Below are 44699 nucleotides of genomic sequence, written 5' to 3'. Positions count from 1 at the left end.
ATCCCCTGGGCGAAATGCGCCTGGTAAGCAGAGTTTTTGAAATGTAAGGCCTTTGAATAAGACAAAAGGCTGCCTCATCGCTAACTTTGCAACAGTGCCACAATGTGCGTAATGACCCCCCTGACCTCCAACCCGTCCTCATCGTCATCAGGTATAGCCCTGAAGTTATCCAGCTTATCGAGTTCCTGGAGACACCGCTTGGGGTGTAGTCGCAATCGCATGATCCTGAATTCTTGTTCCAGGACACAGAGCACCAAAGACCCGTCAACGGGCGTGCCCCCAAAATCTACTATGAGCAGCGCACCAGGCTTTATCCCTTCCCGGAAAGAGTAGGTATCACTTCGAAAAAAGAATACTCCCGGCGCTCCTGTATTACAGTGCTGATCGAGTGACAGCCTGTTTTCCTGGTAGTCGGTTGCTGGCGATGGAAAACCCATTTTTAACGGCCTCCGTTGGGGTTAAAAAGCATGAATGTCCGGTTCTCTCCTTCCTGAGTGGAAATGTCTTTAAAAACGGTCACGTAGGTTTCAATCCACTGATTTGCTTGGCGACAACTCCAGTGAAAATTAATCAGCGCAAGCTGGCTGACAAAGGCTTCTGTCGTAACTGTCTGACGACCGTTCGGCTCACGCTTAATGCTCGCACGCCAGGCTGAGTCAATTTCATAGTGTCTAGGCATGAAAAACCTCCGATCAATATAGCTGTATGCATATGGGTCTTCCCTTGTTGTGGTGGCTGAAGGCATGATAATGGTGTATTTAATCGCCAGAGGTCACCGCCATGGACGAAAAGTCCCTCTACGCTCATATTCTCAACCTGTCCGATCCGTGGCAGGTAAAGTCCCTTTCTCTCGATGAAAATGCCGGTTCTGTTACTGTCACTATTGAGATCGCTGAAAACACCCGGCTAGCCTGTCCGACCTGCGGTAAATCCTGTTCTGTTCACGATCACCGTCATCGTAAATGGCGCCATCTTGATACCTGCCAGTTCACCACTATTGTTGAAGCCGATGTTCCACGAATTATGTGTCCGGAGCATGGCTGCCTGACGTTGCCTGTTCCGTGGGCTGGCCCCGGAAGCCGGTATACGTTGCTATTCGAATCGTTCGTTCTCTCATGGCTGAAAATCAGCACCGTTGATGCTGTCAGGAAGCAACTTAAGCTCAGTTGGAATGCGGTTGACGGCATTATGACCCGGGCAGTTAAGCGAGGTCTTGCCCGGATAAAAAAGCCATTATCCGCCCGTCATATGAATGTGGATGAGGTCGCCTTTAAAAAAGGACATCGTTACATAACGGTGATCTCCGATCGCGATGGTCGGGCGCTGGCCTTAACGGATGATCGCGGCACAGAGAGTCTTGCCGGCTATCTTCGCACGCTCACTGATGGGCAGTTGCTGGCTATCAAAACGCTCTCAATGGACATGAACGCGGGCTATATAAGAGCAGCGCGTATCCACTTACCCAGTGCGGTTGAGAAAATCGCCTTTGACCGCTTCCATGTGGCGAAGCAACTGGGCGAGGTAGTTGATAAAACCCGTCAGAATGAACATCCGCACCTCCCTGTTGAAAGCCGACACCAGGCAAAAGGAACCCGCTTCCTGTGGCAGTACAGCGATAAGTGGATGACCGAATCCCGGCAGGAAAAGCTGATGTGGCTGCGTGCACAGATGAAGCTGACGAGCCAGTGCTGGGCGCTGAAAGAGCTGGCAAAGGATATCTGGAACAGGCCATGGAGCGAGGAAAGACGGAGTGACTGGCAGAGATGGTTGGCGCTGGCGGCTAACAGTGACGTTCCCATGATGAAAAATGCCGCGAAAACGATAGGAAAAAGGCTGTACGGGATCCTGAATGCGATGCGACACAGTGTCTCAAACGGAAATGCGGAGGCACTTAACAGCAAGATCAGGCTGCTGAGGATAAAAGCCAGGGGATACCGAAACCGGGAGCGCTTTAAACTGGGGGTGATGTTCCACTACGGAAAGCTGAATATGGCGTTCTGAGCCTTCCCACCATGATCGGGGAAGACCCATGCATATACAGTATAAAGAATCAGTTTTATTCTTCAACACACTGTTTATTATGTTGTAACTACTCCCTACCTTCAGGTTCATGGTTCATTTTGTTAACGGTCTGTTGCTTCACAGCTTTGCTGATAGTCGCCCGGCTACAACCCAGCACTTTTTGAATCTGGCTCCAGGAGCTGCCGCTCGCAATCAGCCTGTTTATGGCGTCATAGCGAGACTGATTAACCTGGCGGCCTTTATACTTCCCTTCCCTTTTCGCCCTGGCGATCCCCTGCTGCTGCCGTTCCCGGCGCTGTTCATAGTCTCGCCTGGCGACGGCGGCCAGCATATCCAGCAACATATCGTTTATGGCCGAAAACATTCGGCTGTCAAAATCATTGTGACCCGATGCGAGCCAGGTTGTCGGAACGTTGACGGCCACAACCCGGATATCTTTCTGCCGGATCATTTTCTTCAGTGTGTTCCAGTCCTCCCCTACCAGGCGTGAAAGCCTGTCCACATCCTCTACCAGCAAGATATCGTTTTGCTGACAATCTTTCAGGAGCCGGAACAACTCAGGGCGTTCAAGCTTAGAACCTGATTCATTTTCAATGTAGTAGTTACAGATGCTCAGGCCGCGCTCGATGGCGAAGGTATTTATCGTGTCCAGGGCGCGTGTTGCATCCTGTTCAGTCGTGGATGCGCGTAAGTAAGCTCTGACAAAGCCTTTCGGTACTGTTTGAGTCATTATAGGGAACCAGTTCATTTTGAGTTAACCAGACACACCCATACAGTACCCATTTCAGTTGGTTCAGGGAAGGCACACTCAAAAAGAACCAGCAAACAGACCCCAGCCCTATAGTGACAACGTCACACTAAAAATTTACAACATAAAGATGATGTAAAGACACACCAAGATTTACACCATAAAGCGCACATAAAGACACAGCAACATTTACCATGTAAAGACACCATAAAGATAAATATATCTTTATTTGTGCTTTACATGGTAAAGCCATTGCATTATAAAGACACTGTAAAGACAAAAGTATCTTTACGAAAAACACACCATGTAAAGACATTCATATCTTTACATGAGCTTTACAACATAAAGAGAGGGATTCTGAAATGGGTAAAATCTTGCTTGTCGTATCAGATAAAGGTGGGGTAGGCAAAAGCACCTACGTGGCTAACACAGGCTCAATGCTGGTCAACAAAGGTAAGTCGGTAATTATCCTGAAGACAGATAAAAACCACGATCTGTTGAGCTGGAACGAAAAGCGGACAGATAACGGCTTACTCACTATCCCGGTTCACGCAGCTTACGGAAACGTCAGCAACGAAATTAAGCGCCTTAGTAAGCTGTGTGAAGTTCTCATTGTCGATTGCCCCGGCCACGACAGCCAGGAGTTCCGTAGCGCCCTGACAGTATCAGATATCGTGGTGACACTGGTTAAGCCGTCCTCTGATTTCGAAAGCGAAACACTGACCAGTGTTACAGAGAAAATCCGCACCGCTCAGAAAGCTAACGCAGCTCTGGAACCGTGGGTGCTGTTCACCAGAATCAACTCAGCGAAACCCCGCCACAGAAAAGCGGCCATTGATCTGGATAAATTACTGCGTTCGGACAACATCTGGATTCAACCTCTGAAAACCCGGATATCCGAGCTGGATGTGTATGAAAGCGCCTGTAATGAAGGGGCAGGGGTACATGACGTTAGCCGGGCATCGAGCCTTTCAACAGCGAAAGCACAGATTGAACTTGTGGCACAGGAAATTGGCATTTTATAGAAATATCAACAATATTCATCGAAATCTTTACATTGTAAATACACCATAAAGATACTATGATATTTACAATTAATGCATACCGTACAAGGGGAAATTTTCATGGCTTTAAAACTAAACCGCCCGAACATCGATGAATCTCAGCAACCAGCAACAAACGCAGAAACCGCGCGTTTTATCTCCGGCGCTACCAGAGCGCCTGTAGCGGGTAAACCAAAGTTGATGAACTTCAGACTGCCAGCGTACTTTGAGGAGATCCTGGAAGCGGAGGCGCAGAGAACAGGCCAGAGCAAGACAACCGTTCTAAAGGCAGCGCTGGCCGCATTCGATAACCTGGACGAGAACCTGAAAAACCACTGGCTGCTTGAATCTGCAAAATTAGGGTAGCGTTATGGCTAAGAAAAAGAGATATGTTGTGATGGTTAGAGATAAACCAAATACAGCGGCAATCAGCGATTATTAGCCTGGTTAGTATGGTTCGCTAACAGGCATAATAAGGCCGTTGCCTATGACTGCGGAGAATGGATTGTCGAACCATCACATTGGTTAAGAATTGGAAATCCAAAATAGAAAGAAACCTAAGGAAAGAAAAATGTTCATATTCAGATATATTAAAACTCTTATTAATATCTACTTGTTATACATCCAACCGATATTGGGGATGTTCCTTATAGGTATAGGCTTATGGGGGTTCTATGCACCTGATGAGGGAACTTGTACTAATCTCAATATTGAGTTATGCGCTGTATCAGCTATTGATGTTCTGAAGCCTGCTATTTTTGTATTTTTAGGCATTATTACCGTTGCCGGATGGTACTTTACCGAACTTCAGCCGAAGCTAAGGGGGGAGGGCAAGTATATGAAGGTAAAAACAGGTGTAAAACCGGAAGATTTCGTTAAGTAAAAACCGAGCCTAAAGACGTTAACCGTGGGGGATTTATGAATAAATCATGGCTTGAACAACAGGTGCAAAATGAAAAATTAAAAAAAGTACAGGAAGAGAAAAAAGATGGCACTATCCAAAAAGGATTGTACAGGGTTCGTATAAAAGACAAATACAGGTGGGATTTGTGGGAAAATGATTTCAGAGTTGTTATTGCTTATTCGAAAGATGATGCAGAGCTAAAATTTACAGAAATGACAGGTTTTAATGAGCATTACTATATAGAAAGCATTGAAAAAATAGTGCTTTCAGATATAGAAAAAATCTTACTGGAAAACTGAAAAGATAGTTATCCAGAGGTTTAGTTAAATAATGGCGTCAGTTTTTCAACCAGTAGCAGATCGCTTAAACCGTCTAAAGAAACAACTTCTATACCAGAATCAACAAGTGAATCAACTCCACATACTTCACCGAAGCCGATAACCATAATCGGCTTTCGGTCTATCAAATCAAAAATCACCAAAGGCAATATTACACTGTTAATCGCTTCAAACTCCTGAAAAAACATTTCAGAGCCGTATTCGCTGGCAGGAAAAAGAATCTCACTTAATCTCAAACCATAAAAAATATGGTAGTGTTCTTTAAGGTTATCCTTTAAAATATTAACAGCCTTAGAATATTTTTCGTTAATAAACTCTTTAACCTGATATTTCATAACTCTCTCCAACAAGAACCGACTGTAGGTCACCGGGCAAACGTTGCGGAATGGCGTCAGAGACGTCATTTTGCGGCGTTTGCCCTATCCTGCATCGCAGTGAAAAGAACTCGCCTCGTGCGCTATGATTAACCGATGATAAAAGGCTGAAAGAAGCACTGCAAGCCGACTGGATAACATTGTTGCTTCACGGCTGATCATCATTGGTTGCCTCAGTGCTAGTGTGCTTTGCATCAGGAACCAGAAGACGATACCACGGCATTTTTTTGTTAAGCAGCTCCATCAGGGGAGTGGCAAACAAACTCAATCCCCACAGCGTTACGATTACTGGAATCGTGAAATTTTGCGGCGTCCAGAACTGGCGCTCAAGGTGGAACCATGTAACAACACAGAGCATTCCACCAATCCAGAAAATAGCTTTACTGAAAGCCCCCAGGACTGCCAGAGAAATAACAGAGACTAAATGCAGTGCGCCAGCCGTAGCAAGACGTAGATAAAACCAGAACCATTTAGCGTGCCGGATAACCGGGTTACCGTTCGTTTCTCGCAATCGTTTTTTACGTTCCCGGATGATTTCTTTTTTCAGCTTACTTCGTTCGGCTCCCTGCGGAAACTCATATATTTTAGCCATGTTTTGCCTCACTTATTCTTTTTTGGTGGAACGACTTTGTCAAACTCCTCTAAAAATGCCATATCATCTTCCGAAAAGGATGAGGATTTTTCATTTATACTAAACTCAAATCTAAGCATGTGAGCCATTCTCCCTTTTTTCCCAACAACAGAGAAAGATAACTGATTTATTTCCGTTTTCTCAATTATCTCATTAATGCTTTTATTGATAACATCACGAACAAAAAATGAGTATTTAGGATACTTATATTTCTTCTCCCCTTCCTCAATAGTATAAAGTCCCATTTCCTCTTTTAAATCATCCACGGATATATCAAAAGATTTTTTTGAACTATTCTGACTGTAATATTTCCTAATGACTTGATAAAGGTTTGTTGAGTTTACACTGTTCAACAACACAACTGATTTCAATACCTGAGTGGTATATCTATTTTCAGAACCAATCAACTTAGAAAAATATCGCTTAGCTGTATTTGTGAATTTTATCCGTACAGTTGCAAGATGATCGTAATAGGCACAGAATTCTGTTAAGTTTAAATCCAAGCGATCAGGTATTTTATTCTTAGATGATAGTATCCCAAGTTCATCAGCCAAATTTTTTAAATCATCTCTGTTTAAAACTAACGTAGTTGAAGAAAGAACTTTAGCTCCCTCTTTCAGAGCTGCATAAGAGGCATATTTATCTAAAGAAGTAGCTTTTGAAAAAAAGTCAGCATCAACCTCCAAAATATCATCATCTAACATTTCCTTTGTATCAATCTGGCAAAGAGCCAGAAAAAGCACTCTTTTTGCTGAAAGGGAAAGGGATGCAAGAGTTACCCCAACTTCATTTCTATGTCTAACTTTCGTTAATCCCGTTACTGTCTTCACGATAAGCCTCATATAACCTTTCCTATGTAGGCAAATCATAACCCCACAAAGGTTGTAATTCAAGACAACAATACAACCTTTAATTAAAAAACCTCTCACCTTTAGATATGAAGATCTGAGGATCTTCATATCTAAAGATAGCAACAACCGCATGTTTCACTTGATGTTCAGTCAAACTGTGGAAACCGTTAAAAATCTTCTCACCTTACGTGAAAAATCCTCTCATCTTTAGTGAAAAATCTAACTACCTTAACTTAAAAATCTTCTCACCTTACGTGAAAAATCCTCTCACCTTACGTGAAAAATCCTCTCACCTTTAGCAATTTTTTTCCATAATTTTCAGGTAATTGAAGCGAGCTAAGTTTTTAAGTTTTTAAGATCAAGAAGAAAATATAAGGCTTTTAATGCACAGCGTCTGTGGATAACTCAGCATAAATCCAGAGGATAGATCCGTCTGGCCTCCCTGAGCACTGCACCACCAAAAATTGAGCAAATATTAACCTTAGCGCGTAAGTGCTCTATTGAAACCCCGTGGAAATTCCGCTTCCTCGCTCACTCGCGGGCTTCGCCCTGTCGTTCGGCTGCGGCGAGCGGTGTAATCTCTCTAAAAGATCCAGACGGGATCCTTTTCCGATCCAATTCTTAAATGCTCTCAAAAGCCCTCAGAGGCGTTTTAACCGCTTTAACCCGGTCATGGTTCAACGGAGCGGGTAAAATGCGCTTAGAACGTCATACAGCTCGTTTTTAACCTGATCCCTAATCAGGGGGTATAACAGAGGCGGCCAAAAAATCCGGCCTTGCTCGTCAGAGTATCTACCGCGCATTATCCCCGAACGGAAACCCGACCATCACAACACTTGCACAGCTTGCAGCAGTAGCCGGGTTACAGTTCACTCTCAGTAAGCCCAACCACTAACCTTTCAGACAAGCCCCTCATACCGGGGGGATTATTTCTTACGCCAGCAAAATTTCACGACCGGCGAGGATGGCCAAGTGTTTTTTGCTGGCAATTTTCGTGCAGCAGCTGGCGCCCGGATTCATTTTTTGCTGTCAGGCATCAATCGGTTTCAGCAACCCGCCCCGTAATTCGCTGCTAACGCATCTCATAACGCGCAGATACAGCGCCCCGCGCCAGTGTTTCACACTGACCCGGCGTACCGTTCGCAAGCTCACGCGCTAACTGCGACAGGCTAAACATCGTCTGATAGTCAGAAATTGGCCTGGCAGGGGTGAGGGGGGTTATCGCTCTCATTCGGGCTTGTTGGTTCGCCAGTCCTGGCGAACGTCTCCGGCGCGATGTTACGACAGCGCATTATGTAACTACAGTTCGCGCCTCTTTCGGAAATCCCTTCATGCGCGGTAAAGCAATATACATCTTTATGTAATCTTTACAATGTAAAGCATTAAAAATGATTCCATAACCATCATTTGATGGTATAATGAATTTGTTGGTTGGGAATGGTTCCCTGCCAGATTCCAGAAGCCCACACGGGCGGGAGCGAAAAATGAATATTCAGGAAGCATTAAACGTTTTTGGTTTATCCGGTGATCTGACTGAAAAGGACATCAAGGCGGCATACAAAAAAGCGGCTTTAAAATATCATCCAGACCGCAATCCATTGGGTGCCGAGCTGATGAAAGCAGTAAATGCTGCGTTTGATTTTCTCATGGCTAACATTGATAAAATCAATCAGTTTCAAAGCACTGATGAAAACGCACGTTACAACTACGGTGAAGATCTGGAAAAAGTTCTGAATACGCTTTCCGGCCTTACAGGGATTGTCTATGAAGTTATTGGTAATTGGGTCTGGATTAGCGGAGAAACTAAAGAACACAAAGACATTTTAAAGGAAATGGGCTGTAAGTGGGCATCTAAGAAAAAACAATGGTTTTACCGTCCTGAAGAACACAAAAGCCGCTGGAACCGTAAAGAACACAGCATTGAAGAAATTCGTGAAATGTATGGTACAGCGGGTAAACGTAAGGCGTCAGGCTGGACACGTGTAGAAGCAAGCGCATAACCGGAATGGGGGCGAAAGCCCCCTAGAACATGGCAAAGATTGATTCGGAGACACGTTGATGAAAAACAAGACCATAACGGAAGCGGAGCTGATAAACATTTTTGAAAGTTACGGAGCCTACATTTGCCCGGATGAGATCGAAGTTACAGCCAAAGAATGCAATGAAAATGGTTCAGTCTTGCACCGTGGCTTAAACGCAGAAGGATGGGCGCATCTTTTTGCGAAGGAAGAAGCATATCAGCAGGAATGCGAAGCCCAGGAAGCTGCAAGTGATGATGGACACTTTGATGAATAGTCTTAAAACTGCCGTAATTCGATTTACGGCTTTTTTATTGAGTTCAAAAGGCTGAATCGATGAAAGAACAGAAAAATTTCTTTGAACGGTATAAACCGGTGTTTGAAATCGTTTGTCGAATCCTGGGGAACGGCTGGCGTGTAAATCTGCTCGATGATTGCCAGTACAGGATTAAGCTAACCTCACCTGATTTTAAAAATTACTCTATACATATTCGAATGGAGAAAGGAAGGTTAGTTATCATTGGAAGCGTAGATAGTCGCAGCTGGAGAAGTCCTTACCATACTTGCACAGTATCGCCAGAGCGTAACCCTGTAGAAATCGCCGCCGATATTGAAAAGAAAATCCTGTCGGATGCTTTAGATAATGTAGATATGGCGCGAGAGTATGAACAACAGTTACAGCAAAAACGCGAGAAAAAACTGATCCTGAAAGGAATGCTATCTCGTTTAGTGCATCTTGAAAGCTGGCATGGGACATTGACCGGGTTTAAAGTTGAGAATGGGTTAGATGGTAACGTATCAGAACGGGGCGACGGATATGAAATGGTAATTCGTGGCCTGAGTGTAGATCAGCTCATAAAGGTAGCGGGGTTTATTAAACAGCTATGAGGCAAAAAATGAATGAAGTCCTGAGCGACAGGAAAAACAAAGGTAATGTAACATACAGGATTGTTGTGTCTGAAGATGCAACACGTTTGTTTATTGAACTTGAAAAACTGATGAAGGTACGCTCTAAAGAAGCGGATAAAAAAACAACTAAAAAGATTGTTTTCCAAAAATCATTTTATTACGAAGAATTCTCGAACGTTAAAGATGAAATTGATGATCCAATTTTATTGAAATTCTATACAGATACTATTGTGAAGGTACAAAATCATGAGTTTTAAGCCAACACCTGAAGAGGTGAAACAAGCACGTATTAAAGCTGGCTTTACGCAGCAGGAAGCCGCTGAACGGTTTGGTTTTACGTTATCAGCCTGGCAAGCCAAAGAAACATCCGGTAAAACGTCTCGTGGTTTAGCCGCTGGTACGTATGAATTACTTTTGCTCCTGGCTGATGAACATCCAGATTACCAGCTCGTTAAGAGAGAAAAAAATCAGGATAAAGTGACTAAATAAATTGCATTACCATCATATGATGGTATAATTTATTTGTAGGTCGGGAATAGTTCCTTACCATGATCCAGTAGCCCAAACGGGCGGGAGACTAAAATGAACACGTATGTTATCACTTTCCAGGCTTTAAACACTAAGAAAGAAAAAATCACCTGCTCTGCTTTTGTCCATTCAGAAACTCTCTTCCTTGCCGTTCATTCTTTCGAAGATAAAAATCGCGGTCGTGGTTATGTTATCACGTCTGTTAGTGAATTGTTGTCCGAGGAACTGACGGCGAAAAATTCCCTCAAGAAAAATATTAACTTTTGGTTTAATGAGTGTGGTTTAAGTAAATCTGAGGTTATAAACGAAGTAATTAACTGGAAGAATTTCGCATATACCCTTAAAGAACTGGAGGAAGCCAAAAATGAAGCGATAAGAGAACTGCGGAGTTAATCAATTAGGGGTGGTATCAGGTTGTGGAGGCAACCTGATACCGTGACACTCAATTCCCTCGCGAGGAATATAAAATGTCGGAACGCATGTTATCAGCAATACAGACTGTTGAAAAGGGTGGGCGTCCGGTTTTTCCCTTGATGCCATTCTCTGCTTTTCCTGAGTACATGGCATTACTCAGAAAAGCCCTGGAAAAGAAAGAAACAAAAGCACTGATAGAAAAACAGGAGGTGCTATGAAAAAACAGGAGTTTTTAGATTTTATCAGTGCAGAACAGAGGCGGGGAGCTGTCCGGTTTTCGCTGGGATTTAACAGCAAAGGGGAAATTGTATTGCACTGGACTAACGAGGCCGGGTTAAGAGTCTGGAGTATACTAAGCGGTAACAGGGGAAAAAGTCCCAGCCGGGCAAACCGGGAAAGAATGAGTAACCTCCGCCGCTGGCTCCATGATGCCCGGCAGGGCATGGAAGGCGACACACCAGAGGCAGAATAAAATTCCCGTTCCTGAATCGCCGAAGCCCTCCCGTTTACGGGAGGTGCTTTTTTTGTATATTCCGTAAAACAGCGCTCGCGCCCCCTGCCAGGCCATTCGCGTAGCGAATTTATTTCCGCCCAAGTTAGCCGCGAATCCGTTGTCTCCGGTCGCAGACGCACCAGATCACAGCCACGATAGCCTTTCATTTTTTGCATTTCGATGGACGCTGAAGCACAATTTATGTGTGGAGGTAGTTCACTGCGATGCAGGATAGGGCAAACGCCGCAAAATGACGTCTCTGACGCCATTCCGCAACGTTTGCCCGGTGACCTACAGTCGGTTCTTGTTGGAGAGTTTTATGAAAAAAGTTCAATTCAGGATTGAAGAAAGCCAACATGATGATCTACTTGATTGTCTTAAAACACTTTATCCAGATGAACCGGGTTTAACCGTGGCAAAAGGAATGAAGCTGCTTGCCAATGCTTTACTGAAAAGCAAGGTTAAAAATGAAGATGTTAATGTGTCAAAAGACAATGATGATTTTATCAAAACCACAATGTATTTGACAGGGAAACAAAGAACTTTAATAGAGAAAGCGGCTCATCGTCATGGCTGGAATTTATCCAGAGAATGTCGTTATCGAATCCAGACGACACTTGAAAATGAACTTGATTTTTTCGATCAGGAACTTCTGGTGATGAATCGTTGCCGTAATGCAATAGATAAAATAGGGCGAAACTTTCATTATATTATCGTTAATGATAATGCCAGAGTACTTGATAAAGATGGGTTCTATCAGGACGCTGAGCGGTTGAGTTCAGAGATAATGAGTCTCAAAAGTGAGTTTGAAAACTACATTATGTTATGCAAAGGGCGAACTGTTTCTAACAAGGTTGAGGTGTAATCATGGGCGTTTATGTTGACAAGGAATTCAGGGTTAAGCGTAAGTCCTCTGAAGCTGGCCGCAAGTCTGCTTTCGCCCATAAAGTTAAAAATGGTGGTAAAAACTATCAACGCAACGTTCAGGAACGTATCAACCGCAAGGGTGCCAGTAAGGAGGTTGTTGTCAAAATCTCAGGAGGTGCGATTACCCGGCAGGGAGTTCGAAACAGTATTGACTATATGAGCCGGGAGTCAGAGCTGCCAGTGATGAGTGAAAGCGGTCAGGTATGGAAAGGTGATGAGATTCAGGAGGCTAAAGAGCACATGATAGATCGTGCTAATGACCCTCAAAATGTTTTCGATGATAAAGGTAAGGAAAATAAAAAAGTAACCCAAAATATTGTGTTTTCACCGCCTGTATCAGCAAAGGTAAAACCTGAAGATCTGCTTGAGTCTGTCAGGAAAACGATGAACAAGAAGTACCCAAATCATCGTTTTGTGCTTGGCTATCATAACGACAAAAAAGAACATCCACACGTGCATGTCGTTTTTCGTATTCGTGATAATGACGGTAAACGAGCTGATATCAGGAAAAAAGATTTACGGGAAATTCGTACAGGTTTTTGTGAAGAGCTGAAGATGAAGGGCTATGACGTTAAAGCCACTCATAAGCAGCAGCATGGACTTAACCAGTCTATTAAAGATGCGCACAAAACAGCGCCAAAACGACAGAAGGGCGTTTATGAGGTTGTTGATGTTGGCTACGACCATTATCAGAACGATAAAACCAAACCAAAGCAGCATTTCATAAAGCTTAAGACACTGAACAAGGGCGTGGAGAAAACATATTGGGGGGCTGATTTTGGTGAGTTAACCACTCGCGAGAACGTTAAGAAAGGTGATCTTGTTAAGCTGAAGAAGTTAGGACAAAAGGAGGTGAAAATCCCTGCACTTGATAAGAACGGTGTACAGCATGGCTGGAAGACTGCACACAGGAATGAGTGGCAGCTAGAGAACCTGGGGGTTAAGGGCATAGACAGAATCTCTTCATCCAGTAAAGAGCTGGTGCTGAACAGCGCGGAGATGATTAAGAAACAGCAACTCCAGATGAGAAATTTCTCGCAAATAAAACAGTCGATGATTCAAAGCGAACAGAAAGTGAAAATCGGAATTCGTTTAGGATAATTCATACTCTCCGGTAACTTATTGATTAAGATCGATTTATTTATCTTGTTAGCAGAGTTTTTGTAAAAAGTAACTAGCGGTAAAAAATTTAGTTAACTTGACTATAAAATAAGCGCATGGTGATCAATCGATCTGCTTTTTTGTTATCAAATAGCATATGTATCTAGATATAAATAAAATACAAGCACAAACAAAATGAAATGTGTCGTAAATGCGATCTAAAGATCTGCTTGTGTGGTTGAACGCAGCACATGTAGCTGATAAAGTTTTTATGAGATGTAAATTTGTCCTTTTGTTTTTTTTCTCTGATTCGGGGTCATCCGAGTCGAGAGAGCGCCTGAAAGGAAAAACTATGGAATGGTATGTTTTGCAATTCACCACTACGAGATTTGCAGCAGTTTTTGCTCATCTCGAACGCCTGAACTTCTCTTACTTCTGTCCTATGGAGACTGAAAGGTATCGTCGCCCGGATAAGATAATTTCATATCGAGAAAGACGTTTGCCGCTTTTTCCCGGTTATCTTTTTATCCAGGCAGATTTTGAAGAGGTTCATTCCACTACAATAACTGCTATCCCTTACGTACAACGCTTTATCTCATTTGGCGGTGAGCCTTTACCTGTACCAGAAGATGTGATGGCGGAGCTTTTGTACAGACAATCACATACAACAGCTCAGGCAAATCTTTTAAGGAAATCAATTCCACACGATTTTGCTGAAATTCTACTCATGGATAATCCGCAGCAAAGAAGTATGGCTTTCATCCACTACATCACAGAGAGAAGCTTAACCCACAAAATGAAACGGAAGAAAAATGACTGCTACCCGAAAAAAAACCGCAACGAGACGCAAGCCCCAACGTAATACACTCTACCTGCCCTCAGCTTCTCGTGAGGAACTGGATAAAATTGCTCTGGAGATTGGCTATCGCAGGGGGCGACGTATTTCAAGCTCTGGTGTTGTCCAGTACCTCATAAAAAAATATTCCAGCCAGGCTATTGAGGAGCTGATAAACGAAGACGATGAAGACGATGACGACTTCGATGACTAACCATTCAGTCTAAACTTTCCGCGCTGTTCTGGCCGGGAGAAAATCATGTTATCTACTACTGCTTTTGCGGCGCTTGCTTTGCAATGCGCGGCCAGCGTTCATCCCGATACTGCGCATGAAGTTGCAAGGGTTGAATCTGGTTTTAACCCATATGCTATTGCCGAGATAATACCGAAGGTTGAACGTAAGCCCGGTGACAAAGGCGTAGTGTCCTACTTTCCCAAAACTAAGGAGGCTGCACTCCAGATCGTAAATCAAATTGAATCACGAAATCATCGTTACTCAGTCGGTCTTATGCAAATAACGAGTACGAATTTTGCAAACTTCAATACAACCGCTGAGAAAATGTTTGACCCCTGCGAAAATCTCAAGGTTTCAGAGCAAATTTTGGTGGATTGTTATAAACGTGGTGGCGATATTTTACGTGGCCTGAGTTGCTATTATTCCGGCAATCCAGAAACAGGAACTAAACCTGAATCAGATTTTAATAACACCAGTTATATACAGCGCATAGGGTTTAATCCGCCTGATAACAAAAAAAACTGGGTGGTTCCTTCAGTTAAAGATGCAATCAGAAAGGAGAATGTAACACAGAGTATCAAACCTAAAGAAGTTACCGTATATCCCCAATATGCCATGCGTGGCACTGTTTTAGATGAAAAGGAAACAAACGATGTTAAAACTCAATAAACGTTATTTAACTCTTTCTGTATTTATGGCTGCATTGATGCTTTGTGTAGCAGAACCCGCCTTTGCTGATGATGTATCCACTAAAACAACTGGCTTCTTGCAGAAGATTATCGATTTTCTGACGGATATCCGTAAGCCAGCAATCACCATCATTGCGCTGGTAATTGGTTATATCGCTATCTTCTCACGCCAGCATGCAGCGTGGATTACGCCTTTAATTATCGGGATTATCATCTTTATTGTTGCGCCATATCTGCCTGACTGGTTAGCGTAATATGTAATAAAAGGGGGCGTAAAAATGAGTACCGTTTTTAAAGGGCTGACACGCCCCGCTTTGATTAGGGGGCTGGGCGTTCCGCTCTACCCCTTTCTTGGAATGTGCGTTATCTGCGTTTTGCTTGGTGTCTGGATTCATGAGGCTATGTATGCCCTCATCCTCCCTGGCTGGTATGCCATCAAGCGAGTTACGAAGATAGATGAACGCTTTTTTGACCTGCTTTATCTGCGAATGCAAATCAAAGGTAATCCTCTGGCAAACAAGCGCTTCAATGCCGTCCATTATGCGGGGAGTTCGTACGACGCAGTCGATATATCGAAAGTGGACAATTTTATGAAGCTTAAAGACCAGTCTTCTCTTGAAGAGTTAATCCCGTATTCATCACACATCACTGATAACCTCATTGTTACCAGAAACCATGATCTACTGGCGACCTGGCAGATTGACGGAGCTTATTTTGAATGTGTAGATGAAGCGGATCTAGCCTTGCTTACTGACCAGCTCAATACGCTGATACGTAGTTTTGATGGGAAACCCGTTACCTTTTATACGCATCGTATTCGGGTTAGAAAAGAAGTGCGACCTGTATTTGACAGCAAGATCCCATTCGTCAACAGAGTGATGAACGATTATTACGAATCGCTTTCGGCGGCTGAGTATTTTGAAAACAAATTATACTTAACCGTATGCTATAAACCGTTCAGCGCTGAAGATAAAGTGACGCATTTTCTTTCAAGGAAAAAGGGTAATAAAAATATCTTCGAAGAACCCATTAATGATATGAATGAAATATGTGGCAGATTGAGCACCTATCTCTCCCGGTTTCATTCCCGTCGTCTTGGGTTATATGAAGAAAATAATATAGTTTATTCAGAACAGCTTACGCTGTTCCAGAAACTGCTATCCGGGCGCTGGCAGAAAGTCAGAGTCACCAATAGTCCGTTTTATACATACCTGGGTGGTAAAGACCTGTTCTTTGGTAACGATGCTGGACAAATCACTGCCTCTGACCATGCCCGGTACTTTCGTTGCATCGAGATCAAGGACTACTTTCAGGAAACGGATGCCGGAATTTTTGATGCACTGATGTATCTCCCGGTTGAGTATGTACAGACTTCCTCTTTAACTCCGATAGACAAGCAGTCTGCAATCAAGGCGCTGGATGATCAGATCGACAAACTCGAAATGACCGATGATGCCGCTAAATCCTTGCTCGCTGATTTGAAAGTTGGTCTCGATATGGTCTCCAGCGGCTATATTTCTTTCGGGAAAAGTCACCAGACACTGATTGTTTACGCAGATTCGCCGGAGCGTCTGGTGAAGGACACCAATATTGTAACGACGACCCTGGAGGATTTAGGGCTGATCGTAACCTATTCAACCTTGAGTCTTGGCGCAGCGTATTTTGCTCAGTTACCTGGTAACTACACGTTACGGCCACGCCTGAGTTCTATCAGCAGTCTGAACTTTGCCGAAATGGAAAGCTTCCATAATTTCTTTACGGGCAAGGAGAAAGGAAATACCTGGGGTAACAACCTTATCACCCTGGGCGGCTCAGGAAATGATATTTATAACCTGAACTATCACATGACTACCGAGCATCAAAATTACTTCGGTAAAAACCCCACGCTGGGGCATACCGAAATTCTTGGTACGTCAAACGTGGGTAAAACGGTAGTGATGATGACTAAGGCTTTCGCCGCCCAGCAGTTCGGAACGCCGGAGTCTTTTCCACCTGAGAGGAAATTAAAGAAGTTAACTACAGTATTTTTCGACAAAGATCGGGCAGCGGAACCCGGTATACGTTCAATGGGAGGTGCTTACTTTCGGGTGAAAGAAGGAGAGCCGACTGGCTGGAACCCTGCGGCTTTGCCACCAACCAAACGAAATATTTCCTTTATGAAAGACCTGGTGAGGCTACTTTGTACGCTTAACAGTGAGCCGCTTGATGATTACCAGAACCGCCTGATTTCTGATGCCGTTGAGCGCCTGATGCAGAGGTCAAACCGCTCTTATCCGATCAGTAAGTTGCGACCACTCATTCTGGAGCCTGATGATACTGAAACCCGGCGGCATGGGCTTAAAGCACGCCTGAATGCCTGGGTGCAGGGAGGGGAATTTGGCTGGGTGTTTGATAACCCGGACGATACGTTTGATGTGGACAACCTGGACGTTTTCGGTATAGACGGAACGGAGTTTCTGGATAACAAAGTACTTTCCAGCGCCGCTTCATTCTATCTCATCTACCGTGTCACCATGCTGGCTGATGGCCGCCGACTCCTTATCTACATGGATGAGTTCTGGCAATGGATTAACAACGAAGCGTTCAGAGATTTTGTTTATAACAAACTCAAAACCGCGCGTAAGCTGGATATGGTGCTTGTCGTAGCGACACAATCGCCGGATGAACTAATTAAATCACCTATCGCGGCTGCCGTTCGTGAGCAGTGCGCAACACATATTTATCTGGCGAACCCCAAAGCGAAACGTAGTGAGTACGTAGACGAGTTGGAAGTGAGAGAACTTTATTTTGACAAAATTAAAGCCATTGACCCGTTATCTCGTCAGTTCCTGGTCGTCAAAAACCCACAGAGGAAGGGGGAAAGTGATGATTTTGCGGCTTTCGCAAGACTGGATTTGGGAAAAGCGGCGTATTACCTACCGGTTCTCAGCGCATCGAAACCCCAGCTTGAACTGTTCGATGAAATCTGGAAAGAGGGTATGAAGCCGGAAGAGTGGCTTGATACCTATCTGGAACGTGCAAACCTGATTTAAGGAATCCCTATGAAAAAGCATATCGTTGCGGCACTTATCGCCTCTGTTACGGTTATTTCTGGTGCTCAGGCTGGTGTTCCCGTTGCCATTGATGCAAACCCTGAATGGGCTGTCGAAGCGCAGCGCTGGACAGAACGCCTCAAACAGTGGCAGGACACCGTGAACCACTACCAGAAACAGATTAATGCCTATAAGCAGGAGCTGCTGACCAAAACGGGCATTCGTGATGTTCAGGGACTGGTGCAGTCTGCGCAATCTGTCAGTAAGGAGCTGGAGAATATTTACGACCAGGGGAACTCCTTCATTGATGATTACATTAAGAACCCGGAAGCCACCCTGTCTGAGCAAGCCAGATCACTACTGGCCGATTATAAGGTGACAAACACCTGTAAGGGGCTGGGATATACGGGCGACCTGGTGCGGGGCTGTGAAGCCTCGTTCCTGTCCCAACTGGCGGGGATCGAGTACGGCAATAAGCTGGAAAGTAAACTGCGTGAAGATAATCAGGAAATGGCCGACCTTATCGACCAGGTGAAGAACGCCCAGGACACGAAAGCCACGCAGGACGCGACAAACGCTGTATCTCTGGCAAGCCTGAAATTTAACAAGCTCAAATTTCAGTATGAAATGTATCGCGATAAGCAGCGCGATCTTGCAGAATACAAGGAGAAAATGTTACAGGCTGCTTTCCAGGAGAAACAATTAGGGGCTGTTAATAAAGAAACTCCAGTTGTTGATTATAAGGCAGCATTTGAGCAGCAGAGTTATGAAATGAACTGAGGGGGCATTTTGAAAAAATATGGATTAGTTGCGGCGTTGGGGCTTACATTCTTTCTTACCGGGTGTGAAGAGGTTAAATCTGTAGACTGGTGGCAGTCTCACGTAGACGATGCAACGAAAAAAGTAGCTGAATGCAAAAAGTCTGGGAGTGATAGCGAAAATTGTAAAAACGCTAAGGAAGGTTTGTTTAGGTATAAGCAATTACATCCTAAGCATGTTGACTATAAAGATGCATTCAAAAATGTATTGGGTAAAGATGGAAGTTAAAAGGAGCCACTATGGCAACTTCTAGGTATTTCCAGGCCGCTCATGACGTTATTGTTAAAACTCTTGACCAGTCTTTGACTGGTCAGTTAGATAACTTTTCTTCAATAGCGTCTCAGTTGGGTAAGTATGGTATTTCCATTTATATATTGTGGTATGCTTATACCACAATAGTTGGGAAGCAAAAAACCGCAGTGCAGGATTTTTTATGGAATCTATGTCGATTCTGGTTAATTCTTGTTTTTGTCAAAAATATGGGGGGGTGGTTAGATAGTGCAACTCAGGCCATTGATGGGCTGAAGGAAACATTTGCAGGAGGTGATCCTTGGAAATGGGTTGACGAGCTTTGGGAGAAAGTTCAGCAGGTAGCTGCATATCTTATGTCCAAAGATACTTCGAAGTATGTGAAAACAGATGGGGCAATCGCATCTTTATTAACATATGCTGGAGGGATAATTGCATTATTGCTAACTTCAATAGTTTATCTCGCCGCCGAAGTTACTATTAAGATACTTACTATTACCGCGCCGTTGTTTATTATTTGTCTTTCATTTGGTTTTTTAAGGCAGATGTTTAATAGCTGGCTTCAGTTAATATTTAGCTCATGCTTCATATTCTTGTTTTGTGGACTGGCAATTAAAGCGGGAATGACGTTCCTTAATGGCATTCTGACAATCTCGATAGCTAACGCAGATGAATTAAATCTGATATCAACAGGTGCTCAGGCCGGGGTTGCAGGTGCATTTATGGCCTGGATTATCTGGCAAGCCAAAACCTATGCTTCCCAGCTCGCAGGGGTAGGTGTTGAAGGCGCGATGCAAGGGGCAGCCGCAATGGGGATTGGTGCTGGCGTGTTCGGCGCTTCCCGTATGGGGCGTAATCTGCTTGGTATGGGTAAAAATGCAGGGATTGGCGCATGGAAAGGCGTTCGCCGTCAGGATGGAGGGTTCAACCAGTCTCCTGGTGTATCCGGTAAGTTGGGGAATCTGACCGGGCAGGGCGTTAATATTGGCGCTAAGAGGCTTCGCCAGGCTGCGATAGATGCGGCGAAAAAGAAATATGGAGGTTAACCGATTTATTATTTAAATCTGTCAACTCTGAGTATTCCGCAGTAAATATTCACTCCTCTATTTAGGTTCTCACATTATGAAACTACTTATCACGGCTATCGTGACGCTTTGCCTTGTCGGATGCCAGGCGTCACATAAACAACCTCCGGTATCCGGAAAAAGCGAACCTGTTAATTCAGCAGAGGTAATGCGCAATGGGGTTTAAACTCTCAGGATTAAAACTTCCCGGTTTTAACAAGAAAAAAGAAGTAACAGACTCTTCAACTACTTTTGAAGAGAAAAATGTATTGATGCAGGAGAAAATGAACCGCATTTATAAATTCGGTGGTATTGCAGGAATTGCCGTAGGTGTGTTGTCTCTGCTGGCACTGAATGGAGCGCTACCGTTAAAGAGTACGGTTGTCGAAGCTTATCTTATTAATGGTGTCACTGGCGTTGCTGAAAGACTGACTTCTGTTAAAAAAGAAAACCTCTCTGAAAATGAAGCGCTGGCGAAATACTTCATTACTCAGTATGTGAAGCGTCGTGAAGGGTATAACTATTTCAGTCTCCAGCATGATTATGATTATGTTCTGTTATACAGCGCTGAGAATGTGGCGACGGATTACAACGCTTTAATCAACGGCAACCAGTCACCAAAGGTTATTTATAATAAAGCGGAAAAAACCGCATCTGTTCAGGATAATCCGTCCGTGATTATCAGTCCGTCATCCCGGCGCGATGATAAGGATATGGGAGCATATATCCGGTTTAAATTAACCATTCGAAATGTCGCGACAGGCCAGGATGATTATGAATACTGGAACGTCCGGTTGACCTACCGTATTGAACCACAGGTCGAAATGGCATCGGGTGACCGAAACAATAACCCGCTTAAATTCGTTGTAACGAGCTATGTACGCGATAAAGAAGTGAAAGGGTGAAAACTATGAAAATGAATAAAGGAGCGCTAATTGTGGCGCTTCTGTTGGTGTCGCACGTCTGCCATGCAGCCGTTACGCCAGCAGCCAGCCGTTTTGATCCCCGTAATCAGATTGTCAGTTATAACCCGCAAAACACGACAGTCATAAACAGTGCGGTTGGCTATACAACCACACTGGTATTTGACGAGGATGAAACGGTCATCAGTGCCAGAACCGGCTTTCCCCAGGGCTGGGAAGTGAACAAAGAAGATAACCTGGTGTATCTCGAAGTGAAGCCCGTCAAACAGACCGTACAGAAGAACAGTACCGATGACAATGGCAACCAGTCTTCAGAGGTGGTCAGTGTAGCCCTTGATCCTGAAAACGACCTGGAACGCTGGCGAACAAACCTGTTTGTTCGCACAACAAAACGTAATTACAGCATGGAGCTGAACGCCCGAACGTTCCGGCAGCCGGATAAGATCGCGTTTGTTGTTAATTACCAGTACCCGCAGGAACGCCGGAAGGAGCAAGCCGAAATCGAGAAGAAACGGATTGAGGCTCTTAACAAGCGGCAGGAGGAGCAGGCAATCAACCGTTCTCTTGAAAATGCGAAGTCGCCCAAGAACTGGGATTACTGGAAGCGGGTAGCTGACGGCAGCCAGTCAATCAGCCCGGATTATGCGTATGACGATGGCCGCTATACCTGGTTTGGCTTCAGCCCCCTGAAGAAAATCCCCAGCGTCTTTGTTATGAGCGGCGAACAGGAAACGCTGACTAACCCGGTAGTCAAAAACAGCGGTAGTTTCACCGTTGTTGGTGTTCCTGTAGACCAGCGCTTTGTTTTGCGTATGGGAAATCAGGTTGTTGGGGTTGAAAACCGGGGCTTTGGCAAAGTCCGTCTTCCGGCAGGAGATACCGTTTCCCCGAACGTTGAGAAAGAGGTGATCCAGTGAGCGAACAGGAAAATAAAATCCCGACCGCTGTAGAAATTGAACAGGCACTACGGGAACGGCATCAGAAAGAAATTGAGCAAAACGATAAAACGGATAAGGGAGATGAAGATGACGGTAAATCAGTAAAACGCCTGGGTATCGAGAAGCTTAAAAAATCGCGTAAGGGGCTGGTGATTATTGTGGCCGCTTTCCTTCTGCTGGCCGCCGGGGTGTCTGTCTACTATATCCCGTCGATTATTCGTGCAATGTCCAGCGGTGATGATAAGCCTGCCAGTAATGCGGTATCTACTGGTTCAGTAAAACGCGCGACAGGACTCAGCGATGATGTTGATCCATTCAACACCAGGGAAGAACCGGCTAAGACGGAAGAACGGAAGGAAAGCAGCGGCAAAGCGGAAACGCCACCGGAAAAAGTACAACAAAACTTCAGTCGTGCGCTGGATGTGGCCTATGGGGGGAGCAGCTCTGCTTCCTCAAATTCCGGTGGTAGCTCATCAACGGCCAGCAATACCAGGAACGAGGGGGACGGCAGTGACAAACAGGCAGAGGTTCAGCCTGTTAATGCAGGGCAACCCGCGCAGCTTTCTAAAATTACGCGCGTTCCTTATGACCCTAACCTTTTCATTCCTGAAAATACCGCGATTAAGTGCTCGCTGGACAGACGATTTATTTCTGATCTGGCTGGCAAGCTGGTCTGTACGATTAATGAGGACGTATACAGTGCAAACAGGAATGTAAAGCTAATTGAAAAGGGAACAGCCGCATATCTGATGTATAAAACGGGCACGTTCAATCATGGTCAGGGAGCCGTGTTTATCGCTGCTACGAAGCTTAGAACACGTAAGGAACCTTTCATTGATATTCCGCTGATTGATACACAGGCGGCGGGAGCGCTGGGTGAGGCCGGGGCTTCAGGCTGGATTGACACACATTTTGCAGATCGCTTTATGGGCGCGATGATGGTTGGCATGATCCCCGATGTGGCACAGGCCGCAAGTGGAGCGGCTAAAAGTAATAAAGACAATCAGACCGACTATACAGCTAACAGTCGCCAGGCTTTTGCTGATATAGCACGCGAAGCGTTTGCAAACAGCGTAAATATCCCTCCAACGCTTTATAAAAACCAGGGGGAAATCATTACTCTGATCGTTGGTCAGGATTTGGATTTCTCCAGCATCTACAAATTAAAAATGGTGGGTACCCGGAGGTAATTTGATAACGCTGGATATCAAAGAGTTTTCAATGCTGTTAGGAATAAGGGAAAGCGAAATATACCATCATATTCGTAAGGGCATACCAATAAATGGCGTTCCTTTCCCCAAACCACTGAAACAAATCAAAACGCATCGATTTAATTACGAAGAAGTCATGCGTTTTATTGAAGATCTTAAAGGAAAAGGTGAATTATGAAGGATGCAGAGAACAGACATATTGTTTATGAAATAATAGATGAATACTTCCACCACTGGCTTAATGAAGTCGATGGTTTAACTGAAATCGCGGTAAATCGGCCTGATGAACTGTTTGTTAAAGTGAGTGGGAAATGGCAGCAGCATGAATTAAAAATGGATTTTAAAGATTGTATGTCATTTGCAGGGGCAATTTCTGATTATCATGATGGTGGGTCGGTTACGCCAGAATATCCCTTACGTTCTGTTACGCTCCCCGGAGGGGAGCGTGTACAAATAGTTATTCCCCCGGCAACGGAACGGGAAACGGTGTCTATTACAATCCGTAAGCCGTCCAGTGTGTTTATCGACCATGATACCTTTGTTAAACAAGGGTTTTACTCAAGGCTAAATCAAGGGGGGAAATTCAGGGATAAAGAAGATGAATTATCTTCAATGTTTAAAGATAATTGTTTTGAACAATTTGTCCCTGAATGCCTGGTTAAGGGTAAAACGATGGTATTTTGTGCCGGAACGGGGGCGGGTAAAACCACCTTTGCAAATGCCTGTCTTCAGTACATACCCCATCATTTACGATGTATTTCAATTGAAGATACAGATGAAGCAAAGTTCAGGTTCCACAAAAATCATGTGAAATTGTATTACCCGTCAGAAGGGGAAAGTAGCACTGTCAGTTCCGCTTCTCTTTTACGTTCTGGTTTTCGTATGAACCCGGACAGAATCCTCATGACTGAGGTTCGCGGCGCGGAAGCCTGGGATTTTCTCAAAGGCTCAAGTTCCGGCCATGCAGGGAACCTTACAACCGTCCATGAGAGCACCCCTGAAGATGCTGTGCTTGGACTGGTTCAACGGTGCTATATGAACCCTGAATGTCAGAATTTGCCTTATAACATTATATTGCGGAGGGTGTTAAGCAACGTCGATGTGATTATGAGTATTAAGTACATCGATGAGGAAGATAACCGATTTGCATCGGGTATTTACTATCGTGATATTCATTTTCAGGAATACTTTGAAAAGCTGAAGGAGTGATTATGTCTCTGAAACTACCCGATAAAGGCCAGTGGGCTTTTATCGGTCTGGTTATGTGTCTTGTGACGTATTATACTGGCTCAGTTGCTGTTTACTTCCTGAACGGAAAAACGCCGCTTTATATATGGAAGAATTTTGATTCCATGCTGCTGTGGCGGATAATAACAGAGAGTAATATACGGACAGATATCAGGTTAACCGCAATCCCCTCTCTTTTATCAGGTATGGTTTCGTCTCTCATTGTGCCTGTTTTTATTATCTGGCAACTGAATAAAACGGATGTTGCTCTTTATGGTGACGCGAAGTTTGCCAGTGATAATGATTTAAGAAAATCGAAACTTCTGAAATGGGAGAAAGAAAACGATACTGATATTCTTGTAGGTGCATATAAAGGTAAATACCTGTGGTATACCGCACCAGATTTTGTATCACTTGGCGCAGGAACCCGCGCAGGTAAAGGGGCTGCAATAGGTATTCCAAACCTGCTGGTCAGGAAACATTCCCTGATTGCATTAGATCCAAAACAGGAACTGTGGAAAATCACCAGTAAGGTACGTGAAAAACTGCTGGGTAATAAGGTCTATCTTCTTGACCCTTTCAACAGTAAAACGCATCAGTTTAACCCGCTTTTCTATATTGATTTAAAAGAAGAGAGCGGGGCTAAAGACCTGCTGAAGCTGATTGAGATCCTGTTCCCGTCTTACGGTCTGACCGGAGCGGAAGCACACTTTAATAACCTCGCGGGGCAGTACTGGACGGGGCTGGCAAAATTGCTTCATTTCTTTATTAACTACGACCCCTCCTGGCTTGGTGAGTTCGGGCTTAAACCTGTTTTCTCAATTGGTTCTGTAGTCGATTTGTACAGCAACATCGACCGGGAGCTGATACTCAGTAAGCGAGAAGACCTGGAGGGAACAAAAGGACTTGATGAAAACGCGCTGTATCATCTGCGCGATGCCCTGACCAAAATCAGGGAGTATCACGAAACCGAAGACGAACAACGTTCGAGTATTGATGGTTCGTTTCGTAAGAAAATGAGTCTGTTTTATCTTCCGACTGTTCGCAAATGTACAGACGGCAATGATTTCGACCTTCGCCAGTTGCGCCGGGAAGATATCACTGTTTATGTTGGCGTTAATGCTGAAGATATGTCCCTGGCCTATGACTTCCTCAACCTGTTCTTTAACTTCGTTGTGGAAGTCACGTTACGAGAAAACCCTGACTTTGACCCGACACTGAAACATGACTGTCTGATGTTCCTGGATGAGTTTCCGTCTATTGGTTACATGCCAATCATTAAAAAAGGTTCGGGTTATATTGCCGGGTTTAAACTCAAACTTCTGACGATTTACCAGAATATCAGTCAGCTTAATGAAATCTATGGTGTTGAAGGTGCCAAAACGCTGATGAGTGCGCATCCCTGCCGGATTATCTACGCTGTCAGTGAAGAAGATGACGCTAAAAAGATTTCGGAAAAGCTGGGCTATATCACCACCAAATCGACAGGTTCAAGCAAGACAAGCGGACGCTCAACGTCGAAAAGCAGTTCAGAAAGTGAGGCGCAGCGCGCCCTTGTGCTCCCGCAGGAGCTGGGAACGCTGGATTTTAAAGAAGAATTTATCATTCTTAAAGGTGAAAACCCGGTTAAAGCTGAGAAAGCCCTCTACTTCCTCGACCCGTATTTTATGGACAGGCTGATGATGGTAAGCCCCAAACTTACCGAGTTAACCGCCTCTCTGAATAAGACTAAAAAAGTATTGGGTGTTAAAGGGCTTAAATATCCTTCTAAAGAAAAAATGCTCTCCGTCGGTGAGCTGGAGTCAGAGGTTTTACTATGAAAAAAATGTTAATGGTCAGTGTCCTTTTTCTCTCTGCCTGTTCCTCTCCGCCTGAACCACCACAGGTTGACTGGGAACAGAATCCTGAAACGGTGAATACACAATTAATGGACTGGCAACCGACATACTCAGTTATTAAATCAGACAAGGTTAATTCATCGTGGGTTAAGGTTATCCATAATTTCAGGCCTGAAAACCGCCTTTACGATGATGCTGTTTTTTATTCTGTTGCACATTCTGATTCAGTGATTGTTGAAACCAGTAACGGAACAGACTTTTTCACAGCTAAAAACTGGTTGAGGGCGAACGGTGCAAACGGTGTCATACAGTATCGTTATAAAATGAACTGTTTTTCTTGCCGGACTACCAGTGTTTATTTATCACGATAACGCCGGATTAATAAAATTCTTGTAATTTTATTGAGCCGGGGTTGAACAACCGCAGGGCGTTAGTTGCCCGTTATCCATGAGGTGTATATGAAAAAGACCGTAACCACGGCAGTGCTGCTTTGTGCGTTCGCTGCCGGAACTGCTCATGCTGAGGAAAAGGCCGACCCGAACGATCCATGTGCAATGGTGTTATGCCTTGCCGGAAAACTTGACGGAAGTAGTCCGGCAGAATGTGACCCGATGTATAAAAGTTTTATGTCAATCAGGAAAAAGAATAAACATGGTTTTTTACCCGATCACACGGCAGATGCCAGAAAGAAAAAACTAAATGAATGTCCTGCGGCTGATGCAGGTACAGTAAGTAAAATTATTTCAAGCTTTGGCCGATTGAAAAACTTTTAATTCTGTTTGATTTAATTCTGATGTGAATACGCAAGTTTCAGGTTTGAGACTGGAACTTGCGAACATTTTTTACAGGGGTGGGAGGATGAAAATTATTAACGTACCTGATGCAAGAAGTGTGAGAATTGCCGGAATTGAAATTATCGATAGTGTCAAATCGGTCGCTTCTGTTTTTACTGAAATTTTGTTGTTTATGGTCTGGTTTCCGGCAATTGTCTATGGGCTTTATCGTTTTGTTATCGTTTTGTGGGATGCTTCCTTAAAGCCGCAATCGCTCATTGAGTTTATTAATTTCATGGTTGAGTTATACAGCTATGTACTTCCTTCGTTGGCTGTTATCGCAGTGGCTTTAGTCGTCGTTTTATCCATTTTTAAAAGACTCTCAGCAATATGGGAGGGAAGAAAGCAATGAGACATTTTTTTAATGTTCTTTCCTTTGCTGTTGCCCTGTTGCCAGCTACATTGTGTGCTGCTCAGATTCAGGGGAAAGTTATTCGCGTTCTCGATGGAGATACCATCGAAGTTAAAACACTACCCGCGAAAATTGTTGTGTATGAAGTTCCGATTCGAGTCCGATTGATAAATATCGATGCACCGGAAAAAAAACAACCCTTTGGTCGCTGGTCAACCAATCAACTTAAAGCCCTGCTGGCAGGGCAATCAGTTACCGTCTCTTATACGCAAACAGATCGCTACGGGCGAGTCCTGGGACGAGTGGTGACAGCGAACGGCACTGAGGCTAACCGCCAGCAAGTGCTAAAAGGGGCTGCATGGGTTTATGACAGGTACAACACCGATAACTCATTACCGGCTCTGCAACGGGAAGCTCAGACACAGAAGCGCGGCCTGTGGGCTGACAGTAATCCCGTTCCTCCGTGGGAGTGGCGTCATAAACAAAACTGACGCGCTTCGCTTGTCCAACCCCTCCTCTGCCTGAAGAAAATCTTCAGGCAACGTCACGGTTTTTAATATACATGGTGCGCATATGGGTAAATTAACTCTGGTAGAGCAGGCTTTACGGCTCCATAAAGAATATTACGGTGAAGATAATTTTGGTACTGTCGTAAAGGATTGTGATTACTATCCTAAAGTGGCAGAGATTTTTATAAACAGAAAGAATCGTAAAATTTATTCGAATCTTGATATCGAACCCGTTGCTTCAACCGTCGTTCATACGGGAAGTAGCCCTGTTATGGCTAAAGCCGGGAGGATTAAAAAGCTTATGTTTAAAGATGGTTCGGGAGCATACCGGATTCATCTTGGTCAAAATGAAGTGGTTCATATTATTCGCTTCATTCTTAACTCTAAAGTCAGAATGGAGTACGCAGTTGGCACAACCAAAAGTATGTCGATGCTTCATAATCTTTGCGAAGCTGGACGCGCTAAATTAAACCGCTCTTTACCCCGTAAAGGTATCTGGAAAATCGGGTGTTACGACGGCGTTTATTATCACGGTAAGGCAAGGAAGGAAGAAATAGAAAACGCTTTACGTTTTTCTGTTCATCCAAAGTTTAATGAGCTGGAGAATGACTTTAATCAGTTCTTTTCGGATATTGATTTCTACACCCGTTATGGTCAGTCAGGAATGCGAAAAGTGCTTTTTACTGGTCCTCCGGGCACAGGGAAAACGACTATCGCAAAAGCTTTGGGGGCAAAATATCAGGATAAATATGTATTTGTTTATGCTGATGATTACTTTAAAGATGTTTGCTATGCCGCAGCTCAAAAGAAAATACCCGTTATCATAATAGCTGAAGAGGTTGATGAACTTTATCGGGCTGATGCCGGAACGTTAAGTTTTCTTGATGGGGCTGATACACCGCGAAATCTTGCCGGGACATATGTTATTTTTTCAACGAACTATCCTAACCGGATTGATCCGCGCATCAGAAAACGCCCTGGCAGAATTGACAGAATCATATCTGTAGGTGCTTTTCGGACTAAAGCCGCTGCCGCTTGTGCCAAAATGTACTTACCAGACGATATAAATATTGACCTTAAAGAACTTGGCGCGGTGCTGGACAGAACGACTCCTGCTGAAATAAAGGAGATAATAAATATTGCTATTGGCATGATTCGCGGAACAAAAAACGAATTAACAGTAGATGTAATCAAGAATGCGCGTGCCTTTTTGAAAGGAACCCTTGACCTTAGTGTGCAGGAGGCAGAAGAAGACATAGAGGAAAGGGAAGAAATCTTTAAAAAGAATGGTGCGCAGCCTGACTATTCAAGTTACCTTGAGGATTGATTAATGAGACTTTTTATTGCAGAAAAACCGTCTTTAGCAAAGGCTATTTTTGAAGGACTGGGCGGAAATCCCAATACAGAAAAGAAAAACGGCTATTTTGAACACGGTTCTGATGTCGTTACCTGGTGTTATGGTCATATGCTGGAGCTTTACGACCCACAGGATTATGACGACAAATATTCCAACTGGCGTTATAGTGATTTACCCATTAAAGCGGTTTATCCGCCAAAATATAAAATCAAGCCTGAATCAGAAGCACAGACCCGCATTATTTTGTCTCTTATCGATAAAGCCGACAGCATCGTTCATTCAGGCGACCCCGATGATGAAGGATGTTTGCTGGTTGATGAGATTCTGGGTTATGCCGGAAACAAGAAACCCGTCCAGCGACTGCTTGTTGCCGACCTCAACCTTGCGCCAGTGCAAAAATCACTGTCGAATTTACAACCTAACGATAAATTTCGCGGTATGACGTTAAGCGCCCTGGCGCGTTCCCTGTGCGATCAGGGTTTTGGCTATAACATGACGCGGGGATGTACATTAAAAGGCCGTGAGAAGGGCTATGACGGCGTTCTGAACGTTGGCCGGGTACAAAGTGCCGTTCTTGGTCTGGTGAACATGCGCACGCTGGCGAACCAGAATCACACAGAAAGCTTTTATTACGATGTATTCGCCAGTCTGTCGATGAACGGGCATCAGATTAAGGCGAAATATCAGACAACAGACGACGATCAGATAGACGAGAAAAAACGCCTGATCTCCGAAGCTCAGGCCGCGCATATTGCCGGACGTGTTACGGGTAAGGATGCTATTGTTACTATCGCGACGACAAAGCCGGAAAATAGCAAGCCTCCGCTTCCGCTTAACCTTTCCACGCTTCAGCAGCTCTGCGCAAAGCGATTTGGTTATTCTGCAAAAGATACGCTCGATGTGATGCAGGGGCTGTATGAAACTCACAAGCTTCTGACCTATCCACGTTCTGACAATCGCTATCTTTCAGATGAGCATTATTACCAGGCCGGAGATATTGCCACTGCTATAGCGGCCACCGTACCCGAACTGGCGTCTGCGATCGTAGATATGGATAAAGGCCAGAAACACAAAGCCTTTAATGCCAGTAAGATTGAGGCGCACCACGCCATCATCCCGACGACAAAAAGCGGAGCCGGTATTCAGCTTAATGAAAAAGAGCGGAACGTTTATAACCTGGTGTCCGTCTACTTTATCGGGCTGTTCTACCCGGATGCGATCCGCAACAAGACGAAAATCCACTTTGATATTAAGGGGGATACCTTTACGGCCACACAGAGCGTTCTGGTACAAAAGGGCTGGGAAGCGCTGGGTAAGGATAGTGATGACGAGGACGAAACCGAAGATGCCGGAACGGACGGTTTTGACCTTTCATTGCTGAAATTTAATGACAGCGGCCTGTGTGAATCGGCAGACGTGGACAAGAAAAAGACTACACCACCTCGCTATTTCACAGAGTCAACGTTACTGGCCGCCATGACGAGTGCGGCAAAATTCATTGATGATCCGGCTCTCAGAAAGGCGCTGGAAGCGAAAGACGAGGGCAGCAGTGATCGTGGCAGTATCGGAACGGAAGCCACCCGCGCGGGTATTCTTGAGAAACTGGCGGCAAATACCGGGCTTATCTCCATCGAAAAAGAAAAGGGGTATTCGGAGCTGGTATGGAAAACCACAAAACAAGGCCAGGAGTTTTGCGCTGCACTGCCTCCTGAAATCACTAAACCGGATATCTCCGCTCTGTGGGCTGAAAAGCAGTCTCAGATCAAAGCCGGAGAGCTGACAGTTGAGGAGTTTATTAAGGAAAATGATGAGTACGTCCAGGGGTTAATCGACGAGCTGGACAGGAACGGAATTTCGATTTCTTCAAATGCCACGCCCTGCCCGGTTTGTAACAACGGTTTCCTGCGTAAGCGTAAGGGGCAAAATGGCTTTTTCTGGGGATGCTCCTGCTACCCTGAATGCAAGACAACATTCCCGGACAAAGACGGCAAACCGGATATGGAAGCAAAATCCAGATCAGAAGGTTCCATGTCCCGGCTCGAAGCCCCCTGCCCTTCATGCAGTAAAGAAATTATTATCCGGCCTAAAGGCTTTTTCTGTTCCGGGTGCGAGTTTAAAATCTGGTCTGAAGTGTCAGGAAAAAAACTGACACAAAATCAGGTTGAGACATTAATCAAAAAAGGTAAAACCGGAGAGATTAAAGGCTTTACCAGTAATAAAACCGGGAAAAAGTTTGACGCTGCAATTGTTTTGCAGGATAAAACTACGGGTAAACTTGGGTTTCAGTTCAGTAAAAAATAAGGATTAACTCGATGAGTGAAAATGAAACGTTTGACGCAACAAAAAAGCTACTCCTGAATATTCGCTCTGTTCGTGTTTTTGCGCGAGAAACCAGCTTTGAACAACTGCTGGAAATGCAGGAAAAGCTTAACGCCGTGATCGAAGAACGTCGTGAAGAAGCAGAGCGTGAGGCAGCAGAACGCGCAGAGCGCGAAAGAAAGCGCCAGGAACTGCTCCAGTTGATTGCCGGAGAAGGTTTTTCACCGGAAGAACTGCTTGGCCTGTCCGAAGATGCGCAAAAAACACGCAAAAAGACGTTGCCAAAAGCGCCGCCTAAATATCAGTTTGATGAAAACGGCGAAACGAAATACTGGTCTGGTCGTGGCCGGACACCAAAACCAATCGACGAAGCGTTAAAAGCTGGCCGTTCTCTTGATGAGTTTCTCATCAAAAAAGATGCTTCCAGCACTGCTGGTGACGAACAGTAATCTAACAAGCCTCTGACACTGCGTCAGAGGCTTTTTTTTAGCAAAAAGGGCGCGGGGGGTTATGGTGAAGAAATCTTTGGATATCTTCGCGGGGATAAGGGAAGTAGTCTCTGATATCTTTGGTTTCTAACTTACCAGTGCAGTGATACGTCTGAAAATAGATCCACTCTGCTATTGTTTTGTAGATGTGATTTCCCATGTTCGCGCTTTGAGAACCATACTGCATGACTTGTGCATCCAGGTCATTACACATCTCCGGCGGAGTGAGTACATGATATGTCCTGCATAACAGCGGGCGGTAATTGTAGATTGAGCATGTTCCCTTCTCAGACAAAAACGGACATTTTGACTCATGCCCGGTCGTAAGCGGGTTGTCTCTGGCAGTAAGTTTACTTGCTTGTGCAATATGTGTTGCCTCAAGCGCGGTTAAATGAACATCCATTTTACAGCACGAAGAGCACCCCTTTTGACAGGAGGTAAACGTGCTCACAAATTCTTTGTTAAAACGATCCAAAAAGGCGTACATCTGTTTTAACTTGAGGTAAATATTACCGGATTGAGTATTGAGTTTATTTATGAGTGCCTTTAACTCATCGAAATACTTATCAGGTACGGGTTTCAGATTGGTATAGCCGGGTAATGTTTCGCCTGGCTCCAGGTGGATCACTGAGTTAGGTTTGATATCCATTGCTTTTGCTTCCTATATTCTTCTCGCGCTGGTTGTTCATTTGACACTAAAACAAGCGTCATACAATGGCAAGGTGTCAAGCCCAGCAGTAAATCACGCTTGCCAGCAAACCAGTTTCCTGCAGCCGGTTTGGCCGTTGATTTTTGCCAGCAATATTACCCGCTCGATGCCCGCCCTGGGCGTGAAATTGCCAGCAAAAAAGATTGCCGCTATCAAAGGTGTGGTTTATATTATCTGTATCGTACGATACAGATAATGGAGAAGCTTAATAGATGACTGAAAAAATCACTGACGAGGAACTGGTAGATTTGTTGGAGGCGCTCAAAAGAGCACATGGTATGGGCGTTTGTTCAAAGGCGGTTAAGCTGGCACAGCGTTGCGCTGATGTGTTCCCTGCTATTGTTGCAGAGTTACAGGAATATCGGAACGCCGCTAAGCGAACTTCAGCATGACAAGAGCCACGGAACGCGCTTACAGCGAGCTACAACAGGCGTTTGATTTCTATAACCAGCGCCTTTTTGACGGCGAACTCCCTGACTGTCTGATTACGTTCCAGCGCGGCAAGAACACAATGGGCTATTTCAGTTACAGGCGCTTTGTTGCTGCTGACGGCAGCGGCAGGATGATTGATGAAATCGCCCTCAATCCTGAATACTTCCCGGTGTACCCGCTTATTGAAGTCATGCAAACGCTGGTTCATGAGCAGTGCCATATGTGGCAGTACCACTACGGCAACCCGTCGCGTAAGACGTACCACAATGCGCAGTGGGCGGCAAAAATGGAAAGTATCGGACTTATGCCCTCCTCCACCGGGAGACCTGGTGGTGCGAAAGTCGGCCAGAAGATTAATGACTATCCGATCCCTGGTGGCCGCTTCCAGCGCGTCACACTGGAACTGTTCCAGGGGCAATTTGCTTTGAGCTGGTTTGATCGCTTCCCTGTCCAGGTCGAACAACAAAAAGATATGACCGCCGTAATAGAGCAATGGCGCGAAACGCTTGCTCTGGCGCATCAAAATGCTGAGGCCGGGATTGATATAGAAGCGGTGCTTTCTATGGCTCTGCTGCCGTCAGTGTCACCGCAGAACGGGAGCCATTCAGATGATATGGCCGGGAGCAATGACAATGATTTGTCAGTTGCAGCATTTGAGGACAAGCCAAAACGAAATAAAGTTAAATATCAGTGTCGCGGGTGTGGCGCTGCCGTGTGGGGCAAAGCCGGACTGAATATTGAATGCGGCGATTGCGAGCTGGCTTTCATCGAAAATTAATTGCCAGCAAATTTTCCCGGTCACATCTGTTGGCCAGTGTTTTTTGCCAGCAAAGTTTCTTCCCGGGTTCGCGCCGGCAGCGCAAAAATGACAGCAAAAGAGGGGTATCATGGGGCATTACACAATCAGAACGAATGACGACGAAGATCAGGCCATTAAAAAGGCGCAGGAAGCGACCGGACAGGCATCAGCCAGCAAAACCTTTATGACGGCTATCCTTGAGCTTCAGCGTAACAGAGACGAGATGGCGCAGCTACGGCGTGAACTGGCGCAGGAAAAAGCGCGGAGTCAGGAGCTGGTATCATCGGTAAAACAATTCCGTTCCAGCCTGAACAATCTGTTTGATCTGGCTGACAACCCTTAAATAACAAGGAGCGAAACGTGCATACCACAAATGCGATTATCCTGTGCCTGGTGTCATATCCCTGCATCGTTGCATGGGTTATCTATAAAAACAGATTTGTCGATTACTTGTTTTTAACTCTGCTTGCTTGTTTGGGGAGCATTTTTTCAGTCGTATTGTATAAACAGCCCGACTACTCATTGACCATATATCAGGCCGTTGCTGTCGGCTATGCTGCCGTGATCATGCCAACGGTGTTAGTTTTGAGTGTCGTTAATATCTTCATGGGAAAAGCAGAGAGAACGTGCAAATGAATACACTGGCTGCACTGGAAAATACGTTTCGTGATATGAGAAAGCATGGCTGCCAAACAGTCATGGTCACGCAGTCTTTAGCTGATTTTGGCCGCTACAGCTATAAACCGCGCCCTGCATTTCAGGACTGGATCGAACGGCTGAAGACTGGCGAACGTCTGCCGCGAGGCCGTTACTTTGTTGGCAAGAAGCCTGGTGGCCGCCTGGTGCTCATTGATGAATTGGGGGGAACATGGACAGAAAAAGTAACAGTGATTCATACCAACGCTGGATGATAGAGAAGGCTGACAAAAGGGAAAGGACGCAAATCAGTATGTCGTTCGTAAAGATGAAGGACGTACTTTTTAACGTGCTGGCTATCGGTACTGTTTTAGCAGCCCTGGTGGTGATCTTTTATGAAGTGCAAAGCAGCTTATAAATTGATGGCCGTTGACAATGAATGTCATACTACCTGACCGGGCAATGCCGGAAGATTTCTTTCACGGGTGATGGTTTGTGATCCCGGCATTGTTCCGGCGCTCTCTCGTAAATTCTCGCGCCCAATCCCCCTCGCAAAACCTCAGAATTCACGTAACGCACCGCGATTTCGGCAACCATCAACCCTAACGTCCTTATGTTGTTGGGTTTGCCGCAGAACAATTTATTCATTTAAAATAGATTTAAACGAAGCGGGAAACCGCAGACGTAAAAAAACCGACTGGTGAGGTCGGCTTTTTTACGGTTCCGGTGCGAGCTGGTAACTCAGCCCGGAAGGGAAACTCTCTACAACTGACAATAGTATGATAATCCGTGAAGCCTGATTATGCAATATGACGGGCAGTGACTGTGCGTTAACGGTTTGCCTGAACGTTAGATAAACGTATAATCAGAGGGTTAGCTCTGTGGTGAGTCTCTCCCTGCATTCCGCTAAATGCGGCATGAACAGGTTCAAAGTCCTGACAGGTAATACAGGTGGTGCTGGTTATCTGTGCTCTGGCAGGAGTGAGACTCTCTACAACTGACAAGACGAAGAGAAGCCGTGGTGACAGGCAGTGTAAGAGCAAGCCACGGTGTCTTTACTCCATTTATGGAGAAAACGGATGATTAACCTGTTAATCATCGTTCTGAGGGCGGTAGCGGCGCTTGCAAACGCGCTGATTGCCATTCTGGAACTGATCCGCCAGTTCATCGACTAATGAACACGGAAACGTAATTAAGGCCGGAGGAACACCACCTCCGGCCTTTAATAAAAATATAGTTTAGTTACAACATTCACTAGTCTGTACTAACCACCACACACCTGACCTTCTGCGCACAAGTTACCTTTAATCACTCCTAAACAGGCATTTCATGAAACTCCCCTGTTCTTGCATCGGTAACAGGGGTCTGACGCTCAGTGGAACGAAAACTCACGTTAAGCAACGTTTTCTGCCTCTGACGCCTCTTTTAATGGTCTCAGATGTCCTTTGGTCACCAGTTCTGCCAGCGTGAAGGAATAATGGCCGAGCATATTGATATGTCCGTGGCAAAGCGGGGAGAGGCGTGCGATATCTTCATCATTCAGTGTTTCACCCTGCGCCCGGAGATGATCCAGGGCTGCCTGCATATAAATAGTGTTCCATAACACGACGGCGTTAGTGACCAGCCCCAGTGTGCCCAGTTGATCTTCCTGACCGTCGGTATATCGTTTTCTTATCTCACCTTTTTGACCGTGACAGATGGCTCTGGCAACGGCATGGCGACTTTCTCCCCGATTAAGCTGGGTCAGAATGCGCCGGCGGTAATCTTCATCATCAATATAATTAAGCAGATACAGCGTTTTGTTGATGCGCCCCACTTCAATGATTGCCTGAGTCAGTCCGGAAGGACGTTCACTTTTCAGCAATGAACGGACCAGCACTGAAACCTGTACTTTGCCCAGCTTCAGGGAGCCAGCGGTCCGGATCATTTCGTCCCACTGAGGGGTTCTAGGGATTTTCCGTCCAAAAACGACAAAGTGCTCTGGAGGCCCCGCCGTCTGTGGCCTCCAGAGGGGTATTACTTTTTTCGAGATCCCTATTTGGGCTCTGTTTGAGTAAGATTTAGTCTTTTTGGGCTAAATCCATGGCATTCGAAGAACGTGTCCAAATCTTGTCCGAGGCAGAACAAGATGAGTTATATGGACCCCCCGCTTTCACCTCCGCCGACCAACGCTTCTTTTTCTCGCTGAACGATAAGGAACTGGCGATCGCTAAAAGCCTCCGTCATCGGGGCCAGCGTTACATGCTGGTGGTACTGCTGGGCTATTTCAAAGCCAAGCCGGTGGTGCTGAATCCCGGCTTTCATCAGATCAAGCAGGACCTCAAATACGTTTATCAAACCGTTCTACCAGGCCCAGGCTGTAGACCCTTTAATCTCACGCCAAAAGAGAACGAACGGATTTACCAACGTGTTTTCCAGCTCTGCAACTACCAGCGCTGGAATGTCAAAGACCATGGAGCGGCGTTGAGAGATTACTTATCCCAGCAAGCCAGAGCCTGGACAGCGCCTAGGCACCTCTTCGATGCGGCCAATGAATATTGTTCGGGGCAGAAGATCGCAATCCCTGCCTACAGCACGCTGCAAAAGATCATCAGTCAGGTGGTGGGAGACGAACAGGAACACATGGCCGCGCACCTTGAGCGTGCAATGTCACGCGGTCTTAAGCAAGCACTGGCGGAGCTCGTGAACGGCACAGGTCCACTGCCGTTCCGACAGTTGCGACAATCGGCTCGTAACTTCACCGGAACCGAGTTGGAGAAAGAACTGATTGTCTATCGCCATATCCAGCATTGGATGCCGGAAGTGGATCTGCTGTTGAGCACGCTATCACTGTCGCAGAAAAATCTGCAACACCTGGCAGAGAAAGTCGACTACTACGGTGCCAAACTGAAACGTCAAACCGTAGGCAGCCAATGGCTGTATTTATTGTGCTATCTTCAAACGCGATGGCAGCAAGCGCTGGAACGTATTGCCGATGGCTTTGTGCATCATGTCAGACAGACCAAACAGAAGGCAAAGGATTATGCGCAGGAAGCGGTGTTTAAGGATTGGCAAAAAGCAGCTAAAAATGTCAGCAAGGCAGCTGAAGTACTGCACCTGTTCATTGATGACAGCATTGATCTGCAACTACCGTTTGCAACAGTAAGACAGCAAGCACTGAGCCTGCTGACCAAAAGGGATCTGGAATCTGTATGTCTCTTCCTGAACGAGCAGCGACGATCGGTCGATGAAGCCATGTGGCAGTACTGCGACGAGAAAGAAAGTCTGCGGAAAGGTTTGCTGCGAGAGTTGTTCCTATGTCTGCGCTTCGAAGGCTGCGACGGCACCCAGCACTTAGCGGCCGCCTTGGCGAAAACACAAAACGAACTCAACGGCCAGGACGCTCAGTTGCAAACTGCCGACACCAGACTCCTTTCCAAAAAATCACGTGAATTCCTGCTGGATGGTGAAGGGAATATCCTGATCGATCGTTATGAGTGGTTCCTCTATCAACAGATTCCTGATCGCCTGAATGGCCAGCTGACGCTGCCTGATATCACTAAATACCGGGCACTCGACGCCGACCTGATCGACGGGGAACATTGGCGAAAAAACAAATATACGCTGCTTCAACAGAGCCATTTTACAAAATTAGCGGAGGAGCCTGAAAAGCTGATCAAACAGATGGCCATGGAATTGGATACCCGTTTGTACGAAGTCGGCGAATATCTTGAACAGGAAGACAACCGGAATATCATCTTGCGTAATCCGCAGGGTAAACGCTTCTGGCGCCTGCCTTCGGCCAGCAAACATCATCTGGTCAACAATCCCTTCTTCCAGCAAATTCCCACAACGGGGATTGCGGATGTACTGCGCATGGTTGATCGTGACACCGGTTTCATTGACTGCTTCGCTCATGTGCTGGGTTCCCAATCCAGAAGCCGTTCCCATGAATATGACCTGTTGGCAATTCTGGTCGGCAATGCAACCAATCAAGGCATTTACGGCATGGCACAGATCTCTGATCGTACCTATGATCAGCTCAGCACTATCCAGGCGAACTATCTTCGCCTGGAAACATTGAATGCTGCTAACGACAACATCAATAACGCGACAGCCAAGCTACCCATCTTCCGGTACTACAACATCCAGGAAGATGTGATCCACGCCAGTGCCGATGGTCAAAAGTTCGAAGCCCGGCGCGAGACCTTCAAAACCCGTTATTCGTCGAAGTACTTTGGCACTCAAAAAGGTGTTTCTGCCATGACCTTGATCGCCAATCACGCTGCGATCAACGCCAGAGTGATCGGCGCCAACGAACATGAATCGCACTACATCTTTGATTTGTTGATGAGCAATACGTCAGACATCATTCCGGATGTGCTCTCAACCGATACCCATGGGGTGAACCATGTGAACTTCGCGTTACTGGATCTGTTCGGATACCAGTTTGCCCCACGCTATGCCCAGGTTGGCAAAGTGATCAATGACATGTTTGATGTCAAGGAAGACAAAGAACACCGAATTCAGCTGTGCTTAAAAAAGCCAATCAATACCCATCGTATTGCGCAGCACTGGGATACCATCCAACGGATTGCAGTATCACTTAAGCAGCGGAAAACAACGCAAGCCACCTTGGTGAGAAAGCTCTCGGAGTACAAGCGCAATCACCCGCTGCTGGAAGCCCTGACGGAATACAATCGCCTGGTGAAAGCGAATTATCTACTGTGCTACATCGATGATGCCAGTTTAAGAAACTATGTTCAGCGCGCGCTGAACCGGGGAGAGGCCTATCACCAACTGCGTCGGGCCGTGAGCAGCGTCAATGGGGATCAGTTCCGGGGCAGTTCAGACGAAGAAATCCAGCTATGGAATGAGTGCGCTCGCCTGGTCACCAATGCCATCGTTTACTTCAACTCCAGGATACTCAGCCAGCTGTTGACCAGCTTCGAATACCAAGGAGATACCAAGAGAATAGATATCGTCAAACAGGCATCCCCTGTGGCCTGGCACAACATTAACCTCAAGGGGACTTACCACTTCGAATTGAGCGAAAAATTGCCAGATCTGGAGGAGCTTATGCGCTCAATCGAGGGATATTTACCCGTCAGCGAAAAGTAATACCCCTCTGGAGGCCACGGACGGCGCGGCCTCCAGAGCACTTTGTCGTTTTTGGACGGAAAATCCCTAGAACCCCATTATCTAAAAATACTTAATTGTCTTTTAACGTCGCTAAATTTTAAATAAATAAGTGAAGAGTGTTAGTGGAGCCACTGATTTAAAGTTGGCAGAGTAAAACTTGAAGTGCGACATAAACCACCTAATTAATTTAAAGGGTTTATGGAGTATATAAAATTGTCATACCATCATCTTAACTTTGAAGATCGTACTGCATTAATGCTTGAGTCAAGAAAAGAAGGCTTTTCAGCCAGAAAATTTGCTGAACTCATTAAAAGACATCCTAGGGAAGGTGCGAATAAGCGGGGAAATTCTTCTCGGCTGACTCAGTCATTTCATTTCTTCATGTTTGAGCCGATTTTTTCTCCCGTAAATGCCTTGAATCAGCCTATTTAGACCGTTTCTTCGCCATTTAAGGCGTTATCCCCAGTTTTTAGTGAGATCTCTCCCACTGACGTATCATTTGGTCCGCCCGAAACAGGTTGGCCAGCGTGAATAACATCGCCAGTTGGTTATCGTTTTTCAGCAACCCCTTGTATCTGGCTTTCACGAAGCCGAACTGTCGCTTGATGATGCGAAATGGGTGCTCCACCTTGGCCCGGATGCTGGCTTTCATGTATTCGATGTTGATGGCCGTTTTGTTCTTGCGTGGATGCTGTTTCAAGGTTCTTACCTTGCCGGGGCGCTCGGCGATCAGCCAGTCCACATCCACCTCGGCCAGCTCCTCGCGCTGTGGCGCCCCTTGGTAGCCGGCATCGGCTGAGACAAATTGCTCCTCTCCATGCAGCAGATTACCCAGCTGATTGAGGTCATGCTCGTTGGCCGCGGTGGTGACTAGGCTGTGGGTCAGGCCACTCTTGGCATCGACACCAATGTGGGCCTTCATGCCAAAGTGCCATTGATTGCCTTTCTTGGTCTGATGCATCTCCGGATCGCGTTGCTGCTCTTTGTTCTTGGTCGAGCTGGGTGCCTCAATGATGGTGGCATCGACCAAGGTGCCTTGAGTCATCATGACGCCTGCTTCGGCCAGCCAGCGATTGATGGTCTTGAACAATTGGCGGGCCAGTTGATGCTGCTCCAGCAGGTGGCGGAAATTCATGATGGTGGTGCGGTCAGGCAAGGCGCTATCCAGGGATAACCGGGCAAACAGACGCATGGAGGCGATTTCGTACAGAGCATCTTCCATCGCGCCATCGCTCAGGTTGTACCAATGCTGCATGCAGTGAATGCGTAGCATGGTTTCCAGCGGATAAGGTCGCCGGCCATTACCAGCCTTGGGGTAAAACGGCTCGATGACTTCCACCATGTTTTGCCATGGCAGAATCTGCTCCATGCGGGACAAGAAAATCTCTTTTCTGGTCTGACGGCGCTTACTGCTGAATTCACTGTCGGCGAAGGTAAGTTGATGACTCATGATGAACCCTGTTCCATGGCTCCAGATGACAAACATGATCTCATATCAGGGACTTGTTCGCACCTTCCTTAGAGAAATTTGCTCAGCTTGTTGATTATCATATGGCTTTTGAAACTGTCGCACCTCATGTTTGAATTCGCCCCATATTTTTGCTACAGTGAACCAAATTAAGATCATCTATTTACTAGGCCTCGCATTTGCGGGGTTTTTAATGCTGAATAAAAGGAAAACTTGATGGAATTGCCCAATATTATGCACCCGGTCGCGAAGCTGAGCACCGCATTAGCCGCTGCATTGATGCTGAGCGGGTGCATGCCCGGTGAAATCCGCCCGACGATTGGCCAGCAAATGGAAACTGGCGACCAACGGTTTGGCGATCTGGTTTTCCGCCAGCTCGCACCGAATGTCTGGCAGCACACTTCCTATCTCGACATGCCGGGTTTCGGGGCAGTCGCTTCCAACGGTTTGATCGTCAGGGATGGCGGCCGCGTGCTGTTGGTCGATACCGCCTGGACCGATGACCAGACCGCCCAGATCCTCAACTGGATCAAGCAGGAGATCAACCTGCCGGTCGCGCTGGCGGTGGTGACTCACGCGCATCAGGACAAGATGGGCGGTATGGACGCGCTGCATGCGGCGGGGATTGCGACTTATGCCAATGCGTTGTCGAACCAGCTTGCCCCGCAAGAGGGGCTGGTTGCGGCGCAACACAGCCTGACTTTCGCCGCCAATGGCTGGGTCGAACCAGCAACCGCGCCCAACTTTGGCCCGCTCAAGGTATTTTACCCCGGCCCCGGCCACACCAGTGACAATATCACCGTTGGGATCGACGGCACCGACATCGCTTTTGGTGGCTGCCTGATCAAGGACAGCAAGGCCAAGTCGCTCGGCAATCTCGGTGATGCCGACACTGAGCACTACGCCGCGTCAGCGCGCGCGTTTGGTGCGGCGTTCCCCAAGGCCAGCATGATCGTGATGAGCCATTCCGCCCCCGATAGCCGCGCCGCAATCACTCATACGGCCCGCATGGCCGACAAGCTGCGCTGAGCCATGGCTGACCACGTCACCCCCAATCTGCCATCGCGCGATTTCGATGTGACAGAGGCGTTTTATGCGAAGCTGGGCTTTGCGACGAGTTGGAAGGATCGCGGCTGGATGATCCTGCAGCGCGGCGGTTTGCAGCTCGAATTCTTCCCCTATCCTGACCTCGACCCAGCTACGAGCTCGTTCGGCTGTTGCCTGCGGTTGGATGATCTCGATGCCATGGTGGCATTGGTGAACGCGGCGGGAGCCGAGGAAAAAAGCACCGGCTGGCCGCGCTTCAAAGCTCCGCAACTGGAGGCGAGCGGCCTGAGGATCGGCTACCTGATCGATCCCGACTGCACGCTGGTGCGGCTGATCCAGAACCCCGACTGACCGCATGCCCGCGAAAATCAAGATTTGCGGGATCAGCACACCCGAGGCGCTCGATGCGACCATCGCGGCGCGGGCGGACTATGCCGGGTTGGTGTTCTATCCAGCGTCGCCCCGTGCGGTTACGTCGAATGTCGCGGGCGCTTTGACATCGCGCGCAGCTGGCCAGATCGCCATGGTCGGTTTGTTCGTCGATGCGGATGATGCTGTCATCGCCGACGCACTGGTGGCAGCCAAGCTGAACGCGCTGCAGCTGCACGGTTCGGAATCGCCCGAACGCGTGGCCCAGTTGCGCGCGCGGTTTGGCAAGCCGGTGTGGAAGGCGCTGCCCGTCGCCAGCGCCAGCGATGTCGCACGCGCCGCAGCCTATGCCGGGGCGGCGGACTTGATCTTGTTCGACGCCAAGACCCCCAAAGGCGCGCTGCCCGGCGGCATGGGGTTGGCGTTCGACTGGTCGCTGCTGGCCGGATATCGCGGTGCCTTGCCGTGGGGGCTGGCAGGCGGGCTAAATCCGACGAATGTTGCCGAGGCGATTGCGCGCACCGGAGCGCCGCTGGTCGATACCTCCAGCGGCGTCGAAAGCGCGCCGGGCGTCAAGGATACCGACAAGATTACCAATTTCGCCTTTGCGGTGCGCTTGGCCTAAATCGCGTCGATCAATAGGCGTCGTTCAGCGCAAAGATCGGCTTGCGGGTGCGCCACTGCCCTCGGGTGAAGTCGGGAAAATCTAACGTGCGATTGCCCTCAGCAATCGATTGTTCCGACAGAGGCGTGATCGCGCTCCAGGCCAGCGCGTCGTAAATGTCGATTGGCATCGGGGCCTTGGCCTTCAGCGCCTCGACAAAAGCGTGGATCACGAACCAGTCCATCCCGCCATGCCCGGCCCCTGCCGCCAGATCGGCGTAGCGTTTCCATAGCGGGTGATCGTATTTCGCAAACCAGCCCTCGGCAGGCTCCCAGCGGTGCGGCTGTGGGCTCTTGCCCTCCAGATAGATCGACTTGTTGACGTCCATCCACAGCCCCTCGGTGCCTTGCACCCGAAAGCCGAGAGAATAGGGGCGCGGCAGCGAGGTGTCGTGGCACAGCATGATCGTTTCACCATTAGTGCAGCCGATCATGGTGTTGACCACATCACCCAGTGCGAATTTCACCTCGGCGTTGGGATGATCGGCAGAGCCGTTCTTGACGACATAATCATGCAGCCCGCGCGCCTTACAGCCGAAGCCGCCAGCGCCCGCTTCGCCCGGCAACGCGACCTTCAGGGTGCGGGTCTGCGGCGGGTAGCACACGCCGGCATCGGCGCAGCCCTGGTACTTCACGGTCAGGGTGGTCGCGCTCGCGCCGGCCGCGGGCGTGCCGGTGAGGGTGCCGAGCAATTCCTTGCGGTAGGTTTCGACGTCGCCGAAGAATTCGTCGCGGTAGGCCTTGCCCTTCGGCAGCGCCATGGTCGCGCCGGTGAAGGCGGCATCGGCCTTGACCGAGGTGCGGTGCCGGTACAGGTAATAGCCGTCGGCGATCCGCCAGCGCACCTCGATGCGGTCCGGCGCGGTGGCCTGCGCGGACAGGACGAAGACCTCGTCGACCGGCGGCAGTTCGAAGTCCTGGGCGACGGCCGAGGTCGCGGGCAGCGCAAGCAGCAGGGCGAGCCCGGCCAGCCAGCGGCGCAGGCGGATCGTGGATGCGGTCATTGGCTCAGTTTACCGGTCGGCTCTCGGCGGCCAGCCATTGCAGGTATTCGGGCAGGCCGGACGCGGCTTCGACCGCGAGCAGCTCCGGGAGTTCGTAGGGATGCAGTTGGCGCAGGCGTTCCTGCAGGGCGGGGGGCACTGTTGCAAATAGTCGGTGGTGATAAACTTATCATCCCCTTTTGCTGATGGAGCTGCACATGAACCCATTCAAAGGCCGGCATTTTCAGCGTGA

Annotated in this window: 57 protein-coding genes and 3 pseudogenes; 49 read left to right on the top strand and 11 right to left on the bottom strand. The window is 46.7% G+C overall.

Annotated elements, in window-relative coordinates; genetic code table 11:
* Positions 1-80: 80 nt before the first annotated feature.
* The gene (locus ACNQ0W_RS20425; protein WP_004199403.1) at positions 81-437 is read right to left on the bottom strand and encodes a S24 family peptidase; all 357 of its coding nucleotides are present in this window, start codon (positions 435-437) and stop codon (positions 81-83) included.
* 2 nt (positions 438-439) lie between these two features.
* Positions 440-679 carry a hypothetical protein gene (locus ACNQ0W_RS20420; protein ID WP_001549892.1) on the bottom strand — a complete coding sequence of 80 codons (240 nt, stop codon included), beginning with the start codon at positions 677-679 and terminating at the stop codon, positions 440-442.
* A 101-nt stretch (positions 680-780) separates the two neighbouring features.
* On the opposite strand from ACNQ0W_RS20420, the gene ACNQ0W_RS20415 reads away from it, so the two are divergent.
* Positions 781-2001 carry an ISL3-like element ISKox3 family transposase gene (locus ACNQ0W_RS20415; protein ID WP_000343760.1) on the top strand — a complete coding sequence of 407 codons (1221 nt, stop codon included), beginning with the start codon at positions 781-783 and terminating at the stop codon, positions 1999-2001.
* A gap of 88 nt (positions 2002-2089) precedes the next feature.
* Here the strand turns inward: ACNQ0W_RS20415 and ACNQ0W_RS20410 are convergent, their stop codons facing one another.
* Positions 2090-2752: a recombinase family protein gene (locus ACNQ0W_RS20410; protein WP_001549893.1), complete on the bottom strand. Its 663-nt coding sequence runs from the start codon at positions 2750-2752 to the stop codon at positions 2090-2092.
* A 380-nt stretch (positions 2753-3132) separates the two neighbouring features.
* Here ACNQ0W_RS20410 and ACNQ0W_RS20405 point away from each other — a divergent pair, with 380 nt between their 5' ends.
* The 4 genes from ACNQ0W_RS20405 (at position 3133) to ACNQ0W_RS20390 (ending at position 5016) form a co-directional block, all read left to right on the top strand.
* Positions 3133-3795 carry a division plane positioning ATPase MipZ gene (locus ACNQ0W_RS20405; RefSeq protein ID WP_000516402.1) on the top strand — a complete coding sequence of 221 codons (663 nt, stop codon included), beginning with the start codon at positions 3133-3135 and terminating at the stop codon, positions 3793-3795.
* Positions 3796-3894: 99 nt separating this feature from the next.
* On the top strand, positions 3895-4179 hold the full coding sequence (locus tag ACNQ0W_RS20400; RefSeq protein ID WP_001185481.1) for a hypothetical protein: 285 nt from the start codon (positions 3895-3897) through the stop codon (positions 4177-4179).
* Between the two features lie 205 nt (positions 4180-4384).
* Positions 4385-4696: a hypothetical protein gene (locus ACNQ0W_RS20395; RefSeq protein ID WP_000469598.1), complete on the top strand. Its 312-nt coding sequence runs from the start codon at positions 4385-4387 to the stop codon at positions 4694-4696.
* Between the two features lie 35 nt (positions 4697-4731).
* A complete protein-coding gene (locus ACNQ0W_RS20390; protein ID WP_001043731.1) occupies positions 4732-5016 on the top strand; it encodes a hypothetical protein in 285 nt (94 codons plus the stop codon).
* 20 nt (positions 5017-5036) lie between these two features.
* Here the strand turns inward: ACNQ0W_RS20390 and ddp1 (ACNQ0W_RS20385) are convergent, their stop codons facing one another.
* From ddp1 (ACNQ0W_RS20385) to ACNQ0W_RS20375, 3 genes are all read right to left on the bottom strand, one after another.
* Positions 5037-5390 (bottom strand): DNA distortion polypeptide 3, encoded by a 354-nt coding sequence (gene ddp1 / locus ACNQ0W_RS20385; protein ID WP_000877224.1) that lies wholly within the window; start codon positions 5388-5390, stop codon positions 5037-5039.
* A 187-nt stretch (positions 5391-5577) separates the two neighbouring features.
* Complete coding sequence (locus ACNQ0W_RS20380; protein ID WP_001074369.1) at positions 5578-6021, bottom strand: hypothetical protein; 444 nt, start codon at positions 6019-6021, stop codon at positions 5578-5580.
* An 8-nt stretch (positions 6022-6029) separates the two neighbouring features.
* Entirely contained in the window at positions 6030-7043 is a 1014-nt protein-coding gene (locus tag ACNQ0W_RS20375; protein ID WP_001348704.1) for a replication initiation protein, read from the bottom strand.
* Between the two features lie 610 nt (positions 7044-7653).
* Between ACNQ0W_RS20375 and ACNQ0W_RS20370 the strand changes: the two are divergent.
* The 32 genes and pseudogenes from ACNQ0W_RS20370 to ACNQ0W_RS20215 form a co-directional block, all read left to right on the top strand.
* A pseudogene (locus ACNQ0W_RS20370) lies at positions 7654-7806 on the top strand (DNA-binding protein); the annotation flags it as partial.
* A gap of 589 nt (positions 7807-8395) precedes the next feature.
* Positions 8396-8911 (top strand): DnaJ domain-containing protein, encoded by a 516-nt coding sequence (locus ACNQ0W_RS20365; protein WP_001025390.1) that lies wholly within the window; start codon positions 8396-8398, stop codon positions 8909-8911.
* A gap of 58 nt (positions 8912-8969) precedes the next feature.
* Positions 8970-9206 carry a hypothetical protein gene (locus ACNQ0W_RS20360; protein WP_000792381.1) on the top strand — a complete coding sequence of 79 codons (237 nt, stop codon included), beginning with the start codon at positions 8970-8972 and terminating at the stop codon, positions 9204-9206.
* Between the two features lie 59 nt (positions 9207-9265).
* Positions 9266-9817: a hypothetical protein gene (locus ACNQ0W_RS20355; protein ID WP_000662998.1), complete on the top strand. Its 552-nt coding sequence runs from the start codon at positions 9266-9268 to the stop codon at positions 9815-9817.
* 8 nt (positions 9818-9825) lie between these two features.
* Positions 9826-10095: a hypothetical protein gene (locus ACNQ0W_RS20350; RefSeq protein ID WP_001006717.1), complete on the top strand. Its 270-nt coding sequence runs from the start codon at positions 9826-9828 to the stop codon at positions 10093-10095.
* Positions 10085-10327 (top strand): hypothetical protein, encoded by a 243-nt coding sequence (locus ACNQ0W_RS20345; protein WP_000008707.1) that lies wholly within the window; start codon positions 10085-10087, stop codon positions 10325-10327. The genes ACNQ0W_RS20350 and ACNQ0W_RS20345 overlap by 11 nt, the downstream gene beginning before the upstream one ends.
* Before the next feature lie 93 nt (positions 10328-10420).
* The gene (locus tag ACNQ0W_RS20340) at positions 10421-10759 is read left to right on the top strand and encodes a hypothetical protein (protein WP_001099725.1); all 339 of its coding nucleotides are present in this window, start codon (positions 10421-10423) and stop codon (positions 10757-10759) included.
* Between the two features lie 74 nt (positions 10760-10833).
* A complete protein-coding gene (locus ACNQ0W_RS20335) occupies positions 10834-10998 on the top strand; it encodes a hypothetical protein (protein WP_000004083.1) in 165 nt (54 codons plus the stop codon).
* Positions 10995-11252, top strand: coding sequence for a hypothetical protein (locus tag ACNQ0W_RS20330; RefSeq protein ID WP_004199355.1), 258 nt, complete (start codon positions 10995-10997; stop codon positions 11250-11252). The genes ACNQ0W_RS20335 and ACNQ0W_RS20330 overlap by 4 nt, the downstream gene beginning before the upstream one ends.
* A gap of 340 nt (positions 11253-11592) precedes the next feature.
* The gene (ddp1, locus tag ACNQ0W_RS20325) at positions 11593-12138 is read left to right on the top strand and encodes a DNA distortion polypeptide 1 (RefSeq protein WP_001348698.1); all 546 of its coding nucleotides are present in this window, start codon (positions 11593-11595) and stop codon (positions 12136-12138) included.
* A 2-nt stretch (positions 12139-12140) separates the two neighbouring features.
* Positions 12141-13301, top strand: coding sequence for a MobP1 family relaxase (mobP1, locus tag ACNQ0W_RS20320; protein WP_004199101.1), 1161 nt, complete (start codon positions 12141-12143; stop codon positions 13299-13301).
* Between the two features lie 352 nt (positions 13302-13653).
* Positions 13654-14163, top strand: coding sequence for a transcription termination/antitermination NusG family protein (locus ACNQ0W_RS20315; RefSeq protein WP_000455437.1), 510 nt, complete (start codon positions 13654-13656; stop codon positions 14161-14163).
* Positions 14114-14350: a hypothetical protein gene (locus ACNQ0W_RS20310; RefSeq protein ID WP_001348696.1), complete on the top strand. Its 237-nt coding sequence runs from the start codon at positions 14114-14116 to the stop codon at positions 14348-14350. The genes ACNQ0W_RS20315 and ACNQ0W_RS20310 overlap by 50 nt, the downstream gene beginning before the upstream one ends.
* Before the next feature lie 45 nt (positions 14351-14395).
* Entirely contained in the window at positions 14396-15040 is a 645-nt protein-coding gene (locus ACNQ0W_RS20305) for a lytic transglycosylase domain-containing protein (protein ID WP_000953538.1), read from the top strand.
* On the top strand, positions 15024-15314 hold the full coding sequence (locus tag ACNQ0W_RS20300) for a TrbC/VirB2 family protein (protein ID WP_000916156.1): 291 nt from the start codon (positions 15024-15026) through the stop codon (positions 15312-15314). Before ACNQ0W_RS20305 ends, ACNQ0W_RS20300 begins: the two co-directional genes overlap by 17 nt.
* A gap of 24 nt (positions 15315-15338) precedes the next feature.
* A complete protein-coding gene (locus ACNQ0W_RS20295; protein ID WP_015060057.1) occupies positions 15339-18092 on the top strand; it encodes a VirB3 family type IV secretion system protein in 2754 nt (917 codons plus the stop codon).
* A gap of 9 nt (positions 18093-18101) precedes the next feature.
* Positions 18102-18872 carry a type IV secretion system protein gene (locus tag ACNQ0W_RS20290; protein WP_000716326.1) on the top strand — a complete coding sequence of 257 codons (771 nt, stop codon included), beginning with the start codon at positions 18102-18104 and terminating at the stop codon, positions 18870-18872.
* Positions 18873-18881: 9 nt separating this feature from the next.
* A complete protein-coding gene (locus ACNQ0W_RS20285) occupies positions 18882-19139 on the top strand; it encodes an EexN family lipoprotein (protein ID WP_000759841.1) in 258 nt (85 codons plus the stop codon).
* Positions 19140-19150: 11 nt separating this feature from the next.
* Positions 19151-20206, top strand: a complete 1056-nt coding sequence (locus ACNQ0W_RS20280; RefSeq protein WP_000235886.1) for a type IV secretion system protein — start codon at positions 19151-19153, stop codon at positions 20204-20206.
* A 194-nt stretch (positions 20207-20400) separates the two neighbouring features.
* On the top strand, positions 20401-21129 hold the full coding sequence (locus ACNQ0W_RS20275) for a virB8 family protein (protein ID WP_004199085.1): 729 nt from the start codon (positions 20401-20403) through the stop codon (positions 21127-21129).
* Between the two features lie 5 nt (positions 21130-21134).
* On the top strand, positions 21135-22064 hold the full coding sequence (locus ACNQ0W_RS20270) for a TrbG/VirB9 family P-type conjugative transfer protein (protein ID WP_000783386.1): 930 nt from the start codon (positions 21135-21137) through the stop codon (positions 22062-22064).
* On the top strand, positions 22061-23275 hold the full coding sequence (gene virB10, locus ACNQ0W_RS20265) for a VirB10/TraB/TrbI family type IV secretion system protein (protein WP_001295060.1): 1215 nt from the start codon (positions 22061-22063) through the stop codon (positions 23273-23275). Before ACNQ0W_RS20270 ends, virB10 begins: the two co-directional genes overlap by 4 nt.
* 1 nt (position 23276) lies before the next feature.
* The gene (locus ACNQ0W_RS20260; protein WP_000629109.1) at positions 23277-23474 is read left to right on the top strand and encodes a DNA-binding protein; all 198 of its coding nucleotides are present in this window, start codon (positions 23277-23279) and stop codon (positions 23472-23474) included.
* Positions 23471-24505 (top strand): P-type DNA transfer ATPase VirB11, encoded by a 1035-nt coding sequence (gene virB11 / locus ACNQ0W_RS20255; RefSeq protein ID WP_000650512.1) that lies wholly within the window; start codon positions 23471-23473, stop codon positions 24503-24505. Before ACNQ0W_RS20260 ends, virB11 begins: the two co-directional genes overlap by 4 nt.
* 2 nt (positions 24506-24507) lie before the next feature.
* Complete coding sequence (locus ACNQ0W_RS20250) at positions 24508-26343, top strand: type IV secretory system conjugative DNA transfer family protein (RefSeq protein WP_000053822.1); 1836 nt, start codon at positions 24508-24510, stop codon at positions 26341-26343.
* Positions 26340-26732 (top strand): cag pathogenicity island Cag12 family protein, encoded by a 393-nt coding sequence (locus ACNQ0W_RS20245; RefSeq protein ID WP_000738524.1) that lies wholly within the window; start codon positions 26340-26342, stop codon positions 26730-26732. The genes ACNQ0W_RS20250 and ACNQ0W_RS20245 overlap by 4 nt, the downstream gene beginning before the upstream one ends.
* A gap of 87 nt (positions 26733-26819) precedes the next feature.
* Complete coding sequence (locus ACNQ0W_RS20240; protein WP_000754496.1) at positions 26820-27134, top strand: TrbM/KikA/MpfK family conjugal transfer protein; 315 nt, start codon at positions 26820-26822, stop codon at positions 27132-27134.
* An 85-nt stretch (positions 27135-27219) separates the two neighbouring features.
* Entirely contained in the window at positions 27220-27546 is a 327-nt protein-coding gene (locus tag ACNQ0W_RS20235; protein WP_004208538.1) for a hypothetical protein, read from the top strand.
* Positions 27543-28037, top strand: a complete 495-nt coding sequence (locus tag ACNQ0W_RS20230; RefSeq protein WP_001215543.1) for a thermonuclease family protein — start codon at positions 27543-27545, stop codon at positions 28035-28037. Before ACNQ0W_RS20235 ends, ACNQ0W_RS20230 begins: the two co-directional genes overlap by 4 nt.
* An 82-nt stretch (positions 28038-28119) precedes the next feature.
* A complete protein-coding gene (locus ACNQ0W_RS20225) occupies positions 28120-29382 on the top strand; it encodes an AAA family ATPase (RefSeq protein ID WP_000517490.1) in 1263 nt (420 codons plus the stop codon).
* 3 nt (positions 29383-29385) lie between these two features.
* Positions 29386-31713: a type IA DNA topoisomerase gene (gene topB / locus ACNQ0W_RS20220; RefSeq protein WP_004199098.1), complete on the top strand. Its 2328-nt coding sequence runs from the start codon at positions 29386-29388 to the stop codon at positions 31711-31713.
* A gap of 11 nt (positions 31714-31724) precedes the next feature.
* A complete protein-coding gene (locus ACNQ0W_RS20215; protein ID WP_001293458.1) occupies positions 31725-32180 on the top strand; it encodes an H-NS family nucleoid-associated regulatory protein in 456 nt (151 codons plus the stop codon).
* Positions 32181-32217: 37 nt separating this feature from the next.
* On the opposite strand, the gene ACNQ0W_RS20210 is transcribed toward ACNQ0W_RS20215, so the two are convergent.
* Positions 32218-32868, bottom strand: a complete 651-nt coding sequence (locus ACNQ0W_RS20210; RefSeq protein WP_000351937.1) for a YkgJ family cysteine cluster protein — start codon at positions 32866-32868, stop codon at positions 32218-32220.
* Here ACNQ0W_RS20210 and ACNQ0W_RS20205 point away from each other — a divergent pair.
* From ACNQ0W_RS20205 to dqlB, 7 genes are all read left to right on the top strand, one after another.
* Positions 32858-33124 carry a hypothetical protein gene (locus tag ACNQ0W_RS20205; protein WP_032072053.1) on the top strand — a complete coding sequence of 89 codons (267 nt, stop codon included), beginning with the start codon at positions 32858-32860 and terminating at the stop codon, positions 33122-33124. The genes ACNQ0W_RS20210 and ACNQ0W_RS20205 overlap by 11 nt on opposite strands.
* A 16-nt stretch (positions 33125-33140) precedes the next feature.
* Positions 33141-33320, top strand: coding sequence for a hypothetical protein (locus ACNQ0W_RS20200; RefSeq protein ID WP_023408316.1), 180 nt, complete (start codon positions 33141-33143; stop codon positions 33318-33320).
* Positions 33317-34138, top strand: a complete 822-nt coding sequence (locus ACNQ0W_RS20195) for a SprT-like domain-containing protein (protein ID WP_000196235.1) — start codon at positions 33317-33319, stop codon at positions 34136-34138. The genes ACNQ0W_RS20200 and ACNQ0W_RS20195 overlap by 4 nt, the downstream gene beginning before the upstream one ends.
* Positions 34139-34247: 109 nt before the next feature.
* Positions 34248-34502 (top strand): hypothetical protein, encoded by a 255-nt coding sequence (locus ACNQ0W_RS20190; RefSeq protein ID WP_000510385.1) that lies wholly within the window; start codon positions 34248-34250, stop codon positions 34500-34502.
* Positions 34503-34519: 17 nt separating this feature from the next.
* A complete protein-coding gene (locus tag ACNQ0W_RS20185) occupies positions 34520-34795 on the top strand; it encodes a hypothetical protein (protein WP_000557557.1) in 276 nt (91 codons plus the stop codon).
* The gene (locus ACNQ0W_RS20180; RefSeq protein ID WP_001093608.1) at positions 34792-35070 is read left to right on the top strand and encodes a hypothetical protein; all 279 of its coding nucleotides are present in this window, start codon (positions 34792-34794) and stop codon (positions 35068-35070) included. The genes ACNQ0W_RS20185 and ACNQ0W_RS20180 overlap by 4 nt, the downstream gene beginning before the upstream one ends.
* Before the next feature lie 804 nt (positions 35071-35874).
* A complete protein-coding gene (gene dqlB, locus ACNQ0W_RS20175; protein ID WP_000609145.1) occupies positions 35875-35970 on the top strand; it encodes a DinQ-like type I toxin DqlB in 96 nt (31 codons plus the stop codon).
* Between the two features lie 251 nt (positions 35971-36221).
* Here dqlB and ACNQ0W_RS20170 read toward each other — a convergent pair.
* A pseudogene (locus ACNQ0W_RS20170) lies at positions 36222-36734 on the bottom strand (Tn3 family transposase); the annotation flags it as partial.
* 143 nt (positions 36735-36877) lie between these two features.
* Between ACNQ0W_RS20170 and ACNQ0W_RS20165 the strand changes: the two are divergent.
* Both ACNQ0W_RS20165 and ACNQ0W_RS20160 read left to right on the top strand, forming a co-directional pair.
* Positions 36878-39895, top strand: coding sequence for a Tn3-like element IS3000 family transposase (locus ACNQ0W_RS20165; RefSeq protein WP_004199413.1), 3018 nt, complete (start codon positions 36878-36880; stop codon positions 39893-39895).
* Between the two features lie 219 nt (positions 39896-40114).
* Positions 40115-40237: pseudogene (locus ACNQ0W_RS20160) on the top strand (helix-turn-helix domain-containing protein); the annotation flags it as partial.
* 148 nt (positions 40238-40385) lie between these two features.
* On the opposite strand, the gene ACNQ0W_RS20155 reads toward ACNQ0W_RS20160, so the two are convergent.
* Positions 40386-41366: an IS5-like element IS5 family transposase gene (locus tag ACNQ0W_RS20155; RefSeq protein WP_000019402.1), complete on the bottom strand. Its 981-nt coding sequence runs from the start codon at positions 41364-41366 to the stop codon at positions 40386-40388.
* Positions 41367-41600: 234 nt separating this feature from the next.
* Here ACNQ0W_RS20155 and ACNQ0W_RS20150 point away from each other — a divergent pair, with 234 nt between their 5' ends.
* The 3 genes from ACNQ0W_RS20150 to ACNQ0W_RS20140 are packed head-to-tail and all read left to right on the top strand — an operon-like array spanning position 41601 to position 43425.
* On the top strand, positions 41601-42413 hold the full coding sequence (locus ACNQ0W_RS20150) for a subclass B1 metallo-beta-lactamase NDM-5 (RefSeq protein ID WP_023408309.1): 813 nt from the start codon (positions 41601-41603) through the stop codon (positions 42411-42413).
* Between the two features lie 3 nt (positions 42414-42416).
* Positions 42417-42782 (top strand): bleomycin binding protein Ble-MBL, encoded by a 366-nt coding sequence (gene ble, locus ACNQ0W_RS20145; RefSeq protein WP_004201167.1) that lies wholly within the window; start codon positions 42417-42419, stop codon positions 42780-42782.
* 4 nt (positions 42783-42786) lie between these two features.
* Positions 42787-43425 carry a phosphoribosylanthranilate isomerase gene (locus tag ACNQ0W_RS20140; RefSeq protein WP_004201168.1) on the top strand — a complete coding sequence of 213 codons (639 nt, stop codon included), beginning with the start codon at positions 42787-42789 and terminating at the stop codon, positions 43423-43425.
* 10 nt (positions 43426-43435) lie between these two features.
* Here ACNQ0W_RS20140 and ACNQ0W_RS20135 read toward each other — a convergent pair whose 3' ends face one another.
* Positions 43436-44467, bottom strand: a complete 1032-nt coding sequence (locus ACNQ0W_RS20135; RefSeq protein ID WP_004201169.1) for a protein-disulfide reductase DsbD domain-containing protein — start codon at positions 44465-44467, stop codon at positions 43436-43438.
* 4 nt (positions 44468-44471) lie between these two features.
* Entirely contained in the window at positions 44472-44606 is a 135-nt protein-coding gene (gene cutA, locus ACNQ0W_RS20130; protein WP_023408307.1) for a divalent cation tolerance protein CutA, read from the bottom strand.
* Positions 44607-44699: the final 93 nt, after the last annotated feature.

Origin of the sequence: Enterobacter cloacae complex sp. 6730903 (genome assembly GCF_048283985.1) — a bacterium.
Taxonomy (GTDB): domain Bacteria; phylum Pseudomonadota; class Gammaproteobacteria; order Enterobacterales; family Enterobacteriaceae; genus Enterobacter; species Enterobacter hormaechei_C.
This window is presented reverse-complemented; position numbering and strand designations above follow the sequence as displayed.

Coding starts and splice junctions, on each gene's coding strand:
- ACNQ0W_RS20355 (WP_000662998.1), top strand. CDS start 9,266: ATGAAAGAACAGAAAAATTTCTTTGAACGGTATAAACCGGTGTTTGAA.
- ACNQ0W_RS20190 (WP_000510385.1), top strand. CDS start 34,248: ATGGGGCATTACACAATCAGAACGAATGACGACGAAGATCAGGCCATT.
- ACNQ0W_RS20155 (WP_000019402.1), bottom strand. CDS start 41,366: ATGAGTCATCAACTTACCTTCGCCGACAGTGAATTCAGCAGTAAGCGC.
- ACNQ0W_RS20225 (WP_000517490.1), top strand. CDS start 28,120: ATGGGTAAATTAACTCTGGTAGAGCAGGCTTTACGGCTCCATAAAGAA.
- ACNQ0W_RS20195 (WP_000196235.1), top strand. CDS start 33,317: ATGACAAGAGCCACGGAACGCGCTTACAGCGAGCTACAACAGGCGTTT.
- ACNQ0W_RS20270 (WP_000783386.1), top strand. CDS start 21,135: ATGAAAATGAATAAAGGAGCGCTAATTGTGGCGCTTCTGTTGGTGTCG.
- ACNQ0W_RS20275 (WP_004199085.1), top strand. CDS start 20,401: ATGGGGTTTAAACTCTCAGGATTAAAACTTCCCGGTTTTAACAAGAAA.
- ACNQ0W_RS20375 (WP_001348704.1), bottom strand. CDS start 7,043: ATGCGGTTGTTGCTATCTTTAGATATGAAGATCCTCAGATCTTCATAT.
- ACNQ0W_RS20350 (WP_001006717.1), top strand. CDS start 9,826: ATGAATGAAGTCCTGAGCGACAGGAAAAACAAAGGTAATGTAACATAC.
- ACNQ0W_RS20215 (WP_001293458.1), top strand. CDS start 31,725: ATGAGTGAAAATGAAACGTTTGACGCAACAAAAAAGCTACTCCTGAAT.
- ACNQ0W_RS20420 (WP_001549892.1), bottom strand. CDS start 679: ATGCCTAGACACTATGAAATTGACTCAGCCTGGCGTGCGAGCATTAAG.
- ACNQ0W_RS20345 (WP_000008707.1), top strand. CDS start 10,085: ATGAGTTTTAAGCCAACACCTGAAGAGGTGAAACAAGCACGTATTAAA.
- ACNQ0W_RS20405 (WP_000516402.1), top strand. CDS start 3,133: ATGGGTAAAATCTTGCTTGTCGTATCAGATAAAGGTGGGGTAGGCAAA.
- ACNQ0W_RS20390 (WP_001043731.1), top strand. CDS start 4,732: ATGAATAAATCATGGCTTGAACAACAGGTGCAAAATGAAAAATTAAAA.
- ble (WP_004201167.1), top strand. CDS start 42,417: ATGGCTGACCACGTCACCCCCAATCTGCCATCGCGCGATTTCGATGTG.
- ddp1 (WP_001348698.1), top strand. CDS start 11,593: ATGAAAAAAGTTCAATTCAGGATTGAAGAAAGCCAACATGATGATCTA.
- ACNQ0W_RS20180 (WP_001093608.1), top strand. CDS start 34,792: ATGAATACACTGGCTGCACTGGAAAATACGTTTCGTGATATGAGAAAG.
- ACNQ0W_RS20245 (WP_000738524.1), top strand. CDS start 26,340: ATGAAAAAAATGTTAATGGTCAGTGTCCTTTTTCTCTCTGCCTGTTCC.
- ACNQ0W_RS20240 (WP_000754496.1), top strand. CDS start 26,820: ATGAAAAAGACCGTAACCACGGCAGTGCTGCTTTGTGCGTTCGCTGCC.
- virB11 (WP_000650512.1), top strand. CDS start 23,471: ATGAAGGATGCAGAGAACAGACATATTGTTTATGAAATAATAGATGAA.
- ACNQ0W_RS20290 (WP_000716326.1), top strand. CDS start 18,102: ATGAAAAAGCATATCGTTGCGGCACTTATCGCCTCTGTTACGGTTATT.
- ACNQ0W_RS20340 (WP_001099725.1), top strand. CDS start 10,421: ATGAACACGTATGTTATCACTTTCCAGGCTTTAAACACTAAGAAAGAA.
- ACNQ0W_RS20425 (WP_004199403.1), bottom strand. CDS start 437: ATGGGTTTTCCATCGCCAGCAACCGACTACCAGGAAAACAGGCTGTCA.
- ACNQ0W_RS20380 (WP_001074369.1), bottom strand. CDS start 6,021: ATGGCTAAAATATATGAGTTTCCGCAGGGAGCCGAACGAAGTAAGCTG.
- ddp1 (WP_000877224.1), bottom strand. CDS start 5,390: ATGAAATATCAGGTTAAAGAGTTTATTAACGAAAAATATTCTAAGGCT.
- dqlB (WP_000609145.1), top strand. CDS start 35,875: ATGATTAACCTGTTAATCATCGTTCTGAGGGCGGTAGCGGCGCTTGCA.
- ACNQ0W_RS20415 (WP_000343760.1), top strand. CDS start 781: ATGGACGAAAAGTCCCTCTACGCTCATATTCTCAACCTGTCCGATCCG.
- ACNQ0W_RS20135 (WP_004201169.1), bottom strand. CDS start 44,467: ATGACCGCATCCACGATCCGCCTGCGCCGCTGGCTGGCCGGGCTCGCC.
- ACNQ0W_RS20315 (WP_000455437.1), top strand. CDS start 13,654: ATGGAATGGTATGTTTTGCAATTCACCACTACGAGATTTGCAGCAGTT.
- ACNQ0W_RS20150 (WP_023408309.1), top strand. CDS start 41,601: ATGGAATTGCCCAATATTATGCACCCGGTCGCGAAGCTGAGCACCGCA.
- ACNQ0W_RS20360 (WP_000792381.1), top strand. CDS start 8,970: ATGAAAAACAAGACCATAACGGAAGCGGAGCTGATAAACATTTTTGAA.
- ACNQ0W_RS20200 (WP_023408316.1), top strand. CDS start 33,141: ATGACTGAAAAAATCACTGACGAGGAACTGGTAGATTTGTTGGAGGCG.
- ACNQ0W_RS20280 (WP_000235886.1), top strand. CDS start 19,151: ATGGCAACTTCTAGGTATTTCCAGGCCGCTCATGACGTTATTGTTAAA.
- ACNQ0W_RS20250 (WP_000053822.1), top strand. CDS start 24,508: ATGTCTCTGAAACTACCCGATAAAGGCCAGTGGGCTTTTATCGGTCTG.
- ACNQ0W_RS20395 (WP_000469598.1), top strand. CDS start 4,385: ATGTTCATATTCAGATATATTAAAACTCTTATTAATATCTACTTGTTA.
- ACNQ0W_RS20235 (WP_004208538.1), top strand. CDS start 27,220: ATGAAAATTATTAACGTACCTGATGCAAGAAGTGTGAGAATTGCCGGA.
- topB (WP_004199098.1), top strand. CDS start 29,386: ATGAGACTTTTTATTGCAGAAAAACCGTCTTTAGCAAAGGCTATTTTT.
- ACNQ0W_RS20140 (WP_004201168.1), top strand. CDS start 42,787: ATGCCCGCGAAAATCAAGATTTGCGGGATCAGCACACCCGAGGCGCTC.
- ACNQ0W_RS20330 (WP_004199355.1), top strand. CDS start 10,995: ATGAAAAAACAGGAGTTTTTAGATTTTATCAGTGCAGAACAGAGGCGG.
- ACNQ0W_RS20335 (WP_000004083.1), top strand. CDS start 10,834: ATGTCGGAACGCATGTTATCAGCAATACAGACTGTTGAAAAGGGTGGG.
- ACNQ0W_RS20165 (WP_004199413.1), top strand. CDS start 36,878: ATGGCATTCGAAGAACGTGTCCAAATCTTGTCCGAGGCAGAACAAGAT.
- ACNQ0W_RS20210 (WP_000351937.1), bottom strand. CDS start 32,868: ATGGATATCAAACCTAACTCAGTGATCCACCTGGAGCCAGGCGAAACA.
- ACNQ0W_RS20410 (WP_001549893.1), bottom strand. CDS start 2,752: ATGACTCAAACAGTACCGAAAGGCTTTGTCAGAGCTTACTTACGCGCA.
- mobP1 (WP_004199101.1), top strand. CDS start 12,141: ATGGGCGTTTATGTTGACAAGGAATTCAGGGTTAAGCGTAAGTCCTCT.
- ACNQ0W_RS20310 (WP_001348696.1), top strand. CDS start 14,114: ATGACTGCTACCCGAAAAAAAACCGCAACGAGACGCAAGCCCCAACGT.
- ACNQ0W_RS20295 (WP_015060057.1), top strand. CDS start 15,339: ATGAGTACCGTTTTTAAAGGGCTGACACGCCCCGCTTTGATTAGGGGG.
- ACNQ0W_RS20300 (WP_000916156.1), top strand. CDS start 15,024: ATGTTAAAACTCAATAAACGTTATTTAACTCTTTCTGTATTTATGGCT.
- ACNQ0W_RS20365 (WP_001025390.1), top strand. CDS start 8,396: ATGAATATTCAGGAAGCATTAAACGTTTTTGGTTTATCCGGTGATCTG.
- ACNQ0W_RS20230 (WP_001215543.1), top strand. CDS start 27,543: ATGAGACATTTTTTTAATGTTCTTTCCTTTGCTGTTGCCCTGTTGCCA.
- ACNQ0W_RS20305 (WP_000953538.1), top strand. CDS start 14,396: ATGTTATCTACTACTGCTTTTGCGGCGCTTGCTTTGCAATGCGCGGCC.
- ACNQ0W_RS20400 (WP_001185481.1), top strand. CDS start 3,895: ATGGCTTTAAAACTAAACCGCCCGAACATCGATGAATCTCAGCAACCA.